The 57,671-nt window shown below is 75.4% G+C and carries 30 protein-coding genes (1 of these 30 only partly in view); 16 read left to right on the forward strand and 14 right to left on the reverse strand.

The window, feature by feature from the left end:
• Positions 1–103 precede the first annotated feature (103 nt).
• Together ACF073_RS09595 and ACF073_RS09600 are read right to left on the reverse strand one after the other, a co-directional pair.
• A complete protein-coding gene (locus ACF073_RS09595; protein ID WP_392068009.1) occupies positions 104–808 on the reverse strand; it encodes a DUF4232 domain-containing protein in 705 nt (234 codons plus the stop codon).
• 153 nt (positions 809–961) lie between these two features.
• Positions 962–2,350, reverse strand: a complete 1,389-nt coding sequence (locus ACF073_RS09600; RefSeq protein ID WP_392068011.1) for a serine/threonine-protein kinase — start codon at positions 2,348–2,350, stop codon at positions 962–964.
• A 47-nt stretch (positions 2,351–2,397) separates the two neighbouring features.
• Between ACF073_RS09600 and ACF073_RS09605 the strand changes: the two genes are divergently transcribed.
• A complete protein-coding gene (locus ACF073_RS09605) occupies positions 2,398–2,946 on the forward strand; it encodes an RNA polymerase sigma factor (RefSeq protein WP_392068013.1) in 549 nt (182 codons plus the stop codon).
• 39 nt (positions 2,947–2,985) lie between these two features.
• On the opposite strand, the gene ACF073_RS09610 is transcribed toward ACF073_RS09605, so the two are convergent.
• The 3 genes from ACF073_RS09610 to ACF073_RS09620 all read right to left on the reverse strand — a co-directional run bounded on the left by ACF073_RS09610 (position 2,986) and on the right by ACF073_RS09620 (position 6,978).
• Positions 2,986–5,382 carry a SpoIIE family protein phosphatase gene (locus ACF073_RS09610; protein WP_392068015.1) on the reverse strand — a complete coding sequence of 799 codons (2,397 nt, stop codon included), beginning with the start codon at positions 5,380–5,382 and terminating at the stop codon, positions 2,986–2,988.
• 331 nt (positions 5,383–5,713) lie between these two features.
• Positions 5,714–6,436, reverse strand: coding sequence for a 2OG-Fe(II) oxygenase (locus tag ACF073_RS09615; protein WP_392068017.1), 723 nt, complete (start codon positions 6,434–6,436; stop codon positions 5,714–5,716).
• An 11-nt stretch (positions 6,437–6,447) separates the two neighbouring features.
• On the reverse strand, positions 6,448–6,978 hold the full coding sequence (locus ACF073_RS09620) for a methylated-DNA--[protein]-cysteine S-methyltransferase (protein WP_392068019.1): 531 nt from the start codon (positions 6,976–6,978) through the stop codon (positions 6,448–6,450).
• A 160-nt stretch (positions 6,979–7,138) separates the two neighbouring features.
• Here ACF073_RS09620 and ACF073_RS09625 point away from each other — a divergent pair, with 160 nt between their 5' ends.
• The 3 genes from ACF073_RS09625 to ACF073_RS09635 all read left to right on the forward strand — a co-directional run bounded on the left by ACF073_RS09625 (position 7,139) and on the right by ACF073_RS09635 (position 9,812).
• Complete coding sequence (locus ACF073_RS09625) at positions 7,139–7,378, forward strand: hypothetical protein (protein WP_392068022.1); 240 nt, start codon at positions 7,139–7,141, stop codon at positions 7,376–7,378.
• A gap of 1 nt (position 7,379) precedes the next feature.
• Positions 7,380–7,757: a toxin Doc gene (locus ACF073_RS09630; protein WP_392068023.1), complete on the forward strand. Its 378-nt coding sequence runs from the start codon at positions 7,380–7,382 to the stop codon at positions 7,755–7,757.
• A gap of 369 nt (positions 7,758–8,126) precedes the next feature.
• Positions 8,127–9,812, forward strand: a complete 1,686-nt coding sequence (locus ACF073_RS09635; protein ID WP_392068026.1) for an RICIN domain-containing protein — start codon at positions 8,127–8,129, stop codon at positions 9,810–9,812.
• Positions 9,813–9,943: 131 nt separating this feature from the next.
• On the opposite strand, the gene ACF073_RS09640 is transcribed toward ACF073_RS09635, so the two are convergent.
• A complete protein-coding gene (locus ACF073_RS09640) occupies positions 9,944–11,113 on the reverse strand; it encodes a lactate 2-monooxygenase (protein WP_392068028.1) in 1,170 nt (389 codons plus the stop codon).
• Positions 11,114–11,533: 420 nt separating this feature from the next.
• On the opposite strand from ACF073_RS09640, the gene ACF073_RS09645 reads away from it, so the two are divergent.
• A complete protein-coding gene (locus tag ACF073_RS09645) occupies positions 11,534–11,968 on the forward strand; it encodes a protease inhibitor (RefSeq protein ID WP_392068030.1) in 435 nt (144 codons plus the stop codon).
• A 490-nt stretch (positions 11,969–12,458) separates the two neighbouring features.
• Here the strand turns inward: ACF073_RS09645 and ACF073_RS09650 are convergent, their stop codons facing one another.
• Positions 12,459–13,964, reverse strand: coding sequence for an MFS transporter (locus ACF073_RS09650; RefSeq protein ID WP_392068033.1), 1,506 nt, complete (start codon positions 13,962–13,964; stop codon positions 12,459–12,461).
• A 164-nt stretch (positions 13,965–14,128) separates the two neighbouring features.
• Between ACF073_RS09650 and ACF073_RS09655 the strand changes: the two genes are divergently transcribed.
• From ACF073_RS09655 to ACF073_RS09675, 5 genes are all read left to right on the forward strand, one after another.
• Entirely contained in the window at positions 14,129–14,449 is a 321-nt protein-coding gene (locus tag ACF073_RS09655; RefSeq protein ID WP_392068035.1) for an ArsR/SmtB family transcription factor, read from the forward strand.
• 26 nt (positions 14,450–14,475) lie between these two features.
• Positions 14,476–15,003, forward strand: coding sequence for an SRPBCC family protein (locus ACF073_RS09660; protein WP_392068038.1), 528 nt, complete (start codon positions 14,476–14,478; stop codon positions 15,001–15,003).
• A gap of 310 nt (positions 15,004–15,313) precedes the next feature.
• Positions 15,314–16,168 (forward strand): SDR family NAD(P)-dependent oxidoreductase, encoded by an 855-nt coding sequence (locus ACF073_RS09665; RefSeq protein WP_392068040.1) that lies wholly within the window; start codon positions 15,314–15,316, stop codon positions 16,166–16,168.
• 7 nt (positions 16,169–16,175) lie between these two features.
• Positions 16,176–17,099: a DMT family transporter gene (locus ACF073_RS09670; RefSeq protein ID WP_392068043.1), complete on the forward strand. Its 924-nt coding sequence runs from the start codon at positions 16,176–16,178 to the stop codon at positions 17,097–17,099.
• A gap of 7 nt (positions 17,100–17,106) precedes the next feature.
• Positions 17,107–17,898: a polysaccharide deacetylase family protein gene (locus ACF073_RS09675; RefSeq protein WP_392068045.1), complete on the forward strand. Its 792-nt coding sequence runs from the start codon at positions 17,107–17,109 to the stop codon at positions 17,896–17,898.
• Between the two features lie 68 nt (positions 17,899–17,966).
• Here the strand turns inward: ACF073_RS09675 and ACF073_RS09680 are convergent, their stop codons facing one another.
• On the reverse strand, positions 17,967–19,034 hold the full coding sequence (locus ACF073_RS09680; protein WP_392068903.1) for a galactosyldiacylglycerol synthase: 1,068 nt from the start codon (positions 19,032–19,034) through the stop codon (positions 17,967–17,969).
• A gap of 232 nt (positions 19,035–19,266) precedes the next feature.
• Here ACF073_RS09680 and ACF073_RS09685 point away from each other — a divergent pair, with 232 nt between their 5' ends.
• Entirely contained in the window at positions 19,267–20,124 is an 858-nt protein-coding gene (locus ACF073_RS09685; protein WP_392068047.1) for a ribonuclease BN, read from the forward strand.
• 54 nt (positions 20,125–20,178) lie between these two features.
• Here ACF073_RS09685 and ACF073_RS09690 read toward each other — a convergent pair whose 3' ends face one another.
• From ACF073_RS09690 to ACF073_RS09710, 5 genes are all read right to left on the reverse strand, one after another.
• Positions 20,179–22,995 (reverse strand): NHLP bacteriocin export ABC transporter permease/ATPase subunit, encoded by a 2,817-nt coding sequence (locus ACF073_RS09690; RefSeq protein WP_392068048.1) that lies wholly within the window; start codon positions 22,993–22,995, stop codon positions 20,179–20,181.
• 1 nt (position 22,996) lies between these two features.
• Positions 22,997–25,231, reverse strand: a complete 2,235-nt coding sequence (locus ACF073_RS09695; RefSeq protein ID WP_392068051.1) for an NHLP family bacteriocin export ABC transporter peptidase/permease/ATPase subunit — start codon at positions 25,229–25,231, stop codon at positions 22,997–22,999.
• The gene (locus ACF073_RS09700; protein WP_392068053.1) at positions 25,228–26,034 is read right to left on the reverse strand and encodes an HlyD family efflux transporter periplasmic adaptor subunit; all 807 of its coding nucleotides are present in this window, start codon (positions 26,032–26,034) and stop codon (positions 25,228–25,230) included. The genes ACF073_RS09695 and ACF073_RS09700 overlap by 4 nt, the downstream gene beginning before the upstream one ends.
• Positions 26,035–26,136: 102 nt before the next feature.
• Complete coding sequence (locus ACF073_RS09705) at positions 26,137–26,352, reverse strand: type A2 lantipeptide (protein ID WP_392068055.1); 216 nt, start codon at positions 26,350–26,352, stop codon at positions 26,137–26,139.
• 476 nt (positions 26,353–26,828) lie between these two features.
• Positions 26,829–27,242: a PaaI family thioesterase gene (locus ACF073_RS09710; RefSeq protein WP_392068057.1), complete on the reverse strand. Its 414-nt coding sequence runs from the start codon at positions 27,240–27,242 to the stop codon at positions 26,829–26,831.
• Positions 27,243–27,449: 207 nt separating this feature from the next.
• Between ACF073_RS09710 and ACF073_RS09715 the strand changes: the two genes are divergently transcribed.
• Entirely contained in the window at positions 27,450–28,886 is a 1,437-nt protein-coding gene (locus ACF073_RS09715; RefSeq protein WP_392068905.1) for a S1 family peptidase, read from the forward strand.
• Between the two features lie 130 nt (positions 28,887–29,016).
• On the opposite strand, the gene ACF073_RS09720 is transcribed toward ACF073_RS09715, so the two are convergent.
• A complete protein-coding gene (locus ACF073_RS09720; protein ID WP_392068907.1) occupies positions 29,017–31,167 on the reverse strand; it encodes a SpoIIE family protein phosphatase in 2,151 nt (716 codons plus the stop codon).
• A gap of 1,340 nt (positions 31,168–32,507) precedes the next feature.
• On the opposite strand from ACF073_RS09720, the gene ACF073_RS09725 reads away from it, so the two are divergent.
• The 4 genes from ACF073_RS09725 to ACF073_RS09740 form a co-directional block, all read left to right on the forward strand.
• Positions 32,508–33,716, forward strand: a complete 1,209-nt coding sequence (locus ACF073_RS09725; RefSeq protein WP_392068058.1) for a cytochrome P450 — start codon at positions 32,508–32,510, stop codon at positions 33,714–33,716.
• A 102-nt stretch (positions 33,717–33,818) separates the two neighbouring features.
• Positions 33,819–35,171 carry a serine hydrolase domain-containing protein gene (locus ACF073_RS09730; RefSeq protein WP_392068060.1) on the forward strand — a complete coding sequence of 451 codons (1,353 nt, stop codon included), beginning with the start codon at positions 33,819–33,821 and terminating at the stop codon, positions 35,169–35,171.
• 375 nt (positions 35,172–35,546) lie between these two features.
• A complete protein-coding gene (locus ACF073_RS09735) occupies positions 35,547–54,818 on the forward strand; it encodes a non-ribosomal peptide synthase/polyketide synthase (protein WP_392068061.1) in 19,272 nt (6,423 codons plus the stop codon).
• Between the two features lie 13 nt (positions 54,819–54,831).
• Positions 54,832–57,671, forward strand: the start of a protein-coding gene (locus ACF073_RS09740) for a non-ribosomal peptide synthase/polyketide synthase (protein ID WP_392068063.1). It continues 17,113 nt past the right edge of the window; the window shows 2,840 of its 19,953 coding nt (coding positions 1–2,840); its start codon is at positions 54,832–54,834; its stop codon lies beyond the right edge, outside the window.

Here is a 57,671-nt window from a genome sequence, read left to right on the forward strand (position 1 = left end):
ACGTCCCCCCCCCCCCCCCCCCCCCCCCCCCCCCCCCCCCCCCCCCCCCCCCCCCCCCGGCCCCCCCCCCCCCCCCCCCCCCCCCCCCCCCCCGGCCCCCCGGTCAGGGACCGGTGCCGGGGCTGAGCACGCTCAGCCGGACCGACGAGGAGGTGCCGGAGACCGGCACCTGCCCGCCCGACCAGGACACCTTCAGCGGGTCACGCTCGTTGGGCGGGGTGACCAGCAGCGCGGCCGGGGTGCCCGGCTTCGCCCCGCTGATCCCCGGGTTGGAGAAGGTCAGCCCGGCCCAGGCGCTCTGCCCGGGCCTGAGCGTCACGGTCACCGGCGAGCCGGGCTCCCGCTGGGGGTCGGCACCGAGCTGGCTTCCGGAGGCGGTCACGAAGGCCGCGCCCGGATATCCGCGCAGGGTGCAGGTCCGGCCGGAGCCGTTGGTGAGCACCACCGGGAAGTTCTCCTGGCCGGCGCCCGGGTCGTTGCGGCCCACGGAGGCGCGCAGCTCGGAGGTGTGGCAGCGGGAACTCGCCGCTGCCGTCCTGGTCGCGGTCGTACCGCCGCCGCCCGCGCCCGTCGTCCCGGGCACCGCGGACGGGGCGGTCCTGGCCGGGGCGGAGTCAGGGGCGGATGCCGGGGCGGACGGGGGGCCGCCGCTCTTGTCGTCCTGCGCGGGCGCGGCCGTGCCGGAGGCGGTGACCGGTGGTTCGCTGTGGACGTCCGTGCCGTTGCCGCAGGCGGTCAACAGGCCCAGCACGGCGACCGCGCCCGCGAGCAGGGCTCCGTGCCGCGCGGACCGGGGGGTGTGCACCATGTCGCTCAACACTCCTGGAGGGTCACGGCACGCGACCGGGACGCGTGCCTACGGCGCCGGGTGCGCCGTCACCACCGTCCGATGCGCGTACCGCCGGAAAAGTTCGGGACATGCCGGAATCTTTTCCCCGCCGTGACCCCCGGCAGGCACCTTTCACGCCACCCGCAGCGAACGGAGTACGCCGTCGGTCGCGTCGCCCTCGCCCCGCTGGCGCACCTGCACGTACACCTGCGGCCGCGCGGCGTCCGCCGGGACCAGCGCGGACTCGGTGACCGAGCCGCCGCCCGGGCACCGGCTCCAGGCCCGGACCAGCCCGTGCCAGCGGGAGTCCGCGAAGGCGCGGGAGCCCGTGTAGCGGCAGCCGGAGTGGGCGAGCGCCTTGACCTTCGCGGTGACGTCGCCGTGCGCGTCGACCCCGACGAAGACCCCGTTCACGGTGGTGCGCAGATCGGACCAGCGGGACAGGTCGTCGGCCACCACGAGCCCCGGCTGGTGCCCCTCGGGCAGCCCGAGCGCGTGCGGGTCCCAGCCGGAGTCGCGCAGCTCACGGCCCCAGCCGGCGGGCACCTTCAGGGTCACCCGCCCGGTGGCGTCCGCGACCCGGGTGCCGTCGTCCGCTGCGCCGTCCCGGTGCAGCGCCACGGTCACCGTGACCCCGGCGGCGGTGGCGGCGAGGACCGCGGCGAGCGCCAGGGTCACGCCGTTGAGCCGGCCGCGCACCCCGTCGAGACGGCGTCCGCGCCCCGCCGAGGGGCCGGCCCTCAGCCGGTCCAGCTCCCCGGCGAAGGCGAGCGCGCTGGGCCAGCGCCGCGCCCGGTCCGGCTCCAGCGCGCGCAGCAGGGCCCGCTCCACGTCCTCGCCCAGCTCCGGCCGCAGCCGCCGGGGCGGCACCACCTTGCCCGGCGGGCCCGGCACGGTACCGGTGAGCAGCTCGTAGCCGACCGCGCCCAGGCTGTAGACGTCCGCCCGCTCGTCGATGCCCTCGCCGGGCTCGGCCTGCTCCGGCGGCTGATAGCCGGCGGAACCCGCGGCCAGGGTCAGCACCGAGGCCTGCGCGAGGCTCTTGGCGAGCCCCAGGTCGGCCAGCAGCACCCGCCGGCTGCCGTCCGGGGCGGTGTGCAGCAGCACATTGGTCGGCTTGATGTCGCGGTGCACGATGCCCGCCTCGTGCAGTGCGGCGGCGCCGCGCGCGGCCTCGGCCGTCAGCGCCAGCGCGTCCCGCACCGGCAGCGGACCGTCCGCCAGCAGATCGGCGAGGGTCCCGCCGGCGGCGTACTCCATCACGAAGTACGGCCTGCCGTCCGGGAGTTCCCCGATGTCGTAGACCTGCACCAGCCGGCCGGAACCGGCCCGGCGCAGCAGCCGCGCCTCGGACAGGAAGCGCTCCCTGATGTCGAGCCGGTGCGCCCAGTTCTCGGCGAGCACCTTCACCGCCACCGGAGCCTGGAGCTCGGGGTCATGGGCGAGCCACACCGTGGCGAAGGCGCCGCTGCCCAGCGGCCGTTCCAGGCGGTGGCGGCCGATCCGCTCCAGGGGGTGCATACGACTATCATGCCTGGCCTGAGATCGACTTGGAGGGGAGCCCTTCCGTGCAGGACCAGGCGCCGATGGAAGACCTCGCCCGGTACGCCGCAGGCGGCGACAGCGCGGCCCTCGACCGGCTGCTCACCGAGATCCGGCCGGAGGTCGTGCGCCGCTGCGCGCGCTTCCTGCCCTGCCGGGAGGACGCCGAGGAGGCCGCCCAGGACGTGCTGCTCCAGGTGGCCCGGCACATCACCGGCTTCCAGGGGCGCAGCCGCTTCGGCACCTGGCTGTACACCGTCGTCGCCAACTGCTGCCGGCAGAAGTACCGCGAGCTGAAGCGGCGGGCCGTCGAACAGCCCGCCGCCATCGAGCCGGCGTACGCCGTCGACCCGCGCACCACCAGCGTCATCGCCGGCTCCCGGGTGGATCTGCTGGAGGCGCTCGACCGGCTGGAGCGGGAGCATCCGCACCTGGTCGCGCCCCTGGTGTACCGGGACATCTGCCAGCTGGACTACGCCGAGGCCGCCGAGCGCGCCGGGATCCCGCTCGGCACCTTCAAATCGCGGCTGCACGAGGCCCGCAAGCAGGTACGGCCGTGGCTGGCCGCCCGCTGAGCCCGCCAGCGCCGCCCGGTCCCGGCCGCCCTACCCGCCCTACCCGCCCTCCTCGTACAGCGGCAGCTCGGCCCAGATCGTCTTGCCGTCCGCGGTGGGCCGGCTGCCCCAGCGCTGGGTGAGCTGGGCGACCAGCAGCAGCCCCCGGCCGCCCTCGTCGAAGGTCTTGGCCCGGCGCAGGTGCGGGGCGGTGTGGCTGGTGTCGGAGACCTCGCAGATCAGCGTGGTCGCGTCGTGGACGAGCCGGAGCCGGATCGGGTGCGAGCCGTACCGGATGGCGTTGGTGACCAGCTCGCTGACCACCAGCTCGGCGGTGAACGAGGCGGCGCTCAGCGACCAGGCGTCCAGCTGCTCCACGACCTGCTTGCGGACCGACGCGACCAGCGCCGGGTCGGCCGGGACGTCCCAGTTCGCCACCTGGGAGGCGGGCAGGCAGCGGGTCCGCGCGAGCAGCAGCGCCACATCGTCGGCGGCGCCCCCGGACGGCAGCAGGGCGTGCAGGATGCGGTCGCAGGTCCCGTCCAGGGCGTCCGTGCCCCCTGCCTCGGTGTCCTGGCCGAGCGCCCGGTACAGCAGGTCGCGGCCGGTGTCCCCGTCCCGGTCCCGGGACAGCATCAGACCGTCCGTGTACAGGGCGAGGACCGTGCCCTCGGGCAGTTCCAGCTCGGCGGACTCGAACGGCAGGCCGCCGAGGCCCAGCGGGGGGCCGGCGGGCAGGTCGAGCAGCTGCGGCCGGCCGCCCGGCCGCAGCAGCACCGGCGGCGGATGCCCGGCACGGGCCAGGGTGCAGCGCCGGGACACCGGGTCGTAGACGGCGTACAGGCAGGTCGCGCCGACCTCGCCGGGGCTGCCCTCGCCGCCGGACTCGTCCGAGAGCCGCAGCACCAGATCGTCCAGGTGGGTCAGCAGTTCGTCCGGGGCCAGGTCGATGTCGGCCAGGGTGCGTACGGCGGTGCGCAGCCGGCCCATCGTCGCCGAGGCCTGGACACCGTGCCCGACGACGTCCCCGACGACCATCGCGACCCGCAGCCCGGACAGCGGGATCACGTCGAACCAGTCGCCGCCCACCCCGGCCCGCGCGGCCGGCAGATAGCGGGAGGATGCCTCCAGCGCGGCCGTGCGCGGCAGCGAGCGGGGCAGCAGGCTGCGCTGGAGGGCGAGCGCGGTCTCCCGCTCGCGCGAGTAGCGGCGGGCGTTGTCGATGCAGACGGCGGCCCGCGCGGTGACCTCCTCGGCCAGCAGCACGTCGTCCGCGCTGAACGGGTCCGGGCTGCGGTGCCGGATGAGCACGGCGACCCCGAGGGTCAGTCCGCGCGCCCGGATCGGCACCGACATCGCGGAGTGGATGCCGAACTCGCGCACCCGCTCGCCGCGCTCCCCGTGCCAGTCGAGCCAGGGGTCGATCTCGCCGTCGGCCACCGAGGTGTTGATCGTGCGGCACGCGGTCAGGGCGTCGGTCTGCGGGGAGAAGTCCGGGTACTCCTCCGTCTGGCCGGGCTTGATCACCGCCTCCGGCACGCCGTCGAGCACCGAGCGGTGCGCGGCCCGCCGCAGCCGCACCGGCGCGGTGACCCGGGCCGGGGGCTCACCGCCCTGCTCGTGCGGGTCCAGCAGGTCGATGGTGACGAAGTCGGCGAGGGCGGGCACGCACACGTCCGCCAGCTCCTGTGCCGTAGCGGTCACGTCGAGGGTGGTCCCGATGCGCACGCTGGCCTCGTTGACCAGCTGCAGCCGCTGCCGGGCCCGGTAGTTGTCGGTGACGTCGTGCGCGGACACGCACACGCCGGACACCCGGCCCGCCGCGTCCAGGACCGGCGCCATACGGGCGAGCCAGGCGTGCTTCCGGTCCTGGACGCCGGTGCGCAGGAAGGTCCGCACGTCCAGCGGCCGGCCCGAGGTCAGCACCTGGAGCAGGCCCTCCTCCAGCTCCTCGCTCTGCCGCCGGCCGCCGATCTCCGAGAGCCTGAGCCCGCGTACCCGCTCCTCCGGCAGGCCGACGACCTCGGCCATCGCCTCGTTCATCCGGCGCAGCCGCAGCCGGTCGTCGTACACCGCGATCGCGCACGGCGACTGGAGCAGGCCCGCCTCGGCGAGCGGGTCGTGCGCCGCGGCCGGCTCCGTGCCGGCGAGCGGGGCGACCACGAGCCAGCCGCCCGGGCGCCCGTCGTGCGGCGGGCGGTGGTGGGCGAGCAGCCACACCCGGACGGTACGGCCGTCGCGGTGGCGCAGTCCGAGCGTGCCGTCCCAGCGGCGCCCCGGGGGCCGGGCCCCGGGGCCGGGGCCGGCCAGCAGCTCCGCGGCGGGGCGGCCGAGGACGGCTTCGGCGGGGTGGCCGAGCAGGCGCCGGGCACCCTCGTTCCACTCCACCAACGTTCCGTCGTCGCCGACGACAGCCCGGGCCGTCGCCGCGTCGTCGAACGGATAGACCCGGCTCATCGTCGCCGCTCCCAGCGCACACTCACAGTGAACAGGTGGCACCTCTCGTGTTCCAGCGTAGTGCGTCGGAACCGCCCGTGAATGCCGATCCCGGGCGGATCGGTCGGCCGGTCGAACAGGGCGGCGAAGAAGGCGCGGGGAAAATCGGCCCCTCCGGCTCCGGGATCGCCCGCGAAGGCCCGAACCCTTGGCGTTCATGTATGCCAGACCGTCAGAATCTGCTTGTTCATGATCAGTTGTGAGTGTGTGCGGTCCCTGATGAGGGAGAGCCGCCACCTTCGACGCGGTCCGTATCAGCCGGGGTGGGGCGGGACCGCACGGACCCGGGCGGTCAGGCGGCGTCGTGGAAGACCAGGCCCAGTGTCCGGCGCCGCCCCCACCGCACGGTGCTCACCCCGTGCCGCACGGCCCCGGCCGACCAGCCGCGGCGCGAGCGCACGGGGCGGTCCCGGGTGGTGAACACCAGCCCGTGCCCCTGGTGCAGGACACTCGCCGTGCCCCGGGACTGGGCGCGCGGACGCTGCTCGACCATGAGGAACTCGCCGCCGGCGTAGTCGGTGCCGTGGACGTCCAGCCCGATCACCACCTGGAGCGGGAAGACCAGTTCGCCGAAGACGTCCCGGTGCAGGGCGTTCCAGTCGCCGGGACCGTAGCGGAGCAGGATCTGCGCCGACCGGTCCTGCCCGGCCGCGTGGCAGCGCGCCAGCCAGGCGTCGAGCGAGTCGGGCCAGGGCGCCGGACGGCCCAGCCGGGCCGCCCAGTCCCGGGCGACCGGCAGCAGCCGGGGATAGAGCGCGGCCCGCAGCGCGGCGACCGGGGCGGGCGGCTCGTGCGTGAAGTAGCGGTACTCGCCGGCGCCGAAGCGGTGCCGTGCCAGGTCGACCGTGGTGCGGAACAGCTCGGTGCGGTCGTACAGGGCGGCCAGGTCCGCGCATTCGGCGGGCGTCAGCAGCGGGCCGGTGGGCGCGCAGCCGTACGCGTCCAGCTCGGCCGCGAGCGCGGTCCAGTCGGTGTCGTCCGCCCGGCGGCGGATCTCGGCCGGGGTGAGCGTCATGGGTCCTCCCGTCACAGCAGCGTCGGCTGGAGCGCGCCCTCGTGCGTGAGCAGCCACCGTTTCCGCTCGACCCCGCCGGCGTAGCCGCGCAGCGTGCCGTCGGCGCCGACCACCCGGTGACACGGCCGGATCAGCAGCAGGGGGTTGGCGCCCAGGGCCCGGCCCACCGCGCGGATCTCGGACCGGGGCACCCCGAGCCGGGCGGCCAGTTCGCCGTACGTCGTCGTGGTGCCGTAGGGGACGGTGTCGAGGGCCTGCCACACGGTCCGCTGGAACGGGCTGCCCGCGGGGGAGAGGGGCAGGTCGAAGCGGGTCCGGCGGCCCGCGAAGTACGCGTCAAGCTGGCGGTGCGCCTCGGCGAAGGGCCGGTCGTCGCGGTCCTCGGCGCGGACCGCGGGGGCTCCGCGCTGCCCGGGCAGGGACAGCGAGGCGAGCGTGACACGGCCCTCCGGGGAGACGGAGCCGGTCAGCAGCAGATCGCCCAGCGGGCCCGGATGGACGGTGTGCACGGCGGGTGCGGTGCGGACGGTGTGCGTCGGCATGGGGTCCTCCTCGGCTGGTTCCGTGCTGTCGAGTCTGCTGCGCGGCGCACCGCGTCACCGGCGGGAATCGGACATGGCTCTCGGCCCGGACGGTACCGTGCGGGATGCCGCTTGACCTGCGGATATTTACCCGTGAGTACCCGCGAGGTACCGTGAGGGCATGCCAGCTCTGAATGTGGAGTTCAGCGAACGGGAACTAGAGGACCTGCGGCAGATCGCCAAGGAGCGCGGTACGTCGATGAAGGCCCTCGTACGCGAGGCCGCCGCGGCCGACATCGCCCGGCACCGGGCCCTGCAGGAGGGCGCCGAGGCCTTCCGCCGCTTCTTCGCCGGCCACGCCGAGGAGTTCGCCGCCGCCTTCCCCGACGACGAGCTCCCCGCCAAGGGCGAGGCCGCCTGAGGTGCCCTCTGTCATCCATATCGACGTCCCGTGGCTGCTCCAGCGGCACGAGGAGGTCCTGCCCGACCAGCCCTTCGTGGACGACTTCTCCGCGCTGGTCGCCGCCGTCGCCCGGCACCGCGTGGACCCGCCCCGGCTCGGCGTGGACTCCGACGCGGCCTGGCGTGCCGCCGCGCTGCTGCACACCCTCGCGCTGCTCAAGCCGCTGCCCGCGGCCAACGCCCGGTTCGCCTGCGCCACCGCCGTGGCCTACATGTTCGTCAGCGGCGTCGGCATCGACCCGCCCTACGGCGCCCTCGTCGACCTGGCCCGCGATCTGATCTCCGGCAAGACCGATGTGTACGGCGCCGCCGACCGGCTCCGCTCCTGGCAGATCTGACCACGATGGCCCGGCCGGCGGGGGAGGCCGCCGGAGCCGCCGGCCGGGTGCGGGGCCCTTCCGAGGAGGGCCGGCACCCAGTCCACTACCGGGCCGCACACGCCGGGAGCGTGCGTGTCCGGCCGGTGTGTGCGCGCTTTTCACACGGGGCGCCAGAAGAATCCGGCCGCCTTCGCCGCAATCCCTCGCCGGCGGCCTATTTCTGACTTTCTTTCAATCCTGTCGATGTCCTACGTGCGCCTTGTTGCTCGTGTGGAAGTTGTGCAAGGGTTCGAGCGCGGTGCAATTCCGCTCCCTGCGCGCGGGTGAGAGCGCGCAGGAGCGCGGGAGACAGGCACCACGCACCACGCGCCGAAGGAATCCGCCCACGTGCCCACCCCTCACCCCCCTCGTCCGCCCTATCCGCCGCCCGGCGCCGAACCCGGGGAATCCGACGCGTTCCTCGCCGGTCCGCTGCGGGCCGGTTCCGACGCGGAGGCATCGCGGTCCGCCGCCCTTCTGATGGCCCGGCACTGGACGCCGGCCCAGGAGTACGCGGTCATCTGCCTCGCCGCCTCCGGGTCCCTCGCCCATATGGTCACCGGCACCGCGTTCCACCAGGTCTTCGGCCGGCTCGCGCTCGGCGAACCCGCCGAGGCGCTGCGGCCCCGCCTGCTGGTGGCCGTCCGGGACACGGTCGCCACCTGGTCCGCGACGGACCGGATCACCGCCGTACTGCCCGGACTCGCCCAGCCCGCCGGGGGCCGCGGGATGCGCGCCGCACAGCCGCGGATACCGGAGAACCGCGCCCTGACCGACAGTTCGTACCACAGCCTCTCCCGGCTGGAACAGGCACTGCTGTGGCACACCGAGGTGGAGGCCGAACCGCTGGACGTGCCCGCCGCACTGCTCGGCGTGGACATCGAAAGCGCCACGGCCGCCCTGGAGCAGGCCCGGGAGAAATTCCGCGAGGGCCTGGTCCGCGCCCACCGGGAACTCGCGCCCGGCAAGGAGTGCCGTTACTACAACCGGCTGCTCGACGTCCCGATCCGCCGGGGCGGCGCGCTGCTGTCCGACGTCCAGGAGCATCTGTCCGGCTGCGCCTACTGCCGGCACGCGGCCGAGCAACTGGGTCACTGCGACGCCGCCCTGGGCGTGCTGCTCGCCGAGGCCGTGCTCGGCTGGGGTGCCCGCCGCTACCTCGACTCGCGCCCCGGCCGCCGTCCGGGACCCGCCCGCGCCCGCGGCGGCTCCCGGCGCTCCGGCGGGCGCCGGCGCGGCGGCGGCAGGCCGGGGCTGCTCGGCCGGGCGACCGCGCCCGGCGGTCGGCGCCGGGCCGAGGAGGGCGGGTCCGGGCAGCGGGCCCGCTTCCTCGCCGGCGGCTCCGGGGTCCGCGTGCCCGGCACCTTCTGGTCGTCCCGGACTCTGCTGACCGGTGTCGGTGTGGCCTCGGCCGGGCTGCTCGCCACCGTCCTCGCGGTCGTCGTGTGGCCGGACGGCGACGACGGTATCGACCCGGTCGCCACCAGCGCCGTGCCCGGCGCCTCGTCCGCGCCGGGATCCGCCACCGCGCCGGGTACCGGAAGCCTGCCCGCCGCCGGCCGGCCGGGCCCGGTGCGCAATGTCGCGGCCGGACTCTGCCTCGACGTCAAGGGCACGCCCGTGGCCGGGGCGAGCACCGTCCTGGCCGTGTGCACCACGGTGGCCACCCAGCAGTGGACCTACGACGACGGGCAGTTGCGCAACGCGGCCGGCTCCGGCCTGTGCCTGGACTCGCACGCGGACGCCGGCGTGGTCCTCCTCGGCGACTGCGCCGGAGCCGGGTCGCGACGCGGCGACGACGTGCGCTACGACCTGACCCCGCAGGGCGAGTTCCTGCCCCGCTGGGACCGCACCCTCGCCCTCTCCGCCGCCGGCGACCAGTCCGGCGCCGATCTCGTCGTCAAGGTCAGGGACGGCTCCGCCGCACAGCGCTGGACGACCGCCGCGCCGACGGCAGGGCCCGGCTCCCTGTCGACCGCCGGTACGGAGGGCCCGCGGGCCCGGCACGCGGATCTGCCGGAGCGCGATTCCTAGGAACACCGGGGAACACCGGGGAGTACCGAGGAGCGCCGAGGAAGGTGACGCGCAGCGAGGGGCCGTGAGGTGCGTCGTCGGAGCGCCGGGGTCCCGGCCGGACGGGCTCCTCGTCCGGCCGGAGTCCTCGCTCAGGCCGGGTCCTCGCTCAGGTCGGCCCGGCTCACCGTGGCAGGGCCCGCGTGGCCGGACAGGGCGAGGGTCAGGTCGAACTCGGCCAGCAGACAGCGCAGGACATGGTCCACGCCCTGCTGGCCGTCCAGGCCGAGTCCGTAGACATAGGGCCGTCCGAGCAGTACCGCCCGGGCGCCGAGGGCAAGGGCCTTGAACACGTCGTCGCCGGTGCGCACCCCGCTGTCGAACAGCACGGTCAGCCGGTCCCCGACCGCGTCCGCGACCCGGGGCAGCGCGTCGGCCGCCGCGACCGAGCCGGCCACCTGCCGGCCGCCGTGGTTGGAGACCACCACCCCGTCCATGCCGCACTCCGCGGCCAGCCGGGCGTCGTCGGGGTGCAGGATGCCCTTGAGGACGATCGGCCCGTCCCAGTGTTCACGTATGAAGGCCAGGTCCGGCCAGGTGTGGCCGGTGTCCCCGAACAGCCCGAGGAAGTGTGTCACGGCCGCGTCCGGATCCTCGTGCACCGGCTTGGCCAGTCCGGCGCGGAAGGCCGGGTCGGTGAAGTAGTTGGCGGTGCCCACGCCGTGCAGGAACGGCAGATACGCCTGGTCGAGGTCGCGGGGGCGCCATCCCACCATCGGGGTGTCCAGGGTGACGACCAGCACGGTGAACCCGGCACCCGCCGCCCGGGCGAGGAAACTCCGGGTCACCTCGCGGTCCTTGCCCCAGTACAGCTGGAACCACCGCTCGGCGTCCCCCATCGCCTCCGCCACCCGCTCCAGCGGTGTGCTCGACGCCGACGACAGGGTGAACGGCACGCCCTGCGCGGCCGCGGCCCGGGCGGCGGCGCGCTCGGCGTCCGGATGCATGATCGACAGCACCCCGACGGGGGCCAGGGCGAGGGGCGCAGGCAGGGTGCGCCCGAGCACCTCGGTCGTGAGGTCGCGCTCGTGCACGTCCCGCAGCATGCGCGGCACGATCCGGCGCCGGGCGAGGGCCGCCCGGTTGGCGCGGGCCGTGCTCCCGTCCCCAGCGGCGCCCGCCACGTAGCCCGCCGGTCCGGGAGCGAGCCGGTGCTCGGCCAGCGACTCCAGCCGGGTCAGGTCGGTGGGCAGCCGGGGCACCGCCCCGGCCCTCCCGTTGCCGTAGATCTCGCTCTGGAAGTCCGCCCGGTGCTGTGCCATCCGTCCTCCCGCTCATCGCCGGCAGCGTGCGCACCCGACGATAGGACCGGCGCTTCGGTTGCGGCAGTACCCCGACCGGCCGGCCGAATGGCGGAGCCACCCGCTCCTGGTGATCACTTCATGAACACAGGGAGTCATGAGGGGACTTGTAACGAACAGAGTCGGCATGTTTCAGGACGATTAACGAAGCGCTTCTTTTCAGCCAGCTGAGCGCTCTCAGAGCGGGGGAGTGGCTCTGTTCCGGGGTCACGGCGTTCGAATTCCGTGACTTCACGCCACTGCTTCAACACGAAAGGTTACTGAAACCCGTGGGTGGGGTGTGAGTTTCGCTCCCGGACTCGGCAGAGTGGCGCTCGCTGCTCCGGCGCCCGACCGGACCGGAGCCGGCAACCACGAATCTCGAGCGGAAGGATGCACACAATGCGGAACACCGCGCGCTGGGCAGCGGCACTCGGTCTCACGGCCGCCGCCGTTTGCGGACCCCTGATCGGGGACGCCGTCGCTGCACCGGGCGCCGCCCCGTCGTCGCTCTACGCCCCGTCGGCCCTGGTGCTCGTCACCGGCCACGGAAACGACGCGGCCACGGCCACTCCGGAGCGCGCCGTCACCCTGAACTGCGCGCCCACGGCCTCCGGTACCCACCCGGCCGCGGCCGCCGCCTGCGCGGAACTGCGCGGCGTCGGCGGCGACTTCGACGCCCTGAAGGCGGCGGACGGCGTGATGTGTACCAAGCTGTACGACCCCGTCGTCGTCACGGTCCAGGGTGTCTGGCAGGGCAAGCGCGTCTCCTACGAGCGCAGCTTCGGCAACGCGTGCATGAGGGATGCCGCCAGCGGCAGCCTCTTCGCGTTCTAAAGACCGGGATCGCACGGGTCCTCGTGACGCCGGATCAGGCCCGCAACTGGGGAGTGCGGCCCCCTGGAGCGGGGAACCTGCGATCTCGCACCGGGGCAGGCGGGCGGAGTGGGGCCGCCCGCCGGCCTCGGGCACAAGCCGCTCTCCGGGCCGGTCCGTGGGGGACCGCCCGGAGAGCGGCGAAAAACAACCGGTTTCAATCGGGTGTCGAGGCCCGGGTCAGGTGACTCGTGTCGCACCAGGGGTGGTGGCGACCGTACCGGCGGGCACACAGAGCGACACGGAACCGGCGCGGGACGTCGCGGCGGAGGGCGAGTGCCCTCCGCCCGCTCGTGTGTCCGGGGCAGGGCGAGGGGCCGCCGTCTCCCTGCTGACGGCGGCCCCTCGGGACCGGTGGGCGGTGCGCCCGCTCGCTCTCATGCGGCCCGCTCGCTCCCGTGCGGCCCGCTCGCTCACATGCGGCCCGCTCGCTCCCGTGCGGCCCGCTCGCTCACATGTGGACGACGGGTGCGGCGTCCGCGTCCTGCCGCGGCACCCCGCGGCGGTAGAGCAGAAAAGCGATCACCGCGCCCGCGCCGAAGAGCACCGACGACCACCAGAAGGCGGTGGTGTAGCTCTCGATCGTGGCCTGCGCCTGCACCGCCTTGCTGGTGACGTCCCGGCCGGACAGGTAGTCGGTGGCCGCGCTCGCCGCGAGGGTGTTCAAGAGGGCCGTGCCGATCGATCCGCCCACCTGCTGCATGGCGTTCACGGTCGCGGAGGCCACGCCCGCGTCCTCGGCCGCGACCCCGCCGGTGGCCAGCTGCATGGCCGGCGGCATGACCATGCCGAGGCCCACACCGATCACGATCAGCTGCGGCAGCACCGCGCCGAGGTAGTCGGAGCCGAGGCCGAGGCCGGTCAGCCAGGCCATGCCGGCCGTGGCGACGGCGAAGCCCAGCGGGATGACGGCCTTCGGGCCGAACCGGGGCATCAGCATCGTGGTGGCCACCTGCGCGGTCACCATCAGCGCGCCGACCATCGGCAGGAACGCCACGCCGGTCCTGGTGGGGCTGAAGCCGAGGTTGAGCTGGAGGTAGTAGGTCAGGAAGAGGAACACGCCGAACATGCCGGCGCCGGTGATGAGCACCGCGAGGAAGGAGGCCGCGCGGTCGCGGTCGAGCAGGATCCGCATCGGCAGCAGCGGGTGCGCGGTCCGGGTCTGCCACCAGGCGAAGGCCACCAGCAGCACACCGCCCGCGACCAGGAAGCCCCAGGTCAGCGGCGAGCCCCAGTCATGGGTCTCGGCGTTGGAGAAGCCATAGACCAGGCCGAACAGACCGGCGGCGACCAGGATCGTGCCCGGCACGTCGAGCTTGGCGTTCGCCGCGTCGCGGTGGTTGCCCAGCAGCAGCCAGCCGCCCGCGAAGGCGATGACCGCGATGGCCACGTTCACGTACAGCGTCCAGCGCCAGTCCAGCGCGTCGGTCAGCACCCCGCCGAGCAGCAGGCCGACCGCGCCGCCCGCGCCGGCGATCGCGCCGTACACGCTGAACGCGCGCGCCCGCTCCCTGGCGTCGGTGAACGTGGTGTTGAGCAGCGACAGGGCGGCCGGTGCGAGCAGTGCGCCGAAGACGCCCTGCAGCGCGCGGGCGACGACCAGCATGGTGAAGCCGTTCGCGGCGCCGCCCAGCGCGGAGGCCGCGGCGAAGCCGACGACGCCGACGAGGAAGGCGGGCTTGCGGCCGAACAGGTCGGCTATCCGGCCGCCGAGCAGCAGGAGTGAGGCGAAGGCCAGCGCGTAGGCGGTGACGATCCACTGCCGGTTGCCGTCGGAGAAGCCGAGGTCGGTCTGGGCGGACGGCAGGGCGATGTTCACGATCGTGGCGTCGAGGACCACCATCAGCTGGGCGATGGCGACGACCGCGAGGATCCACCACCGCTTGGGCGAGGGCTCGCTCCGCTCTGTCGCCGCCGACCCCGCGCGGGAGGGGTCGGCGAGGGTCTTCTCGGGCATGGGGGCCACTCCAGGGAAGTCGTCCGGGCGCGGAAAGGCAAACAGCTCGTAAACGAAACTGTTTCGTACACATGGAGACTATGCCAGCGCGAGCGAAACGGCAACGTTTCTTTATTGCTTACATGCCTTGACGGGAATATAACTACTGGGGCATATTGGAGAGCATGGCCGATGCCGCGCTCTGGACCGCCCTCGCCGACCCCCACCGGCGGGCCATCGTCGCGCTCCTGCTGGAGCGCCCCCGCCCCGTGGGAGAGATCGCCGAGTCCTGCGGACTCAGCCAGCCGAGCGCCTCCAAGCATCTGAGGGTGCTCAGGGAGGCGGGCCTCGTCCGGGTCAGGCAGGACGCGCAGCGCCGCGTCCACGCCCTGGACCCGGCGCCGATCGCCGCGCTCGACGCCTGGCTCGAGCCCTACCGCAGACTCTGGAACCGCAGCCTGGACACCCTGGGCCGGCGCCTCGACGCGACCTCGGACGACACCTGACCCCCCACAGCGAAGGACCGACCGCCATGTCCGCAGACCTCACCGGCACCTATCTGACCCTGCCCGACGGCCGCCCCGCCGTCCGCTTCAGCCGCACCTACGACCACCCCGTCGACCGGGTCTGGCACTTCGTCACCGACCCCGTCGAACTCGCCGCCTGGTTCCCCTCCCGCGCCGAGATGGACCTGCGCCCCGGCGGCGCCATCCGGTTCAGCGGCGACCCGAACATGCCGGAGTCCACCGGCCGGGTGCTCGCCGTCGACCCGCCCCGGCACCTCTCCTTCGCCTGGGGCGAGGACGAACTCCACTTCGATCTGGCGGAGGCGGGCGCGGGCCGCACCCGGTTCACGCTCACCGACGTGCTCGGCGCGGCGGACACCGCCGCCCGCAACGGCGCCGGCTGGGAGGTCTGCCTCGCCGCCCTCGACGCCGCGGCACGCGGCGAGCGCGCCGAGGGCCCGCACGCCGGGGCGAGCGCGCCCTGGAAGGAGTTCTACGACGGTTACCTCGCCGCCGGCGTCCCCTCCGGCGCCCCGGTACCCGGCCTGGACTGACGCTCCCGACCGGACTGCGACCGTCCCGTCCCGACGGCCGGCACTCCCGCGCCGCCCCGCGCCGCCTCGTCCGCCTCGTCCGCCTCGTCCGCGAGTGGCGCGCGGGCCCGCCTCCCGGCCGGTGCTCGCTGCGGCCGTCACCCGCCCCGATGCGAGCGCACCCGCCACCGCCCGGATGCGAGCCGCACCCGCCCCCGCGCGGGCGCTCCGCCGTGCGCGGTGTTTCAGTGTGTGGCGCCCTGGATACACCGCGAGGGTCCGGCCCCGGAGTTCGCGAACCCCTGCACGCCGTCGCAGTGAGGTCGTCACCATGTCCCACGCCCCTTCTCCCGCAGGACCGTCGAACCGCACCCGGCCGGTGCCCGCAGCGGCCGAGGAGGCGGCCGTCGCCGCAGGCCGGGGCGGTACCCGGGCCGGCCGCGGCGGAGCCGCCCTGGTGACGGGTGCCTCCTCGGGCATCGGTGCGGCCGTCGCCCGCCGGCTGGCCGCCGAGGGAGGCTGGCGGCTGGCCCTGAACGGGCGCGACGTCACCCGACTGGAGCAGGTGGCCGCGCAGGCCGGTGCGGTCGCGCTGCCCGCGGACCTGACCCGGCCCGGCGCCGACCGCGCACTCGCCGACCTCGCCCTCGGCCACCTCGGACGCCTCGACCTGCTCGTGGCGGGCGCCGGCCTCGGCTGGGCCGGCGACTTCACCGGCATGCCCGCCGCCCGAATCGACGAGGTCGTGGGCACCGACCTGCTGGCCACCGTGCACCTGGTGCACACCCTGCTGCCCCACATGGTCGCGGCGGGCTCGGGACGCGTCGTGCTCATCGGGTCCTTCGCCGGCAGCGTGGGCGTGCGCGGGGAAGCCGTCTACTCCGCGTCGAAGGCCGCCCTCGCCACCTTCGCCGACTGCCTGCGCTACGAGCTGCGCGGCACCGGGGTGGGCGTCAGCCTCGTCATCCCCGGTGTGGTCGACACGCCCTTCTTCGACCGGCGCGGCACCCCCTACACCCGGGTCTGGCCCCGGCCCGTGCCCGCCGCACGCGTCGCGGACGCGGTGTGGAGCGCCGTACTGCGCGGCCGGGACGAGGTCTACGTCCCCGGGTGGCTGCGGCTGCCCGCCCTGGTGCGCGGTGCGGCGCCCGGACTCTACCGGCGGCTCGCCGCCCGCTTCGGGTGACCGGGCCATGACCGCCGTCACGGTACTGCTCGCCCTGCTCGCGGCCCTGTCCAACGCGTCCGCCTCCGTGCTGCAGCGCCGGGCCGCCGTGCAGGAGCCGGACCCGGGCGGCGGTGCGGGCTCCGCCGTGCGCCGGTTCGCCCGACTGGTACGGCGCCCCTACTGGCTGGCGGGCGCCGTACTGCTGGCCCTGTCCGGGCTGCTCCAGGCGGGCGCGCTCGCGGTGGGCAGTCTGTCGCTCGTCCAGCCCCTGCTCGCCGCCGAGCTGCTGTTCACCCTGGCCGTGGGCGGCGTCGTGTTCCGGCGCCGCCCCGATGCCCGGACCTGGCTGGCGTTCGTCGCCCTCGCCGGCGGCCTCGCCCTGTTCCTGCTGGCGGCCGCTCCGTCACCCGGCCGGACCACCGCGCGGCCGGGAGCCTGGCTGCTGGGCGGCGGCGGGGCGCTCGGCGTCGTCGTGCTGCTCGTGGCCGCCGCGCGTCCGGTGCGCGGCGCGTCCCGGGCCGCGCTGCTCGGACTCGCCTCAGCGGTGTGCTTCGCCGTCACGGCGGCGCTGCTCAAGGAGGCCGTGGGGCGGCTCGCGCACGGGCCGGCCGCGATGCTCGCGCACTGGTCGCCGTATGCCACCGCGGCCGCCGGGCTCGTCGCCTTCCTGCTGCTGCAGAGCGCGCTGGCCGCCGGGTCGCTGACGGCCTCCCAGCCCGCGCTCACCCTCGGCGACGCGCTCACCAGCGTGGTGCTCGGCTGGGTGCTGTTCGCCGAATCCATCCACCTGGGTCTGAGCCTGCTGCCCGAGGCGGTCGGGGTCGCCCTGATCGGCGCGGGCAGCGTCGGCCTGGTCCACGGCGCGTCCGCCGGCGACGGGTGGGACGCCGCGGGCCCCAAGGCGTGCTCCCGCTCCGCCGCCGCGCTGTCCCGCGAGCCGAGGAGGTAGACCGGCGATGTCCCCCGTCCCCGGCGGCTCCCGGCGTACGGCCGCCCTGCTGCTGCCGGCCGGTGCCGCCCTGGCGCACATCGGCCCGGCGGCCACCTGGCTCCCCGGCGTACGGCGGCTGCTGCTGCCCGGGCTCGCCGGTGCGGGCGGCCCCGGGCACATCGCGCTCACCTTCGACGACGGACCGGACCCGGTGTCCACCCCGCGCTTCCTCGACGCCCTGGACGCGCTCGGGGTGCGGGCCACCTTCTTCGTGGTCGGCGAGCACGTGGTGCGCCATCCCGGTGTGGTCCGCGAGACGGCACGGCGCGGGCACGAGCTGGGGGTGCACGGCTGGCGCCACGACCGGCCCTGGCGGCCCGCGTTCGCCCGCGACGCGGCCGGGGTGGCCCGGACCGTGCGCGCGGTGCACGACCTCACCGGACACCGCCCGCGCTGGTACCGCCCGCCCTACGGCATCCTCACCACCGGCCGCTGGCTGGCCGCCCGGCGGGCCGGGCTGCGGACCGTGCTCTGGTCGGCGTGGGGCCGCGACTGGACGGCCGACGCCACCCCGGCCTCGGTACGCGCCCGGGTCACCGCCGACCTGCGCGGCGGCGGCACCGTCCTGCTGCACGACTCCGACCGGTGCTCGGCCCCCGGCTGCTGGCACGCGGCACTGGAGGCCCTGCCGGCCCTGGTCCGGGACTGCCGGGCCGCGGGCCTCTCGGTGGGACCCCTCCGCGAGCACGGCCTGACTCCGGCAGGGGCACGGGCCCGGACCCGCGCGGCGTGCCGGACGGGGACCGGAGCGGGGTGACGGCGCCGGTACGCCCCAGCGGCGCCCCGCTCCCGTCCCGGCTCCCGTCCCGCTCCCGTCCCTCAGGCTCACCACTCCGTGACGCACTCCAGTACGTCCCGCCGGAACAGCGCGTGGCCGCGGGCCACCCGGGCCGCGCGTTCCCGGCCGCCCTCCCGGACCCTGTCGAGTGCCCGCAGCAGGGCGGGGCCGTCGGGGGCGAGTTCGGCCAGACCGAGGCCCGCCATCCGGCGTACACCGTCCGCGCCGTGGCCGGGCAGCGGGCGGTGGCCGATGACGGGCAGGCCGGTGGCGAGGGCCTGGACGGCGGTCTGGCCCGCGGCGTTGTCCACCAGGGCGTAGCAGGCGGCGAGCAGTCCGGGCATGTCGTCGACCCAGCCCAGGGCGAGCGCGGCGGGCGTCCGGGACAGGTGCGCGAGCAGCCGCTCGTTGCGCCCGCACAGCACCACCGGCAGCCGGCCGGCCGCCGCCAGCAGCCGTGCGGTGGCGGCCGGGCGGGACGCGGCGCCCCAGGCGCCGGCGGAGAGCAGGACCGGCGTCCGGCCGGGCGCCCGCGCGGCGAACCGCTCCCGCCACCGGGCCGCGCCGGGCGCCGGAGCGCGGAAGGCGGGCGCGACCACCGGGCCGGTCGTCACCACGGGTCCGGCGACGGCCCGGCGCACCTCCCGCGCCGCCGCGTCGGTGAGGCACAGGTACCGGTCGTTGCCCGGATGCAGCCACTGCCGGTGCACGGCGAAGTCGAGCACGAAGACCGCGCTCGGCACCCGCAGCCTGCCCCGGGCCCGCAGATCGCCGGTCAGCTGGGTGGCCAGATGGAAGACGGACACCACCACGTCGGCGCCCAGCCGGTCCACGAGTTCCGTCAGCCGGTCCCCGGCCAGCCGGGCCAGCGGCACCCCGCTGGGGCGCGGCCCGGGGCCCGGGCGCAGCAGCGCGCCGTAGACACCGGCGTACACCCAGGGCAGGTGCCGCACCGACACCTGGTAGCCCCGGCGCAGGCCCGTGCCGAGGCCGAACGGCAGCAGCCGCAGGACGTCGGCCACATGGACCTCGTGCCCCTGGGCCGTGGCCCGCCGCGCGAGTTCGGCGGCCACGGTGTCATGACCGGCTCCCATGCCCGCGCTCAGGATCAGCATGCGGCGCCGGCCGCCCGGCGCCTCGTGGTCGGTGCTCCGCACGAGTGCCGATTCTCCGCCCGCCCGGCGCCGGAACGGCGGAGCCGCCCGCCGTGTCGCCGGACCCGCCGGTCACCCGTGCGCAGCAGGGCGCCTCTTTGCTGCCCGCCCTCCGGCTGCGAGTCGCCCGGCGCGTGCCACGCTGGATGAACGGGCACGGGAGAGCGTGTGGGCGGCGAGCACGGGAGGAGCCGTGAGGCGGTTGCGGCGCGGCCTGCACCGCGCTTGGCAGTGGCTGCGCGTCGGGGCCCTGTTCGAGCACGGGCGGGAACTGGAGCTGATGCACCGGGCCATGGGGTTCGCCACCCTCGCCCTGGTGACACTCGCGCCGCTGCTGATCGTGGTCGCCGCCGCCGACCCCCTGGTCCGGGGCGGCTTCGCCTCCTGGCTCACCGACGGCATGGGGCTCTCCGGCCGGTCCGCGCACGTGGTCACCGATGTCATCAGCCCGCCGCGCAAGGTCATCGGCACCACCAGCGTCTGGAGCGGCGTGCTGCTCGCCGTCTTCGGCGTGGCCTTCGGGGGCAGTGTGCAGAACGCCTACGAACGCATCTGGGGCCTGGCCTCGGGACCCTGGCACCGGGTGTGGCGGCAGGCCACCTGGCTGGTGGTGCTGACCGGGTACCTCTACCAGGAGGTGGCGACCAAGACCGCACTGCACGGCAGCCATCGGATCACCCTCTCCGCGGTGAGCGGTGTGCTCTTCTTCTGGTGGGGGCAGCGCTTCCTGCTGGGCGGCCAGATCCGCTGGCGCGCGCTGCTGCCGGGCGCCCTGGCCACCGTCATCGGCCTGGCCGGACTGCGGGCCTTCTCCTACCTCGTCTTCACGCCGCTCATCGTCACCAACGCGCTGAGCTACGGCCCCGTCGGCACCGTTCTCGTCGTCGAATCCTGGCTCATCGGCGTCGGCTTCGTCATCTACGGCGGTGCCCTGTTCGGCCGCTGGTTCACCGAACACCACTGGACGCCCGGCCATCACGACGACGGGCCGCCCGCACCGCCCGAGCCGGCCGCACCCGACGACGAGGAACGGCCCGCCTGGCCCGCCTGAGCCCTCCGGTCCCGCCTAGACCCTCCCGGGCCCGCCTGGTCGTTCCGGTCCCGGCTAGGCCAGCTGCCGGCGCACCAGCTCGTGCAGCCGGCCCCCGGTGTCCGCGAGCAGTTCGGCCGGGCTGCCCTGCTGGACGACCTTGCCGTCCTCCATCACGATCACCCGGTCGGCGTCCAGGACCGTCGACAGCCGGTGCGCGATGACGATCCGGGTGGCGTTCAGCTTGCGGGTGCTGTCGATGACGATGCGCTGGGTGTCGTTGTCCAGGGCGCTGGTGGCCTCGTCGAAGAAGAGGATGCGCGGGCGCCGGATCAGGGCCTGGGCGATCATCAGACGCTGCCGCTGGCCGCCGGAGATCGCGCCGCTGCCCGCGACGATCGTGTGCAGCCCCATCGGCATCCGCTGGATGTCCTCGGCGAGCCCCGCCAGGTCGGCCGCCGCCATCGCCTCCTCCGGCGTGTACGGCTCGGCGCCGCAGATGACGTCGAGGATCGAGCCGGTGAACGGCTGCGCGTGCTGGAGCACCACCCCGCACTGCCGGCGCACCGCCGACTGGTCGAGCGCCGCGAGGTCCTGGCCGTCGTACAGCACGCTGCCGGAGACCGGCCGGTCGAAGCCGATGAGCAGGCGCAGCAGCGTGGACTTGCCGCAGCCGCTCGGCCCGACGACCGCCACGAACTCGCCGGGACGGACCGCGAACGTCACGTCGTCCAGGACGAGCGGGCCGTCGTCGGCGTACCGGAAGGAGAGCCGGCGGGCCTCCAGGGCGCCCGACAGCGGACCGGGGCGGGTGCTCCCGGTCCGCACCTCGGGTGTGGCCTCCAGCACCGGCTTGATCTCCTCGAACAGCGGCAGCGCCGCGACCGCCGACACGAACGCGCTGGTCAGCTGGGTGACCGAGGTGAGCACCATCGTCACCGACGTATTGAAGGCGAGGAAGTCCGCCGCCGACATCGCCCCCTTCGCGGGGCCCGCGAGCAGCATGAACATCACCAGGGTGCACACCGGCAGATAGACCGCGCCGAGCACCGAGGTGACGTTCTTGATCCGGCCGACCCGCTGCTGGAGCTCCCGGCTGCGCGCGAACTCCCGCGCCCAGGCCGCGTACGCGTAGTTCTCGGCCGCCGCCACCCGTAGCTTGGGCAGCCCGCGCAAGGTCTGGAACGCCTGGTTGTTCAGCTTGTTGCCGAGCACCACGAGGCGCCGCTGCCAGCGCACCTGCCACAGCCCGAGCCCGCCGAACACCGCCGCGATGACGACGAGCATCCCCATCGCGGCGAGCGCCAGCGGCACGCTGTACCAGAGCAGCAGACCCAGGTTCATCGCGCCGACGGTCACCGACTGGGCGACCACCGGGCCGACGCCCGCCAGCAGCCGGCGGATCGCGCTGATGCCCATGGCCGCGCTGGCCAGTTCACCGGTGGAACGCTGGGTGAAGAAGCGGGTGGGCAGCCGCAGCAGCCGGTCCCAGACGGCGGGTTGCAGCGCCGCCTCGATACGGCCTTCCAGGCGCAGGATGGACAGGTTCTCCAGCAGCGTGAACGCCGCCGCGACCACCCCGCTCACCATCACCGCCAGGCACACCTGGACGATCAGGCCCTCCTGCGCCCGCGGCACGTACTCGCCGAGCACCTTGCCGGTCGCGATCGGCACCAGCGCACCGATGGCCACCGTCACCAGGCCGGCGAGCAGCAGGTTCAGCAGGTCGGCGCGGGTGCCGCGGAGGCTGAACCGGAGCAGCCCGAGCGGCCCGAGCCGCTTGTCGGGCAACGGCCGGTAGAACATCACCGCACGCGGCTCGAACTCCTCCGCGTTGGCCTTCTCGACCGGTGTCTCCCGGCCGGTGCCCGGATGCACCGCCGCATAGCCGCCGCGCCGCCACAGCAGCGCGACCGGCGCACCGGACAGCGCCCGGTGGCCGACCAGCGGACCCACGTCCTCCCGCCACCAGCGCCCGTCGAGACGGACCGCCCGGGTGCGCACGCGCGAGGCCAGCGCGACGCGCTCGACCGGATCGAGCCGGTCGCTCTCCGTGCCGCTCCGCGCGGGCTCGGCCAGCCTGATCCCGGCGGCCTCCGCGACGAGACCGCAGGCCGCGTAGGTGGCGTCCGCGTCGGCCGCCGTCGTACGGCGGGCCGAGCGCTTGCCGATGGAGGCCAGCAGGGTCCGGTCGGCCTGGGCGCGGACCGCCTCACCGGCCTTGATCCCGGCGGCCGTCCGCGTCTCGTGGGTGCGCTCCAGCTGCTCGATCCACCGGTCGAGCGCGGTGAGCAGCCGGTACTGCTGGTCCACCAGGCTCTGCCACAGCGCCGGGTCCATCAGCAGATCGGCGGCGGCCTCCGCGCCGTACAGCGAGCCGTACTGCACGCTGCCCGGCGGCACCTGCATCCAGAACACGTCGTCGTCGGCCGGAGCGGCGGCCCGCTCCTCGGCCATGGGGGCCTGGAAGAGGACCGAGAGGCCGCGGCCGGCGCCGAGGGCGAGCGCGTACTCCAGCGGGCTCGTCGTCGGCGGTACGTACTGCGGGTTGCCGTACTCGTCGTAGGACCAGGTCTGCGTCTGCGCGGGCTGGTACAGCTCGCGCAGGTTCACCCGGTGCACCACGCAGTCCCGGACCGGGCGGGCCACCAGGGTGTGCTGGGCTCCGGTGACCGGGCCGAGCAGCAGGCTGCCCGCCTCCAGCCGGCCGAGGTGGTGCCAGTGGCCCTGCTGGGCGGCGTCCACCGCGAACAGGTCGAGGGCGCCGGCCGCGACCAGCCACAGCACCTGCGGTCCCGCCAGGTCGAGCCGGCCCAGGCCGGCGCAGTCCAGCCTGGTGCCCAGCGAGCCCAGCGCGTCGAGGACGAGGTCGCCTTCGTGCACGGACGTCATCTCATCGCTCCTTGACCAGTGCCGCGTACGAGCCGCCGCGTGCCACCAGTTCCTCGTGCCGCCCGCGCTCCACGACCGTGCCGTGCTGGAGGACGACGATCTCGTCGCTGTCGCGGACCGTGCTCAGCCGGTGCGCGATCACCACACAGGCGCAGCCGCGCCGCCGCAGGTTGTCCATCACGGTCTGCTCGGTCTCCGCGTCCAGCGCGCTGGTCACCTCGTCCAGCACGAGGATGCTCGGCCGGCGCACCAGCGCACGGGCGATCTCCAGGCGCTGGCGCTGCCCGCCGGAGAAGTTGCGGCCGTCCTGCTCGACCCGGCTCTGGATGCCGCCGGGCCGTCGCGTCACCACGTCGTACAGGGCCGCGTCCCGCAGCGCCTCCACCACGGCCTCGTCCGGGATGGACGGGTCCCACAGGGCGACGTTGTCGCGGACCGAGCCCTCGAAGAGGAAGACGTCCTGGTCGACGAAGGAGACGGAAGCGGCGAGCGCGCCGCGCGGGATGTCCTCCAGCCGGCGCCCGTCGATGCGGATCACCCCGTCCCACGGGGTGTAGAGGCCGGAGATGAGCCGGGAGACCGTGGACTTGCCGCTGCCCGAGCCGCCGACCAGCGCCACCTGCTGCCCGGGTCCGACGCTCAGGTCGAAACCGGTCAGCAGCGGCTGGTCCAGCGGGCTGTAGCCGAAGGAGACGTTCTCCAGCTCGATGTGACCGTGCAGCCGCCGGGTCGAGTCGCCCCCGCCGGGGCGGGCGTAGAGCGGGTCGGCCTGGAAGTTCTCCACGTCCTTGAGCCGGGCCACGTCGGCCGCGAAGTCCTGGATGCGGCCCGCCACGCCGTTGAGCCGGGTCAGCGGCGCGGTGAACCGGGTGACCAGCGCCTGGAACGCCACCAGCAGACCGACCGAGATGTGCCCCTCGATGGCACGCATCCCGCCGATCCACAGGATGAGCGCGCTGTTGAAGGTGGCCAGCGCCGGTGCGACCACCCCGAGCCAGGCGCTCGGCACCCCGAGCCGCTGCTGCTCCTCCAGGGTCCCGGCGTGCTGGCCCGCCCACTTGCGGAAGTAGCCGTCCTCGCCGCCGGTCGCCTTCAGCGTCTCGATCAGCTGAAGACCGGTGTACGAGGTGTTGGTGAGCCGTGCGGTGTCCGCGCGCAGCTTCGCCGTACGGGTCGCGCGCAGCCGGACCACGAGCCGCATCGCCACCACGTTCAGCAGGGCCACGGCGATGCCGACGAAGGTCAGCTGCGGGTCGTAGGTGTACAGCAGCACCGCGTACAGGACGACCACGATCGCGTCCACGCCGGCCGCCGCGAGATCGCGGGCCAGGGTCTCGGCGACCTGGTCGTTGGACTGCAGCCGCTGCACCAGGTCGGCGGGGGAGCGCTGGGCGAAGAAGGTCACCGGCAGCCGCAGCAGATGGCGCAGGAAGCGGGCGCTGGAGAGGGTGGAGGAGATGATCCGGCCCTGCAGCAGGTTCGCCTGCTGGAGCCAGGTCAGCACCAGGGTGAGCAGCACACTGGCGGCCATCGAGGTGAACAGCACGCCCAGCAGGGAGGTCTGTCCGCCGATCAGGAACATGTCGATGTAGGTGCGGCTGAGCGCGGGCACGGCCGCGCCGACCGCGACCAGCAGCAGGCTCGCCAGGACGGCCGCCGGGAGGGTGCCTGCGGTGCCGCGCAGCCGGGCCGGCATGGCGCCGAGCACGCCGGGGCGGCGCCCGCCCCTGGTGAAGCCCTCGCCGGGCTCCAGCACCAGCACGACACCGGTGAAGCCGCCGTCGAACTCCTCCATGGGCACGAAACGGCGGCCCTTGGCGGGATCGTTGATGTAGACCCCGCGCCGGCCGAAGCGGCGGCCCATGCCGTCGTAGACGACGTAGTGGTTGAACTCCCAGAAGAGGATGGCCGGTGCCCGTACCTCGGCGAGGGCGGCCAGGTCCATCTGCATGCCCTTGGCCGTCAGGCCGTAGCCGCGGGCCGCCTTCAGCAGGTTGGAGGCGCGCGAGCCGTCGCGGGAGACACCGCAGGCGATGCGCAGCTCCTCCAGCGGGACGTGCCGGCCGTAGTGGCCGAGGACCATCGCGAGGGAGGCGGCGCCGCACTCGACGGCCTCCATCTGCAGCACGGTGGGCGTCCGGACCGTGCCGGTACGGGACTTGGGGGCCGGCCGCTTCGCGGGAGCCGCCCGTCTGCGGCCGCGGGTCTCCTGGGCGGTGGCGGGCTGAGCGGTCACGGGAGCAGCCAATCGACGGGATGCTGGTCGGCGAGGCGCACGGAGGCGGTGGCGAGGGTCATGGAGTCGAGCCGGAACGGCGGCCCGCCGGCGGTGGACCACCGGTACCCGCTCCGCGTGGACGACGACGTGTCCAGCTCCACCAGCACGGCCACCGGGCGGTCCTTGCGGGTGAACTGCTCGCCGAGCTGGCTGTCGCCGAGGAACGCGGCGATCGACCGGGCGGACTGCGCGGTGCGGTCCACGGACTTCACCCTGCCGCGCAGCACTCCGTACCGCTCTGCGGGTACGGAGGACACGGTCAGGTCGACCGAGGCGTGCGCCGGGATCGCGGCGGCGTTCTCGGCGGGCACGTACACGGTCGCGTACAGCGGATCGGAGGCGTGGGCGACCTTCTCGACCGCGGCGACGTCGGTGCCGGTCTGGATGATCTGGCCGATGGTGGCGGCGAGCGTGGTCACCCGGCCGGCGGCGACGGTCCTGACCACCACATCGCCCTTGCCGGTGCGCACCTTGAGGACCGGCGCGGCGGCGGGCAGCCGCTCGCCCTGCCGGGCCAGGACGGCCGTGACCTGGCCGGAGACGGGGCTCTGCAGCAGATAGCTGCCCTGCCCGTGGGTCAGGACGGCGGGCGCGCCGACCGTGGAGGCGACCGAGCCGGTCACCGCCCATACGGAGGCGGCGGCCATGACCACGAGGGTGACGCCGAGCGCGAGCCAGCCCTGCGGGCGGGCGAGCCGCACCGGGAGGTCGAGCTCCTCCGGTGACTGGAGCTTGGCGAGGGCCTGTTGGCGGAACTGCACGGAACTTCCCTCACCTGTGGGGGAGACGCTGGTGTTTCAGGGCATCCGAGAGTCCCGGAGCCGCAGGACGGCTCCGGGACTCTCGGTGACACCGGGGTGCGATCAGAGACCGGCGACCAGGTTGGTGACCGGCTGGGTGTTCAGGCCGGTGACACCCTCGACGGTGCCGACGACCGTGTCGACCAGGCCGGAAACCGGGGCCAGGCCGTTGACGGCACCGGTCACGGTGTTGAGGGCGTTCACGGACAGACCGCCGGAGACGTTGTCCAGCTCGGCGTCCGAGATCTCGACGGTCTCAACCTGGGGGGTGGAGTTCATGGGGGAACTTCCCTTCATATGGATATTTCACAAGGGGGGAGCGGCCCCCTCTGGGGACAGACGACGGCCGCGACCGCGGGCGCCGGGCTCCCGTCTCCGGAGGCCCGCCGGACCCCCGCGGTGCGATGGATCAAAGCACGCAGGCGGCGCGCTCTTCCAATCAACCAGGGCTCTCACCTGGGAACTTGGCTCGCGAACCGGTTCATCCGTGCAGGTGCGCGCACCGCTTGTCGGCGACTCCTTCACATGCCGCGCGGCATCGTCGCGTCCGGTGCCTTGCCCGCCGTGCCGCGAATCCGGCAGTCCTCGCCAAAGGCGTATCCCGGGGCGCGCGGTTGTGCAGATAACCGGGCGCCGGTGACGCGGCTGGGTGGTGGATGTGCAGATTCGCTGAAGGAGGGATTCCACTTCGCGTTCTGAGCTGACCGTTACCGATCGGTGGCTGAGCGTGTCCGGCCGTCCGGTGGCCGAAACTGTCAGCCCAGCAGTGCGTAGACGGTGCTCGCCCGGGCGGCGAGCGCACCCGAGGCGGCATCGCTCAACGTCACGTCCGCGAACGCCATCCGGCGCCCCAGCTTGGTCAGGACCGCTTCGATCAGGACATCCGCGCCGGTCACCGCCCGCTGGAACGAGGTCGACTGCTGGACCGTCGTCATCGGCACGAACCCGCCCCGGGCCGCCGACACCGCGATCACCGTCGCCGTGTCGGCCGCCGCCATCAGGGCCTGCCCCGACAGCCCGCCGCCCTCCCGGGCCAGCCGGTCCGACCACGGCAGCCGCAGCACGGCACGGTCCTCGCCCACCGTCTCGACCGCGAGCCCGAGTTCCCGCACCCAGGGCGCGAAGCGGTCGGCGAGGATCTTGTCGGCATCGGCCCTGGTCATCGTCATACGGCGGATTCTTCCCGGGCGCCAGGGGCGACACACGGAGCGTGGCCGATTCGCCGCGCCCGCACGGCAGTCGGGAACCGGAATTGAACACACCGCGCGGCCGGCGCGTACCTACGGCCATCCAGGCGCCGATACGAACCCGATACGAACTGCCGACGAGCGGCAGACCCCCGTCCCAGGAGGTCGAGAAGTTTGAGTCACAAGCGAATGCCGAAGCGCAAGGCCGCGATAGCCGTGGGCGGTGTCGCGGCGCTCGGCGCGGCGGCCCTGCTGCTGCCCCACGCCAACGCGTCCCAGGACCAGGGCGGCGCCATGGCGGGGGGCACCGCGGACGCCAAGACCCTGAAGGCAGGGGACGCCTCGGACCTCGCCGCCCAGGTGCAGAAGATCCTCGGCGACGCCTTCGCCGGCTCCTACTACGACAGCGGCAAGAAGCAGCTCGTCGTCAACGTGGTCAACGGGGACGACAACGTCGTCGTCCAGGCCGAGAAGGCGGGCGCGGTCGTCCGGCAGGTCCGCAACAGCACCGCGCAACTCACGTCCGCCGCGCGGACGCTGAAGGCCAGGGCGACCATCCCCGGCACCTCCTGGGCGGTCGACCCGCGCACCGACAAGGTCCTCGTCACGGCCGACTCGACGGTCACCGGTGCCAAGTGGGACCGGCTCCAGTCCACCGTGCGGAGCCTCGGCTCCGGCACCGCCACCCTGAAGAAGTCCGCCGGCACCTTCAAGACCTTCGTCTCCGGCGGCGACGCCATCTTCTCCCAGGTGCAGGGCGGCAACGTCCGCTGCTCCCTCGGCTTCAACGTCACCGCATCGGACGGCAGCCCCGCCTTCCTGACGGCCGGTCACTGCGGGGTCGCCGCCAAGGACTGGTCCGACTCCCAGACCGGCGAGCCCATCGCCACCGTCGACCAGGCCACCTTCCCCGGCGAGGGCGACTTCTCCCTCGTCAAGTACAACGACCCGGGCACGCAGGCGCCCAGCGAGGTCAACACCGGCGACGGCCAGACCGTGCAGATCAAGCAGGCCGCCGACGCCACCGTGGGCACGACCGTCTTCCGGATGGGGTCCACCACGGGGCTGCACGACGGCCAGGTCACCGGCCTGGGCGCCACCGTCAACTTCCAGAGCGAGACCGACCCGAACGGCGTCGACACCGTCACCGGCCTGATCCAGACGAACGTGTGCGCCGAGGCCGGCGACAGCGGCGGCTCCCTGTTCACCCAGGACGGCAGCGCCCTCGGACTCACCTCCGGCGGCAGCGGCGACTGCACCAGCGGCGGCGAGACCTTCTTCCAGCCGGTCACCACCGCGCTGCAGGCCACCGGCGCGACCCTCGGCGACGGCGGCGCCGGAGCGGGCGCCGGCAACGGTGCGGGCGACGGCGGCAACGGTGCCGGCGACCAGGCGGGTGCCGGTGACCAAGCCGGTGCCGGCGACCAGGCGGGTGCCGGTGACCAGGCCGGAGCAGGTGACCAGGCGGGTGCCGGTGACCAGGCGGGTGCGGGCGACCAGGCGGGTGCCGGCGGTGACCAGATCGGTGGCGGTGCCGACCCGTCGGACCCGGCCGGCTCGGCGGGCGAGCAGTCCGGCACGGGCGCCGCGCACGACGGGTCGTCGTCGGAGACCGGCGGCCACTGAGCGGACCGGCCGGTCCCCGCGCAGCGGACCGGCCTCCCGTACTCCCCGCCGGCCCGCCCCCCCTCGGTCCGGCCGGCGGGGAAGGGTCCGGCCCTCCGGCGGGAGGGCCGGACCACGCCGCCGTGGCGGGTCAGCCGTCGTCGCACGCGCGCAGCAGCAGCACCGCCACGTCGTCCACGCCCTCCCGGGACGCCGCGCTGTGCCGGATCAGCGCGTCCGCCAGGTCCTCCAGCGGCTGGTCGCCCAGGTCCGAGAGCAGCCCGCCGAGGTCGACCAGCGCGTCCTCGATGTCGACACCCGGGGACTCCACCAGGCCGTCGGTGTAGAGGACCAGCACCGAGCCAGGGGCCAGGGACACCTCGGTGGTCGGATACACGGCCCCGGCGTCGATCCCGAGCAGCGGGCCCCCGGCCAGGTCCAGCACCCGCACCCGCCCGTCGGGTCGGCGCAGCAGCGGCGGCGGATGACCCGCCCGCGCCATGACGGCCCGCCCGTGCGCCGGGTCGAGCCGCAGATAGAGGCAACTGGCGAACAGGTCGGCGCCGAGATCGATCAGCAGCCGGTTGGTGCTGCTCATCACCTCGTGCGGCGCCTGCCCCACCGTGGTGTAGGCCCGGACCCCGGTACGGATCTGCCCCATCAGGCCCGCCGCGGTCACGTTGTGCCCCTGGACGTCCCCGATCACCGCCGCCGCCAGCGGCCGGGTCGGCACCAGGTCGTAGAAGTCGCCGCCGATCTCCATGCCGTGGGTGGCCGGCAGATAGCGGGCCGCCGCCTCGATGCCGGGCGGCGGGGCCAGCGAGTGCGGCAGCAGCGCCTGCTGGAGGCCGTGCGCCAGCCGGTGCTTGGCGTCGTAGAGCAGGGCCCGCTCCAGGGCCTGCGCGATCAGCCCGCCGAGCGAGGTAAGTACCGCCCGCTCGTCCGCGGGGAAGGGATGCGGCTCGGAGTAGGCCAGCACGCAGGTGCCGACCGGGCGTCCGGACGCGATGAGCGGCAGGTACGCCCAGGCCGCGAAGCCGTCCGGGGTCTCGTGCCGTTCCGGGTACAGCCGCTCCAGCTGGTCCTGCGTGTCGAAGAACGCGGGCACCCCGCTGTTCAGCGCGTGCGTGCCCGGGGTCCGCTCGGACAGCGGCAGCCCGTTGAACCGCTCCACGATGTGCGGGTCCGGGTACCCCCGGTGCCCGAGCACATGCAGCCGGCCGCCCTGCGAACGGAGGATCACCATCGCCCGGCTGCCCGCGGCCGGTGCCACCTCGTTCCAGACCAGCTGCACCACGTCCTCCACCCCCACCGCCTCGGTCAGCGCGCCCGCGAGGCTCAGCACCTGGGAGATCGTCACCAGCCGGGACGGCCCCGGATCCTTCCGCGGGGCGCTGTGCGCCACGTCCGCCACCCCCCGGGCCCGGTTGATCCGCACGCTCAGCCCGGTGGTGCTCGGATACATGTGGAACGACAGCCACTCGCCGGGCGGGCGCATGGCCACGAACGACGCCACCTGCTGGCTCAGCAGCGCCGCCCGGTACCGGTCCTCGTACACCGGGTCGTTCAGCCAGGGAACCGACACCCAGAGCAGCGAGCCCAGCAGCTCGTCCGCCGGTCTGCCGAGCAGGTCGGCGGCGGCGGCGTTCACGAAGCCGATCCGGCCGTGCAGATCCAGCGACAGCAGCCCGTACGGCAGCCGCGACACCATCCGCACCGCCTCGACCGAGCCCAGCGTGCCCGCCACGCCCGCGATCGGCGCCGCGACCACGTCGGGCCCGTGCCCCAGCGGCCGGTTGGCCTTGGCGGCCCGTTCGAGCCGCAGCGCCAGCCGCTCGCAGGCCGCCAGCAGGTGGTCCCGCTCCCAGTCCGACAGCTCGGCGGGGTGGGCGCCCGGCCAGGTCACGTACACGGCGCCGTACATCGCCCGCTCGGTCGCCACGGGCGCCGCCGCCAGCGCGAACGGGTACGGCAGCACCACGGCGATCCGCGGATAGTGCTGGGCCATCTGCTCCTCGCCGCCCACCCACACCAGCCGCTTCTCGCGCGCCGCGTCCGCGACCGGGACCCGCGCGCTCAGCCCGACCCGTTCCCACGGCGCGGCGAACGCCCGGGGCATGCCCGCGTGCACCACCATCTCCAGGACCGGTTCGTCGGGCCTGAGCAGATACACCGCGCCGGAGTGCGCGTGCACCTCCTCCAGCATCGAGGCCAGCGCGAGGGACAGCACCGGCCGTGCGGCGGGTGCCGCCTCGGCGGCCCGCGCCTGTCCCGGCCCCGGCTCGTCGGACACGCCGACCACCTCCTCGTACGGCCGCGCGTCGCGCCTCGGGCACAAGACTCCCTCGGGGCGGCGCCCCGCGCACGGCGAACGCTCCCGAGGCCGTGTATGTGCCCCCGTGCGACGGAACGCCGCACTCCGGGGCCCGGCCGTCTCCCGGCCCCGGCGCCGACCGGGCGGCCGGGACGCAGGAGGGGGCGCGGGGGGTGGCACACGGTCGCGGCAGGGGGTGCGACGAGGGCGCTCACCTGGCATGTCGCCGGGCCGACCGGCGGCGTGTGCCCCGCGCCCGCCCTGTTGCGCCCGTCTGCCGGGGCGCCCGGCGGTACGGGAGAAGCATGGGTGGTGTACGGGTTCCTCATGTGCGCCCCTGTCGCGCCAGGATGGCTGATTTTGGACGTACGGGCCGATGCGGTCGCGCCGCGCGTGCCGGAGCGGTCCCGTGCCGGGGCGCAGGTGCGCGTGTCGGCCGAGGAAGGCGGGTGCCCGGCCGGCGCCGCCCACGGCGTGTCCCGTCATGGCGCGGACGGCGGCCCCGGCGTGTCCGCTGGCCGAATCATCACCCCTGATCAGGGGCGGGTTGGGCCGGCCCGGCGGACGGTGCGGCGGTGTACGGGCCCCGCGCGGCCGGGCGGCGGAAACTGTGCCGGTCGGGGGCCGGACAGCGGCGTTGTCCCGTCCGCCCGGTTTGCGGGCGGGATGCCGGGGCACCCGCGGGGGCGCCGGTCCGCTCATGGACCGGGGCCCGCGAGGGCGCTGACGAAATGGCTGAACGGTGACGCCGGAGGACCGGCAGAGTACTCTCCGTTCAACTTCAGGGGGTTGCTTGTGTGTGACTCACCGTGAAGACTGTGGCCGAGTTCCATCGAAACGAAGGTGTCTCGGAGTGCGCATCATGCCAATCACGGGGCGGCATGCGCGTCGACTGCGTATTCTCACACCGCGATTTCGAACGGCCGGGGCAGCGTGCCCGCAGTCCGTTCACGAGCCGGGAGGGTTCCGCGCGATCGCTGCGCGGGAGGTATCGCCGAGGGGATGGGTTATGTCGGACGGGCGTGTCACACGACGGGGATCGCTGCGGGGCCGTGGCCGGCCGCGCGGCCGCCGCGTCCTCCACCGCATCTGTTGAGGGTCTTCATCCGCTGAGGGCCTTCGGCCGTCCCTGAGCCGGACCGGCGGCGACCGACCGTCCCGCCGCACACGAGGAAGCTCCCGGCGTCAGGCGCGCTTCCCGTTCCCATGTCCCGGCAGCGGTGGCACAGCCGTGCCCGGGGCCGCTCGCGGTCCCGCCCGCCGCCGTTCCCCGGCATCCGCCGTGTGCGTGACTCCTGTGTGCCCGCACGCGCTAGCAAGGAGACAAGGTGATCAGCAAGCAACCGACGGGACAACGCCTCCTCCTGGAGGAGTTACCCGACCGCTGGCGGCGCTTACGCGAGGCCGGGCCGCTGCGGTACGACGAGACACAGGGCGTCTGGCAGGCGCTGGACCACGCGACCGTCGCGACCGTCCTCGCCGACCCGGCGACGTACTCGTCGGACATGTCCTTCCTGGCCCCCACCCAGGCCGACTTCGAGATTTTCACCCAGGGCAACTTCGTCGCCATGGACCCGCCCGAACACCGCAAGCTGCGCACCCTGGTCAGCCAGGCGTTCACGCCGCGGGTCGTCCAGGGGCTCGCCCCCCGGATCGAGGCGGTGTGCGCCCGGCTGCTGGACGCCGTCGCCGACCGCGACCGGTTCGACCTGGTCGACGCGCTGGCCTATCCGCTGCCGATCATCGTGATCGCCGAACTGCTCGGCATCCCCGCTGAGGAGCACCGGCTCTTCCAGGAGTGGGCGAGCGTGCTGTTCGGCGGCGACCAGCTCGGCGAGGCGCCCGACATGGCCGATCTGGAACGGGCGCTGGAAGCCATCGCGCCCACCGTGCGCGAGATGAACGGCTACATGCTGGACCACATCCGCGCCCGTCGCGCCGCTCCCGGCGACGACCTCACCAGCAGACTCATCGCCGCCGAGGTGGACGGCGTCCGCCTCGGCGACCAGGAGATGGTCGGGTTCGTGGCCCTGCTGCTGGTCGCCGGGCACATCACCACGACCGCGCTGCTGGGCAACGCCGTCGTCACCTTCGACCGGCACCCCGGCGCGGACTCCGCGCTGCGCGAGGACCCCGCCCGGATCCCGGCCGCCGTGGAGGAAGTGCTGCGCTGGCTGCCGCCCTTCCCGGAACTGGGCCGCCGGGTCACCCGGCCGGTGGTCCTCGCCGGCCAGGAGATCCCCGCCGACACCCTGCTCATGGCCCATCTGGGCGCAGCCAACCGGGATCCCGCCCGGTTCGACGCACCCGATGTCCTCGACGTGACCCGGAACCCCAATCCCCATCTCACCTTCGGGCACGGCATTCACTTCTGTTTCGGAGCGCCCCTGGCCCGGCTGGAGGCCCGGATCGCCCTGCAGATGTTGCATGAACGATTCCGCATGCTGGCGATCCCCTCCTACGAGGACATCGTCCACCAGAACCCGGCCGTCATCATCGGCGTCCGTGAGCTGCCCGTCGAGGTCGGCAGACCGTAGCCCGAGCGCGCGCAGCGCTCCCGGCCGGCCCCCGCACCGCTCCTCACGGGCCGTTCCGGAAACATCCGCACATGAGACCCATCCAACGGGAGTCCCCTTCTCATGCCGTACATCATCCCCGCCGCTCCGGCCGCTTCCCGGACACCGTCCCTCTTACGCCGGGAACTGCAGGACCGTCTCGACGCCCTCGCCCGGACCCACCGGGTGCCCGGTGCCCAACTGGCCCTGGCCACCGGCACGGAACTCATCGCCGTGCACACCGGCACGGCCGACGTGACGACCGGCAGTCCCCTCACCCCCGACACAGCCGTCCCCCTGGGCTCCCTCACCAAGCCATGGACCGCCGCGCTCGTCCTGCTCCTGGCCGACGACGGCGACCTCGACCTGGACGAACCCGCCGCCGGACACCTCCCGGAACTGAGCGGCCTGCCCGAGGTGACGATCCGCCACCTGCTCAGCCACACCGCGGGCCTGCCCACCGGGCCCGATTCGGACACCGCCGCGACGACCACCGCCGCCCGCTACCTCGCGGCCGTCTGCACCCGCCGTGACCTGCTGTTCACCCCGGGCACCGACTTCTCCTACTCCAACGCCGGCTATGTCGCCGCCGGACGGCTGGTGGAGACGGTCACCGGCATGCCCTGGCCGGAGGCGGTCCGGGCCCTGCTCCTCGAACCCCTAGGTGTCGTTCCCGCGTGCGTCGCCGACACCGCGCCGGCGCGCCCCGTGGCCGCCGGACACGCCGTCAACACGGCGACGGGGCAGGCGCGTCCGGCCCGGCAGAACCTCGCGCCGCTGGAGGCGCCGGCCGGAGCGCTGCTCGCGAGCGCGCTGGACCTGGCCGCGTTCGGCAACGCGCTGATCGGCCGCTCGGACCTGCTGCCACCCGCCGTCGCCAAGGAGATGCGCCGCCCGGAGCCCGCCGCCCGCTCCGGCGCGCTGGCCGACGGCTGGGGCCCCGGACTCGCCCTGTACGAGCGGGACGAGCGTGCGTGGTACGGCCATGACGGCAACGCCCAGGGCACGTCCTGCCATCTGCGGGTCGACCCCGAGAGCGGCACGGTGGTCGCCTTCACGGGCAACGCGGGCGGCGCCACGGCGCTCTGGCGCGACCTCGCCGGCGAACTGGCCCTGCTGACCGGCCTGCGCGTGCCCGCGGGCGCACGGGACCTCGACCGGGGCCGCCCCGTCGACCTGCCCGACTGCGTGGGCACCTACCGCAACGGCGGCACGACGTACCGCGTCGCGCCCGGACCCGACGGCTCGCCCGCCCTGTCCGTGGACGGCGACGTGCCCATCCGGCTGGTCTGCTACGCCGACCTGTCCTGCGATCTGCTCGATCCGGCCACCGGGCGTGTCGAACCCGGGGGCCGCTTCCACCGGGATCCGGCCACCGGCACGGTCGACCGGGTCCAGATATCCGGCCGCACCGCACGGCGCACGGACGACGGCTGAGCGGAGGTGCCGGGGGCTGGGTGCCGGAGCGGTGCCAGGGCCGAGGCCGCTGCCGGTTCCGGTGGCCGTCGGGAGCACGGGGCGCCGCCGCGCAGGGCTCGGTGGTGGTGGTCACCGGGCCCGGGGGCCGGCCGTTGGCCCGGTGCTCGCGCCACCGGCCGACCGGGCCTGTAGTCCGTTCCGTTCCGGCTCCGGGCCGTTGCCCCGGCCCACCCGCACCGCCACGGCCTCCGGCCCCCGAGCCCGTACCCCCCTCACGCGCTCTCCGGCGTGCCGCCCCGATCCAGCGCACCACCTCCGTGGTGAGGCCGGGGCCGCCCGTGTCCGCTCGTGCGGCCCGTGCCGCATCGTCCCGCTCTCCTAAGGACTTCACCCATGACGGACCTGCACGACAAGCCCGCACCGGCGTCCTCCCTGCCGCAGGCCGGCCCCGCCGCCGGTGCGCCGGAGGGTGCCGCGGCGCCGGCGCACCCGGTGCTCGGCGAGCTGTTCACCGCCTGGGTGGCGCGCACCCCGGACGCACCGGCCCTCACCGACGGCCGGCGGACCTGGACGTACCGCGAACTGGCCGACCGCGCGGAGCGGTTGGCGGCTCACCTGGCGCGGCGGGGAGCGGGACCCGACCGGGTGGTCGCCCTGGTCCTGCCGCGCTCCATGGAGCTGATCGCCGCGGAGCTGGCCGTCGCCCGGGCGGGCGCCGCCTTCCTGCCCGTGGACCCCGCCTACCCGGCCGAGCGCCGCGCGCTGATGCTCGCCGACGCCGCGCCCGCCGTCACCCTCGACGATCCGCGCCGGGTCGCCGAACTGCTGGAGACCGGGGACGCCGAGGGACCCGCGCCCGAGGCCGACGCCGACGCCGATCACGCGGCCTACGTCATCTACACCTCGGGCTCCACCGGCACCCCCAAGGGCGTCACCGTCACCCATCGCGGCATCGGCGGCTTCGCCTCGGCCGCCGCCGAACGGTACGCGGTGGGCCCCGGCGACCGGGTGCTCCAGTTCTCCTCGCCGAGCTTCGACGCCTCCGTGCTCGAGCTGTTCATCTCCGTCCTGTCCGGTGCCACGCTCGTCGTACCGCCGCACGGCCCCTGGCTGGGCGACGAACTTGCCGCGGTCCTGGACGAGCACCGCATCACCCACGCGCTCATCCCGCCCGCCGCACTGGCCACCCTGCCCGATCCCGCGCTGGGCACCGCGCGCACTCTGCGCACGCTGATCGTGGGTGCCGAGGCCTGCCCGGCCGCGCTCGTCGACCGGTGGGCACCCGGCCGCCGCATGATCAACTCCTATGGTCCGACCGAGACCACGATCGTCGCCACCTGGACCGGGCCGCTCGCCGCCGGACGGGGCACCCCGACGATCGGCGGCGCGCTGCCGCACACCCGGGCGTACGTCCTCGACGCCGCGCTGCGCCCCGTACCGCCCGGTGCGGACGGCGAGCTGTTCGTGGGCGGTGACGCGGTGGCCCGCGGCTACCTGGGCCGTCCCGGCCTGACCGCCGCCCGGTTCGTCGCCGACCCCTTCGGCCCGGCGGGCGCCCGCCTGTACCGCACCGGGGACCGGGTGCGCCAGGGTGCCGACGGCGAGCTGGAGTTCCTCGGCCGCCTTGACCGGCAGGTGAAGATCCGCGGCTTCCGCGTGGAACCGGGCGAGATCGAGGCGGCGCTGCGCGGGGCGGGCGGTGTCGGCGAGGCCGTGGTCGTGGTCCGCGAGGACGAGCCCGGCCACCGGCGGCTCGTCGCGTACGTCACGCCGGCGGGACGGCCCGCGTCCGCGGGCCCGACCGCGAGTACCGGTATATCCGCCGGCCCGGTCGCGCGTTCCGGTATATCCGCCGGGCCGGCCGGGAGCGCCGGTGCGTCCGCCGACCCGCGTTCGGCCTCCGGCGGGTCCGGCGAGTCCGGCGGGGCCGGCGAGTTGGGCGCGGCCTCTTCCGCCGGGGGCGATGGCGCGGGCTCCGGTATCGCGGCTGCCGCTGCCGCTGGCGCCCCGTCCGACGTCTCCGGCGATGCGGCCTCCGGCGCGTCCGCCGGCCCGCGCTCGGCCTCCGGCGGGTCCGGCGCGCTGGGTGCGGTCTCCTCCGACGGGGCCGACGGCGCCGGCTCCGCCGACCCGTTCGCCGTCTCCGGCGACGCCGCCGTCTCCGCAGGCCCTGGGGCCGCCCCGGGCACCACGGCCACCTCCGCCGGCTCGCCCGGTGTCTCCACCGGCCCGTCCGCTTCCGCCGCCCCGGCCGATTCCGCCTCGTCCGGCGGGCCGGTGGCCGTCCTGGAACCCGCCGTACTGCGGGCGGCCGTGGCCGCCGTGCTGCCCGCCCATATGGTGCCGTCCGCCGTCGTGGTGCTGGACCGGATGCCGCTCACCCCGCAGCACAAGATCGACCGGCGGGCCCTGCCCGCGCCGGAGCGCGCGGTCGAGGCCGCGGGACATGTGGCACCGCGCTCGGCGGAGGAACGGGCCCTCGCCGCGATCTGGGCGGACGTCCTGGGTGCCGACGGGGTCGGGGTGACGGACGACTTCTTCGACCTGGGCGGTGAATCGATCCTCGCCGCCCGGGTGCTGGCCCGGATCCGGGACGAGCTGGGCGTCCGGCTGACCGTGCGGGACGTGTTCACCGCGCGGACCGTCGCCGCCCTCGCGCCCCTGCTCGGCGACCCCCTGGCCGCCGTGGCGCCGGAGCCGATCCCGCCCGCCCCGCACGAGGACACCCTGCCGCTGTCCAGCGCTCAGCAGCGGCTCTGGTACCTCGACGACCTCACCGAGGGCGGCTCCGAGTACAACACCGGCGTGTCCCTGCGGCTGCGCGGCGTCCTCGACCCGGACGCGCTGCACCGCTCCCTGCACCGGCTCGCGGCCCGGCACGCCTCCCTGCGCACCACGTTCACCGCGGCGGACGGACAAGGTGTCCAGCGTGTCGCGCCGGAACCCCACCTGCCGTTACGCACCGAGGACCTCACCGGCGTACCCGACGCGCGCCGCGACGAGGCCGCCGAGGCGCTGCTCACCGAGGAACTGAGCCGCCCCTTCGACCTCGCGGCCGGCCCGCTCACCCGGGCCCTGCTCGTCCGGCTCGGCGCCGAGGACCATCTGCTGCTCCTGGCCCAGCACCACATCGTCACCGACGGCTGGTCGGTGGGCATCCTCACCCGCGAACTCGCCGCCCTCTACCGCGCGGAGGCCACCGGCGAGCCCGACGGCCTCCCGCGACCCGCCGTGCAGTACCCGGACTTCGCGGTGTGGGAGCGGCGGCAGCGGGCCGCCGGCACGGACACCGCCGACCTCGCCTACTGGAAGCGGCATCTGACGGGCCTGCAACACCTGGAGCTGCCCCTCGACCGGCCGCGCCCGGCCGTGCGCACGACCGCGGGAGCGGCCCACCGGCACCCGCTGCCCGCGGAACTGACGGACCGGCTGCGGCAGTTGGCGGCGGGGCGCGGCACCACGCTGTTCACCGTGCTCGCCGGCGCCTGCGCACTGCTGTTCTCCCGCTACTCGGGGCAGCGCGACATCGCGTTCGGCACCGTCACCACCGGACGCGGCCGGCGGGACCTGGAGGACGTGCCGGGCTTCTTCGCCAACACGGTGGTGCTGCGGGGCGAGGTGGACGAGCGGGCGACCGTGGACCGGTTCGTGGAGAGCACCCGCACCACCGTGCTGGACGCCTTCGCCCACGACGGGGTGCCCTTCGACCGGGTGGTGGAGGAACTGGCCCCGCCCCGCGACCCCAGCCGCACCCCGCTGGTGCAGGCGCTCGTGGTGCAGCAGACCGCGTTCGCCGCGCCGCCGCTCTCCGGCGGGCTGCGCTTCGCGGAGCACCCGCTGCCCCGCCCCGCCGCCCGCTTCGACCTGGTCCTGGAGTTCGCCCCGGACCCGGACGGCGGCTGCGTGCTCACCGCCGAGTTCAACACGGACCTGTTCCAGGCCGCGACCGTGGCCCGCCTGACCGCGCATCTGCACCGCCTGCTGGAGGGCATGGCGGACGGCCCCGGCCGCACCCTGGCCGAACTGCCCATGCTCTCGGCCGCCGAACAGCGCACCCTGGTCGACACCTGGAACCCGCCCGTCCGCACCGCCGTGGACACCGGGCCCGCCACACTGCCCGCCCTGCTGAGCGCCCAGGTGTCGCGGACCCCCGACCGTACGGCCGTGATCTGCGGCCCGGTCCGGCTGGACTACGCCGAGGTCGCCCGGCGTGCCAACCGGCTGGCCCGGCTGCTCGTCGCACGCGGCGCGGGCCCGGAGACCCTGGTCGCCCTCTGCCTGCCGCGCACCGCCGACCTGCTGCCCGTGCTGTGCGCGGTGCTCACCTCGGGAGCGGGCTACCTCCCCGTCGACCCCGGCTATCCGGCCGAGCGCGTGCGCCTCATGCTCGCCGACGCCCGGCCCGCCCTGGTGATCGCCACCCGGGAGACCGCGGCGGCCCTGCCGGCGGACTGCGCACCGCTGCTCCTGGAGGACTGCGCCGGGCCGGGCCCCGGCGACCTGGACGCGACCGGCGCCGGCCCCGCCGACCCGGACGGGTCCGAGGCGGACCTGACCGACGCCGACCGGCTCCGGCCCCTGCTGCCCGACCACCCGGCCTACGTCATCTACACCTCCGGCTCCACCGGCCGCCCCAAGGGCGTCGTGGTCACCCACCGCAGTGTCGCCGCGCTGGCCGCCTGGGCGGGGGAGCGGTTCGGCGCCGAGGGCCTCGCCCATGTGATCGCCTCCACCTCCCTCAACTTCGACGTGTCGGTCTTCGAACTGCTCTGCCCCCTCACCGTCGGCGGCACCGTCGAGGTGGTCGCCGACCTGCCGGCCCTCGCCGACGGCAGCGGACCGCGGCGGGCCGGACTGCTCAGCGGGGTGCCCTCCGTCGTCTCCCGGCTGCTCGCGGGCGGCAGCGCGCCCGTGACCGCGGACACCGTCGTGCTGGCCGGCGAGGCCCTGCCCGCCCAGACCGTGCACGAGCTGCGCGCCGCCATGCCCGAGAGCCGGATCGCCAACATCTACGGCCCCACCGAGGCCACCGTGTACGCCACCGCCTGGTTCGCCGCCGACGGCGGACTGCCGGAGCAGGCCCCGCCCATCGGCGGGCCGGTGGCGCACACCCGGGCCTATGTCCTGGACCGCTCCCTGCGCCCCCAGCCCATCGGGGTCATCGGCGAGCTGTACCTCGGCGGCGGCGGTCTGGCCCGCGGCTATCTGAACCGTTCCGGACTGACGGCCGCCCGGTTCGTCGCCGACCCGTTCGGCGGGCCGGGGGAGCGCATGTACCGCACCGGTGACCTGGTGCGCCGCCGCGCGGACGGCGAGCTGGAGTACGTGGGCCGGATCGACCAGCAGGTCAAGGTGCGCGGCTTCCGCATCGAACTGGGCGAGGTGGAGGAGGCGCTGCGCGGCTGCGCGGGCGTGGCCGAGGCGGCGGCCGCCACCGCCACCGACGGCGACGGGCACCGCCGCTTGGTCGGCTATGTCGTCCCCGCCGCCGGGGAGCGGGCGGAACCCGAGGGCGTCCGCCGGGAACTCGGCCGTACGCTGCCCGACTACATGGTGCCGTCGGCCGTCGTCGTGCTGGACGCTCTGCCGCTCAGCCCGAACGGCAAGGTCGACCGCGGCCGGCTGCCCGACCCGGGCCCGGTCGTGCGCGCGGTACGGCACGTCGCGCCCCGCACGCCCACCGAGCGCGCGCTCGCCGCGATCTGGGCCGAAGTGCTGCGCATGGAGCGGATCGGCGTCGACGACAACTTCTTCGAACTCGGCGGCGACTCGATCCTGAGCATCCAGGTGGTGGCCCGCGCCCGGCAGGAGGGGCTGCCGCTCACCTCCCGGGACGTCTACCGGCATCAGACGATCGCCGCCCTCGCCCGCTGCGCCGACGCCGCGACGGGCCCCCGCGAGCCCGCCCCGGCGGCGCGGACGGCGACCGGTCCGGCCCCCCTCACCCCCATCCAGCACTGGCTGTTCGACACCGCCGCCGAGCGCGCCGGCCACTACGCCCAGGCGCTGTCCGTCCGGCTGCCCGACGACCTGGACCAGGCGGCGCTGGAGGACGCGCTCAACGACCTCGTCGCCCACCACGACGCCCTGCGCTCCCGGTTCGTCGCCGGCGGCGGCGCCGAGGGGGCGACCGGCTGGCACATCGACGAACACGCGCCCCGCGTCCGCCTGGCCCGCCACACCGGACCCGACCGGGACACCCCGCACTTCGGCCCCTTCGACCTCGCCCGGGGCCCGCTGCTGCGGGCCGTCCTGCACACCCCCGGAGCGGACCGGCCGCCCGTCCTGCACCTCGCCCTCCACCACCTGGTGGTCGACGGCGTGTCCTGGCGGGTGCTGCTGGAGGACCTGGACCGCGCCTACCGGGCCCGCCGCACCGGCGCCGACGGCGCCGCGGCACTGCCCGCGAAGTCCTCGCCGCTGCGGGAGTGGGCACGCCGGCTGGCCGCCCACGCGGCGGACGGCGGCTTCGACGACGAGCGCGGGTACTGGGCGCGGGCCGTGCCCGGCCCCGAACCCGCCCTCCCCGCCGACCTGTCCGGCGGCGCCGACACCTATGCCGCGCAGCGCGCGGTCACCGTGCGGCTGAGCGCGTCGGACACCGCCGCCCTGCTGCGCACCCTGCCCGACACCTACCGCACGCAGGCCAACGACGTCCTGCTCAGCGCCCTCGGCCGGGCCCTGTGCGCCTGGAGCGGACGGGACCGGGTGGTGGTCGACGTCGAGGGGCACGGCCGCGAGGAACTCTTCCCCGAGCTGGACATCAGCCGCACGGTCGGCTGGTTCACCACCCGCTACCCCGTCGCGCTCGCCGTCCCCGAGGACGCCGGCTGGGACACCGTGCTGAAGCGGGTCAAGGAACAGCTGCGCGCCGTACCCCGGCACGGCCTCGGCCATGACGCGCTGCGCCACCTGGCCGGCCCCGGAGCCGCACCGCAGACCCCGGACGCGCAGGTCAGCTTCAACTACCTGGGCCGGATGGGGCTCGCGGAGCGTCCCGACGGCCTGTACCGGGGCACCGTAAGGCCGCTGGAGCTGGACACCGACCCGGCGGCCGAGCGCCCGCACGCCCTGGAGGTCGTCGGGCAACTCGTCGGAGACACACTGGAGTTCACCTGGTTCTACTCGGCCCTGCGGTACCGCGAGGACACCGCCCGGGACCTGGCCGGGCGCTTCGCCGACGCGCTCGCCGACCTGGCCCGGCACGCCCTCGGGCCGGGAGCCGCCGGACGCACCCCGTCCGACTTCCCGCTGACCCGGCTCGACCAGGCCGCCGTCGACCGGATCACCGGCGCCGACCCGGCGGCGGTGGCCGACGTCCTGCCGCTCACCCCCACCCAGGCCGGCATGCTCTTCCACGGCCTGTCCCAGGACGACCGCGGCGTCTACTTCCAGCAGCTGACGTTCGTCCTGGACGGCGTGCCCGAGCCGCGGGCCCTCGCCGCCGCCTGGCAGCGGGTGACCGACCGCACGGAGGTGCTGCGCGGCGGGGTCGTCTGGCAGGACGTGCCCGAGCCGCTGCTCGTGGTCCGTCGGCACGCGGCCGTCCCGGTCACCCACCTGGACTGGCGCCGGCTGACGGACGAGGAGCGCCGCGCCCGGCTGGACGAGGTGCTGTCCCGCGACCGCGCGGAGGGCATCGACCTCGGCCGGGCCCCGCTCCAGCGTCTGCTCCTCGCCCGGGTCTCCAGCACCGCGGTGCGCGTGGTGTGGTCCTTCCACCATCTGCTCCTGGACGGCTGGAGCCTGTTCCAGGTGCTCTCGGACGTCTTCGCCCTGCACGCCGGCACCGCCCCGGACGCCCTCCCGCACCGCCCGCCGCACCGCGACTACGTGGCCTGGCTGCGGCAGCGCGACACCGCGGCGGCCGAACGGCACTGGCAGCGCCGCCTGTCCGGCCTGGCCGAGGCCACCGCGCTGCCGTACGACCGGGAACCGCGCGAGGCCCACCGCGCCGAGTCCACCCACGCGGTCCGGGTCAGCCTGCCCGCCGCCGCCTCCCGGGCCCTGGAAGAACTCGCGCGGACCTCCGGCCTGACCCTCAACACCATGGTGCAGGGCGCCTGGGCGCTGCTGCTGGGCCGGCAGGCGGGCCGGGACGAGGTGGTCTTCGGCACCACCGTCTCCGGCCGGCCGCCCGAGCTGCCCGGCGCCGAGGCCATGACCGGCCTGTTCATCACCACCCTGCCCACCCGGGTCACCGTCCCGGACCACGGAACCCTCCTGGACTGGCTGCGCGCGCTCCAGCAGGACCAGAGCGAGGACCGGCGCTTCGACCAGCTGCCGCTGACCCGGATCAGGACGTTCGCCGGACTCCCCGAGCGGGTCGGCCTGTTCGACAGCATCGTCGTCTTCGAGAACTACCCGGTGGACGACGACCTGGCCGCCGCCCACGGACTGCGGCTGAGCGGCCTCGAAGGCATCGAGACCACCAACTACCCGCTGAGCCTGACCGCCTACCCGGGCCCCGAGCTGGCCCTGCGCCTCGGCTACGACCCCGAGCTGTTCGACGCCGCAACCGTCGAGCGCATGGCCGAGTACCTGACCGTCCTGCTCGCCGGTATGAGGCACGGCGCCCAGCGCCCGCCCGCCCGGCTCCCGCTGCTCGCCCCGGACCGCCGCGACCAGGTGCTGCACGCCTGGAACGACACCGCGACCGGCCTCCCCGACACCACCGTCGCCGCCCTCTTCGCCGCACAGGTGCGCCGCACCCCCGACGCGGTGGCCCTGGAGGCCGGGGACGAGCGGATCACCTACCGCGAACTCGACTCCCGTGCCGCACGGTCGGCGGCCCGGCTCGCCGCGCTCGGCGTCCGTCCGGAACACCCGGTCGGGGTGCTGATGGACCGGTCCGCCGAGCTGATCGTCACCCAGCTGGCCCTCGTCCGCACCGGCGGCGTGTACGTGCCGCTGGACGGCAGGGCGCCGGCCGGCCGGCTGCGCCGGATGCTCGCCGAGGCCGGCGCCGGCCTGCTGCTCACCGACGCCGCCTGGGCGGACACGGCCCGCGAGGTGCTGCCCGGCGACGGCGTCGTGCGCGTCGACGGCACCCCCGGCACCGGCGACGCGGCACCCGTCGCGGCCGTGCACCCCGACAACGTCCAGTACCTGATGTTCACCTCGGGCTCCACCGGCACCCCCAAGGGGGTCGCGGTGCGCCAGCGGGACGTCGCGGCACTCGCCCTCGACCGGGCCTTCACCGGGCACGACCGGGTCCTCGTGCACTCGCCGCACGCCTTCGACGCCGCCACCTACGAGGTGTGGGTGCCGCTGCTGCGCGGCGGCACCGCCGTGCTCGCCCCGGCCGCCGACCTGGACGCCGCCCAGGTCCGCCGCGCCGTCACCGAGCAACGGGTGAGCTGCCTGTGGCTGACCGCCGGCCTGTTCCGGCTGCTGGCCCAGGAGGACCCCGGCTGCCTGCGCGGCGCCCGCGAGGTGTGGACGGGCGGCGAGGCCGTACCGGGCGCGGTCGTGCGCCGGGTGCTGGACGCCTGCCCCGGGCTGACCGTCGTGGACGGCTACGGCCCCACCGAGACCACCACCTTCGCCACCCGCCGCGTCTTCAGGCCCGGCGACCCGCTGCCCGCCGTGCTGCCCATCGGCCGCCCGCTCGACAACACGCGCTGCTATGTCCTGGACGCCGCCCTCCAGCCCCAGCCACCGGGCATCCCCGGCGAGCTGTACCTCGCGGGCGCCGGCCTGGCCCGCGGGTACGCGGGACGGCCCGGGGCGACCGCCGCCCGCTACCTCGCCGACCCCTACGGCCCGCCCGGCACCCGCATGTACCGCACCGGGGACATCGTGCGCTGGAGCGCCGACGGCGAACTGCACTTCGTCGGCCGCGCGGACGACCAGATCAAGATCCGCGGCTTCCGCGTCGAACCCGCCGAGATCGAGGCCCGGCTCACCGCCCACCCCGCCCTCGCCGAAGCCGTCGTCTCCCTGTACGAGGACGCCGGACGCAAGCGGCTGGCCGCCCACCTCGTACCGGCGGCCGGCGCCGCGATGCCGGACCCCGCCGAGCTGCGCGCCCACCTGGCGGCCGGACTGCCCGACTACATGCTGCCCGCCGCGTTCGTCACCGTGCCGGAGCTGCCGCTGACGGCCAACGGCAAGGTCGACCGGCGCCGGCTGCCCGCCCCCGACTGGAGCGCGGGCGGCGAGCGGGCCCACCGTGCCCCGCGCACCGAGACCGAGCGGGTCCTCACCGGGATCTGGGCCGAGCTGCTCGGCGTGGACCGGATCGGCGTGGACGACAACTTCTTCATGCTGGGCGGCGACTCCATCCTCAGCATCCAGGTCGTCTCCCGGGCCCGGACCGCCGGACTCGCCCTCACCCCGCGCGATCTCTTCCGGCACCCCACCGTGGCCGAGCTGGCCGCCGCCACCGGCGGTGCCGCGCCCGCCGTCGCCGGTACCGGACCGGTCAGCGGCGCCGCCGGCCTCACCCCGATCCAGCACTGGTTCCTTGACCCCGGCCCGGCGGACCCCGCGTTCTTCAACCAGTCCGTCGTCATCGACGCGGCCGGCGCCGTCGACCCCGACGCGCTGCGCCGGGCCCTCGCCGCGCTGTGGACGCACCACGACGCCCTGCGCGCCCGGTTCGCCCTCGACGGCGACGGCGGGTGGCGGCAGGACATAGCCGCCGCCGACAGCCCGATACCCGACGGACTCCTCCGGGTCCACGAGCGGGCCGACGAGGAGAGCGTCACCCGGGCCGCGCACGCCGGACTCCGGCTGGAGACAGGACCGCTGTTCACCGCCCGGCTGTTCGGCGCCGACGGCGGCCGGCCCGCCCGGCTGCTGCTGATCGCCCACCACCTGGTGGTCGACGGCGTGTCCTGGCGGATCCTGCTGGAGGACCTGGAGACCGCCTACCGGCAGGCCGCCGCCCAAGAGCCCGTACGGCTGCCCGCCCGCACCACCTCGGTGGCGGAGTGGGCCCGCCGGCTGCGCGCGCACACGGGCACCGACGACCGCACCGGACAGCTCGCCCACTGGGAGCGGACCGCCCGGCACTGCGCCGACCCGCTGCCCGTGGACCGCACCGGCGGCAACACCACGGCCGACGTCCGCGAGGTGACCGTCCGGCTGGACCGCGCCCGCACCGACGACCTGCTGCGCCGCGTCCCCGGGGTCTACCGCACCCGCATCGACGACGTCCTGCTCACCGCGCTGGGCCGGGTCCTCGCCGACTGGACCGGACGCGACACCGTCGCCGTCGGCCTGGAGGGGCACGGCCGCGAGGACCAGCTCTTCGACGACGTCGACCTGTCCCGCACGGTCGGCTGGTTCACCTCGCTCTTCCCGGTCGCCCTGACCGTCCCGGCGGGCGACTGGGGCACCGCCCTGAAGTCGGTGAAGGAACAGCTGCGGGCCGTACCCGACCGGGGACTCGGCTACGGCGTCCTGCGCCACCTCGTCCGCGAGCCGCGGCTCACCGACGCGCCCGCGCCCGGCATCAGCTTCAACTACCTGGGCCGCTTCGACTGGTCCGCCGACGGCGGCGCCCTGATCGGGGCCGTCCCCGGCGGCCTGGGCGGCGCGGAGGCACCCGGCACCGAACGGCCGCACCTGCTGGACGTCGTGGCCCGGGTCGAGGACGACCGCCTGGAGATCACCTGGTACTACAGCGCCGGCCGGCACCGCGAGGAGACCGTCGGCGCGCTCGCCGAGGGCATGCTGCGGGCCCTGGACGGCCTGGTCGCGCACTGCGCCCTGCCGGACGCGGGCGGCCGCACCCCCTCGGACTTCCCGCTGGCCCGCCTCGACCAGGCCGCCGTGGACCGGATCGCCGGGGACGGCCGGGACGTCGCCGACCTCTACCCGCTCACCCCGATGCAGGCGGGCATGCTCTTCCACAGCCTGCTCGACCCCGGCGGCCGCACCTACGTCAACCAGGTGCAGCTGACCCTGTCCGGCGTCACCGACCCGCACGCGCTCGCCACGGCCTGGCAGCACACGGCGGACGCCAACCCGGTGCTGCGCACCCGCCTGGTGTGGCAGGAGACCCCGGAGCCGCTCCAGCTGGTCAGGCACCGGGCCACGGTGCCGGTCGCCCACCACGACTGGACCGCCTGGCCCGCCGACCGCCGGGCGCGGGAACTGGAACGGCTGCTCGACGCCGACCGGCAGTCGGGCATCGACCTCGGCACCGCCCCCCTGATGCGGCTGGCCCTGATCCGGACGGCCCCCGACCGGGTCCGCCTGGTGTGGACCTTCCACCACGTCCTGCTGGACGGCTGGAGCGCGGCCCAGGTCTTCGACGAGGTGTGCGAGCGGTACGCGGCGCTGACCACCGGGCGCCGGCCGCTGCTGCCCGAGCGCAGGCCCTTCGCCGACCATCTGCGCTGGCTGGCCGGGCGGGACACCGGCGGCGCCGAGCGATTCTGGCGCACCGCCCTCGCCGGCTTCCAGGCCCCCACCGAACTGCCGCGCGACCGGCGGCCCGCCGAGGCCCACCGCGCCTCCTCCTCCGGATCGGTGCGGATGACCCTTGGTCCGGACGTCTCGGCGCGGCTGCGCGAGACCGCCCAGCGGCACGGACTGACCCTCAACACCGTCCTCCAGGGCGCCTGGGCGCTGCTGCTGTCCCGCTACGGCGGCGGCGACGACATCGTGTTCGGTACGACCGTCTCCGGCCGGCCCGCCGAACTGCCCGGCGTCACCTCGATGGTCGGCCTGTTCATCAACACCCTGCCCACCCGGGTCCGCGTCGACGGGGGGCGCCCGCTGCCGGAGTGGCTGCGCGAGCTGCAGGCCGCCCAGTCGGAGGCAAGGCGCCACGACTTCGTCTCGCTCGCCCAGGTCCAGTCGTGGAGCGAGGTGCCCGGCGGCACCGGCCTGTTCGACTCCCTCGTGGTCTTCGAGAACTACCCGTTCGACGAGGGCGCGGTGGCCCGGCACGGCCTCGCCATGGAGCAGGAGCGGGACCTGGAGCCGACGAACTACCCGCTCAGCGTGGTCGTCGCGCCCGGCGACACCCTGGCCGTGAACCTGGACTACGACCCCGACGCCTTCGACGCCTCGACGGTGGAGGCGCTCGGCGAGAGTCTGCGCGCCCTGCTGACCGGCATGGCGGCCGACCCCGACCGCCGGCTGGCGGATCTGCCGCTGCTGACGGCGGCCGAGGGACGCGCCCTGGTGGACCGGTTCGGCGGCCCGGCGGCCGAGGCCCCGCACGACACCCTGCCCGAGGCGTTCCGGCGGCAGGCGCGGCGCACCCCGGACGCGCCGGCCGTCCGCTGCGCCGACACCTGCCTGACCTACCGCGAACTCGACGCCCGCTCCAGCATGCTGGCCCGGCGGCTCATCGCCGCCGGCGCCGGACCCGAGCGTTTCGTCGCGCTGTGCCTGCCCCGCACCGCCGACCTGGTCGTGGCGCTGCTCGCGGTCCTGAAGAGCGGCGCCGGCTATCTGCCGGTCGACCCCCAGTACCCGGCCGAGCGCGTCGCGTTCCTCTTCGAGGACGTACGGCCCGATGCGGTGATCACGGCCGCGCGGACCGCGGACCGGCTCCCCGAGGGCCCCTTCGCCCGCATCCTGCTGGACGAGGACCCGGGCGCCGGCCTCCCGGACACCCCCGTCGGCGACGGCGAGCGGCGCGGCCCCCTGCTGCCGGCCCACCCCGCCTACGTCATCCACACCTCCGGCTCGACCGGACGCCCCAAGGGCGTGGTCGTCAGCCACGCGTCCGTGCTGGCCCTGACCGACTGGGCGGCGGCCGAGTTCACCGGCCGGGGCCTGGCCCATGTGGTGGCCTCCACCTCGCTCAACTTCGACGTGTCGGTCTTCGAGATCTTCTCCCCGCTGCTGTCCGGCGGCTGTGTGGAGATCGTCCGCGACCTGCTGGCCCTCGCCGAGCGCCCCGGGCCCTGGCGGGCCGGACTGCTCAGCGCGGTGCCCTCGGCCCTGGACCGGCTGCTCGCCGAGGACGCCGTCCGGATCACCGCGGACACCGTCGTCCTCGCGGGCGAGGGGCTGCCCGCCCGGACCGTGCGCCGGGTCCGCGAGGCCGTCCCCGGCAGCGAGGTGCGCAACATCTACGGCCCCACCGAGGCCACCGTCTACGCCACCGGCTTCACCTGCGACCCGGCCGACCCCGACCGCGACCCGCCGATCGGCCGCCCGCTCGGCGGTGCCCGCGCCCACGTCCTGGACGAGCGGATGCGCCCGGTGCCCGTCGGCGTGCCCGGCGAGCTGTTCCTCGCCGGAACCGGCGTCGCCCGCGGCTATCTGCGCCGGCCCGGCCTGACCGCGAGCCGCTTCCTGCCCGACCCGTTCGGGGCGCCCGGCAGCCGGATGTACCGCACCGGCGACCGGGTCCGCTGGACGGCCGACGGCGACCTGGTCTACCTCGGCCGCGGCGACGACCAGGTGAAGGTGCGCGGCTTCCGCATCGAACTCGGCGAGGTCGAGGCCGCGCTGGCCCGCCACCCGGCGGTGGCCGCGGCAGCGGCCCGGGTGGTGGAACACGCCGGGCACCGCCGCCTCGTCGGATACGTGGTGCCGCGGGCGGCGGGTGCGCCGGACCCCTCCGGCGACGGCCGCACGCCCGGTGAGACCGCCGGCGCCCCGCGTCCGGCCGGCACGGCGGCGCCCGGCGCGACGGGCGCCCGGGACGCCGGCGACCACTCCGGTTCCCCGGTGCCCCGCGAGGCCGGTGCGCCGGCCCTCGCCGCCCTGCCCGACCCCGCCGAGCTGCGTGCCTTCCTCGCCGCAAGCCTCCCCGACCATCTGGTGCCCGCCCTCGTCGTTCCCCTGGAGCGGCTTCCGCTCGGTGCCACCGGCAAGCTCGACCGGCGGGCGCTGCCCCTGCCCGACTGGGGCGCACCGGCCGCCGCCGGTTCCGGCCGGGCGCCGCGCACCGATGCGGAGCGCACCCTCGCGGGCATCTGGGCCGAGGTGCTCGGCGTGCCCGAAGTCGGCGCCGACGACAACTACTTCACCCTCGGCGGCGACTCCATCCTCGGCATCCAGATCGTCACGGCCGCCCGCCGGGCCGGCCTCGCCCTGACCCCCCGCCACCTGTTCACCCACCAGACCCTCGCCGAACTCGCCGCCGCCGCCGAGCGGCTGCCGAACGCCGCCGTCGCCGCCGAGCAGGGCCCGGTGACCGGCGAGGCCCCTCTCACCCCCGTACAGCACTGGCTCCTCGACACCCTCGCGGGCGATCCCGCCCACTTCAGCCAGACCGTCTCCTTCGAACTGGCCACGGACCCCGACGAGACGGTGCTGCGGGACGCCCTGGCCGCCGTGCTGGAGCACCACGACGCGCTGCGGACGCGGTTCGAGCGGGCCGGGGACGGGCGATGGCGGCAGTACGGCACCGCGCCCGGCGACCGCGCACCCCACCTGGAGACGCACGACGGCACGGAGCCCGCCGAGGTCGCCGCCGCCCTCGCCGCCGGCTTCGACCTGGCCACCGGGCCGCTGCTGCGGGCCGCGCTGTGCCGGCCGGGCGGCGGCGGGCGGCCGGTCCTGCTGCTGGCCGCCCACCATCTGGTCGTGGACGCCGTCTCCTGGCAGGTGCTCCTCACCGACCTGGACTCCGCCTACCGCGCCCTGCGCGACGGCGGACGCCCCGCACTCGGCGCCAAGACCACCTCGTTCCGGGACTGGGCCCGGCGGCTCGCCGCGCACACCGAGGCCGGCGGCTTCGACGGCGAACTCGCCCACTGGCAGGGCCTCGACTCCGGCCCCGCCCTGCCCGCCGACCTCCCCGGCGGCGCGAACACCGTCGCCGACGAGGAGAGCCTGACCGCCGCACTCGACGCCGAGGACACGCGCCGCCTGCTCCAGGACGTGCCGGAGGCGTACCGCACCCGCGTCAACGACGTGCTGCTGTGCGCCCTCGGCCGGGTCCTGGCCCGCTGGACCGGCCGGGACCGGGTGGCGGTGACCCTGGAGGGCCACGGCCGCGAGGAACTGTTCGAGGACACCGACCTCGCCCGGACCGCGGGCTGGTTCACCACCGTGTACCCGGTCGCCCTCGACGTGCCCCGGGACGCCGGCACCGGCACCGCGCTGAAGTCCGTCAAGGAGAACCTGCGGGCCGTACCGCACGGCGGACTCGGCTACGGCGCCCTGCGCTTCCTGCACCCCACGGCCGGCCCCGGCCTGCCGGAGCTGCCGCCGGTCTGCTTCAACTACCTGGGCCGGCAGGACTGGACCCCCGCCCCGGGCGGGCTGCTGCTCGCGCCGCACGCCGGGCTCGCCGGCGGCATCGACCGCACCGCCGGCCGGCCCTACCTCCTCGACGTCCTCGGCCGGGTCGCCGCCGGCCGCCTCGAGTTCACCTGGTCGTACTCCCGCGAGGTGCACCGGCGCGAGACCGTCGCCCGGCTCGCGGCCGAGCTGACCGAGGAACTCCGCGCGATCGTCCGGCACTGCGCCGAACCCGGCGCCGGCGGCCGCACCCCGTCCGACTTCCCGCTCGCGCCCCTGGACCAGCGGGCCGTCGACCGGCTCGTCGGCACCGGGGCGGACGTGACCGACGTGTACCCGCTCACCCCCACCCAGACCGGCATGGTCATGCACGCCCTGGACGAGGCCGAACACGGCCTGTACGTCGAGCAGATCACCTTCGTGACGGACGGCGCGCACGACCTGCGGACGGCGGCCGACGCCTGGCGGCAGGTCGTCGACCGCACCCCCGTGCTGCGCACCTCCGTCGCCCTGCGCGGCGTCCCCGTCCCGCTCCAGACCGTCCACCGGCAGGTCACCCTGCCGGTCACCGAGCACGACTGGACCGGGATCCCGGCGGACCGGCACCCGGCGGAGCTGGAGCGGCTGCTCGCCGCCGAGCGGGCCCGGGGCGTCGCCCTCGACCGCGCCCCGCTCATGCGGCTCGCCCTGGTCCGGCTCGGCCCGGACGCCGTCCGCACGGTGTGGACCTTCCACCACGTCCTGCTGGACGGCTGGAGCGTCTTCCACGTGCTGTCCGACGTCCTGGCCGCGCACGCCGCCCTCGCCCGCGGCGAGCGGCCCGTGCTGCCCGAACGCCGGCCGTTCGCCGACTACGCGGCCTGGCTCGCCGCCCGCGGCACCGGGCAGGCGGAGCGGCACTGGCGCGGTGTCCTGGCCGGCCTCGGCACCCCGACCCCGCTGCCCTACGACCGGCGGCCCGCCCCCGGCGACACGGCCCGCTCCGGCACCTGGCTGTCCCGGCGGCTCGACACCGAGCAGACGCACCGGCTCCAGGAGTTCGCCCGCCGCCACCGCCTCACCCTCAACACCCTGGTCCAGGGCGCCTGGGCACTGCTGCTGGCCCGGTGGAGCGGGGAGCGCGAGGTCTGCTTCGGCACCACCGTCTCCGGGCGGCCCGCCGAGCTGCCCGGCGCCGACACCATCACCGGCCTGTTCATCACCACACTGCCCGCCCGGATCCGCGTGGACGGCACGGCCCGCTGCGCCGACTGGCTGCGCGAGCTGCAGGAGGACCGCGCCGAGGACCGCAGGCACGACCACCTGCCCCTCACCGCGCTGCACGCCCTCAGCCAACTGCCGCCCGGCACACCGCTCTTCGACAGCCTGGTGGTCTTCGAGAACTATCCGGTCGGCGACGCGACCGCGGGGGCGCACGGGCTCGCCCTGCGGGACCTGGACGCCAGGGAGGCCACCAACTACCCGCTCACCGTGGTCGTCTCGCCCGGCGACCGGCTCGCCGTCGAACTCGGCCACGATCCGCGCCACTTCGACGCCGCCACCGCCGAGTCCCTGGCCGCACAGCTGCTGCACACCCTGCACGCCCTGGCCGCCGCCGACGGCACCGCCCGCCTCGACGACCTCGACGTACTGCCGCCCGAGCAGCGGGACCGGCTGCTGCGCGGCCCGGCCCGGCCCGCACTCGCCCCGGTGCCCGCGACCCCTCTGGCCGCCCTGGTCGAGGCCGCCGTAGACCGCTGCCCGACCGCCCCCGCGCTGGACGCGCCCGGCGAGCTGCTCACGTTCGCGGAGGCCGAGGAGCGGGCCAACCGGCTCGCGCACCGGCTCATCGCCCGGGGCGCCGGACCCGGCGACCTCGTCGCGCTGCTGCTGCCCCGCTCCGCCGACATGGTCCTGGCCCAGCTCGCCGTGGCGAAGGCGGGCGCCGCGTTCCTGCCCGTCGACCCCGCCTATCCCGAGGAGCGGATCGCCCTGATGCTGCGCGACGCGGCCCCCGCCCTCACCCTCGACGCCAAGGAGGTCGCCGGTCTGCTCGCCGCCCCGCCGGACGGCACGCCCGCGCACCGGCCCACCGACACCGACCGCGGGCGCCCGGTCGACCCGGACGACCCGGCCTACGTCATCTACACCTCCGGCTCCACCGGCACCCCCAAGGGCGTCGTCGTCACCCACCGCGGACTCGCCGCGTTCTCCGCCGCCGAGGCCGCCCACTACGGCGTCGCCCGCGGTGACCGGGTGCTGGCCTTCGCCACGCCCAGCTTCGACGCCTCCGTGCTGGAGCTGTGCATGTCCCTGCCGCACGGCGCCCGGCTCGTCGTACCCCGGCCGGGGCCGCTGCTCGGCGCCGAACTCGCCGGCGTGCTGCGGGCCGAGCGCATCACGCACACCCTGCTCCCGCCGGCCGCGCTCGCCACCCTGCCGGCCGACACCCCCGGCACCCTGCCCGAGCTGAAGACGCTGATCGTCGGCGCCGACGCGTGCGGCGCGGAACTCGTCGCCCGCTGGGCCCCGCACCACCGCATGGTCAACTCCTACGGCCCCACCGAGGCCACCGTCGTCGCCACCTGGTCCGCACCGCTGGAGGCGGACGGCGCCGCCCCGCCCATCGGCCGCCCGCTGCCCGCCACCGGCGCCTACGTCCTCGACGCCCGGCTGCGGCCGGTCCCCGACGGCGTCGCCGGCGAACTGTGGCTGAGCGGCCCCGCGCTGGCCCGCGGCTACCTCGGCCGCCCCGGCCTGACCGCCGCCCGGTTCCTGGCCGACCCGTTCGGACCGCCCGGCACCCGGATGTACCGCACCGGCGACCTGGTGCGCCGCGACACCGGCGGCGAACTGCACTACCTGGGCCGCACCGACCACCAGCTGAAGCTGCGCGGCCACCGCATCGAGGCGGGCGAGGTCGAGGCGGTGCTGGTGCGCCATCCGGGCGTGCTGGACGCCGTGGTGACCGTACGCGAGGACGAGCCGGGGCTGCCGCGCCTGGTCGCCCATCTGCTCACGGTCCCCGGCGCCGAACCGCCCGCCGCCGCCGAGCTGCGGGCGCTGGCCGCCCGCTCCCTGCCGGCCGCCATGGTGCCGTCGGCGTTCGTGGCGCTCGACCGCTTCCCGCTCACCGAGAACGGCAAGACCGACCGGGCCGCCCTGCCCGCCCCGGCGCCGGACGCGGAGCCCGAACGGCCCGGGCACATCGCCCCGCGCACCCCCGCCGAGGAGGCGCTGGCGGCCATCTGGGCGGAGACCCTGGAGACGGCCGTCGGCGCCGAGGACGACTACTTCCTGCTCGGCGGCGACTCCCTGCGCGCCCTGCTCATCGCCTCCCGCGCCAACGACGCGTTCGGCGTCACGCTCACCCCCCGCGACGTCCTGGTCTCCCGCACCGTCGCCGCCCTGGCGGAACTCGTGGAGGAACAGGTGCTGAGCGAGCTCGAAGCGGCCGCGTACGGCGGCGACCCCGATGCCGAAGACGCCGCGCACGGCGACCACGACCACGACCGGTGAGGATCCGACGACCATGAGCGCTTCGACCCCTTCGAACCCCTCCGGTTCCGCGCGGCCCTCCCAGCGGGACCGTGCCGAGGCACTGCCCGAGGAACTGCGGGAGGCGCTGCGGCGCCGGCTCGCCGGACGGTCCGGCGGCGCGGCCCCGGCCGCCCGGCAGGGCATCCCGCGTGCCGACCGGGACCGTCCGCTGCCGCTGTCCCACGCACAGCAGCGCCTGTGGTTCCTCGACCGGCTGCGGCCCGGCGATGCCCGCTACAACAGCGCCGTCGCCGTCCGCTTCACCGGCGCCCTCGACCACACGGCGCTCGGCGAGGCCCTCACCCTCGTGGTGGCCCGGCACGAGGCCCTGCGCACCACCTTCGAGGAGAGCGACGGCCACCCCGTCCAGCGGGTGCACCCGGCGGGCCCGGTGCCGCTGCCGGTCCGGGACACCCGCGACCTGGCCGCCGACCTGTCGGACGCGTACGCCCGTCCCTTCGACCTGCACCGGGGGCCGCTGCTGCGCGCCCTGCTGCTGCGCGAGTCCGCCCTCTCGCACGTCCTGCTGCTGACGGCCCACCACATCGTCACGGACGGCTGGTCGACGGGCGTGGTCCTGGACGAGCTGTGCACCGCCTACGACGCCCTCGCCCGCGGCGCCACGCCCGAACTGCCCCCGGTGGCCACGCAGTACCCGGACTTCGCGGTCTGGCAGCGCGCCCAGCTCGCCGGGGACCGGCTCGAACGCCGGCTCGCCCACTGGAAGGAGCGGCTGGCCGGGGCGGTGGCGCCGGAGCTGCCCCTGGACCGGCCGCGGCGCGGCGAGGAGGCCGGAGCGGGCGCCGTCCACTCCTTCACCGTCCCCGCCCACGTCACCGAGCGGCTGCGCGACCTCGCGCGCGAACACCACAGCACCCTGCACACCGCCCTGGTCGCCGCCGCCCAGGCGCTGCTGGCCCGCTGGTCGGGACAGGACGACAGCACCGTCGGCTCGCTGACCCCCGGCCGGCCCCGCACCGACCTCGAACGGACCGTCGGCTTCTTCGTGAACACCGTGGTGCTGCGCACCCCGGTGGACGCGTCCGGATCCTTCCGCGACCTGCTCGCGCGGGCCGCCGACACCGTCAACGACGCCTTCGCCCACGGCGACACGCCGTTCGAGCGGATCGTGGAGGCAGTGGGCGCACCCCGCGAGCCGGGCCGCAACCCGCTGTTCGACGTCATGGTCGTGCTGCACCCCGACCCGCCCGCCGCCACCGCCCCGCACGGGCTCGCCACCACCCCGGTCCCCGTGCCCCGGCAGGCGGCCACCTTCGACCTCAGCATCGAGTTCGTGCCGGACGGCACCGCGCTGACCGGTCTGCTGGAGTACCGCACCGACCTGTTCGACGCGGCCACGGCCGAGCGGCTCGCCGGACAGCTGCTGCGCCTGCTGGAAGGCGCCGCCACCACTCCGAACCGCCCGCTGGGCAGCCTGCCCCTGCTCTCCGACGAGGAGGTCCGGCGCGTCGTCCACGACTGGAACGCCCCCGCGCACCGGACCGTGCCCGACACCGCCCACATCGAGGTCTTCGAGCGTCGGGCCGCCCGCACCCCCGACGCCCTCGCCCTCGTCGCCGGCGCCGAACGGCTGGACTACGCCACCCTCAACGCCCGCGCCAACCGGCTCGCCCACCACCTCATCGCCCGCGGCGCCGGACCCGAACGGCTGGTCGCGCTGCGGCTGCCGCGCACCGCCGACATGATCGTCGCGATCCTCGCCGTCTGGAAGTCCGGCGCCGGCTACCTCCCGCTGGACGTGGCCCTGCCCGAGGAGCGCGTGAGATTCCTGCTGGACGACGCCCGCCCGGCGCTGGTCCTGGACGAGAGCGCCCTGCGCGCCGTACCCGCCGGTGCCCCGGACACCGACCCCACCGACGCCGACCGGCGCGGCCCGCTGGACCCGGACCACCTCGCCTACGTGATCCACACCTCCGGCTCCACCGGCCGCCCCAAGGGCGTCGCCGTCAGCCACCGCTCGGCGGCGCACCTGCTCGCCGCCCACCGGGCCGGGTTCGTCGCCGAGGCGGGCGGCGGCCCGCTGCGGGTCGCGCTCACCGCGTCCTTCTCCTTCGACACCTCCCTCGAAGGCGTGCTCCTGCTGGCCGACGGCCACCCGCTGCACCTGGTCGACGAGGTGACCCGGATGGACCCGGCCGCCGTCGTCGAGTACGTGGTCGAGCACCGCGTCGACTTCCTCGACGTCACCCCCTCCTACCTGCGGCAGCTGCTGCCCGCCGGGCTGCTCACCGACCCCAGGCACCGCCCCCGGGTCCTCATGCTCGGCGGCGAGCCGGTCGGGCCCGCGCTCTGGCGCGAACTGGCCGACCACCCGGACACGGCCGCCCACAACTTCTACGGCCCCACCGAATGCACGGTCGACGCGCTGTCCTGCCGTATCGACGGCGGTGACCGCCCGCTGGTGGGCCGCCCGCTGCCCGGGGTGCGCGCCTACGTGCTGGACGACCGGCTCCAGCCGGTGCCGCCCGGCGTCGGCGGCGAGCTGTACCTCGCCGGCCCCCAGCTGGCCCGCGGCTACACCGGCCGGCCGGGCCTCACCGCGGCCCGCTTCCTCCCCGACCCGTACGGGCCGCCCGGCACCCGCATGTACCGCACCGGCGACCTGGCCCGGTGGACCGCCGACGGCCGCCTCGACCACCTCGGCCGGGCCGACGACCAGGTCAAGGTGCGCGGCCACCGCATCGAGCCCGGCGAGATCGAGGCCGCCCTGCTCGCGCTGGACGGGATCGCCGCCGCCGCGGTCGTCGCCGCGCCCGACGCGCACGGCCACACCCGCCTCGCCGCCTACGTCGTGCCCGCCCCCGGCGCACC

This window comes from Streptomyces sp. NPDC015171 (assembly GCF_043079545.1).
Taxonomy (GTDB): Bacteria; Actinomycetota; Actinomycetes; order Streptomycetales; family Streptomycetaceae; genus Streptomyces.

What these genes read in the sequence shown, in the direction of transcription:
- ACF073_RS09595 (WP_392068009.1), bottom strand. Translation starts at nt 808, where the DNA reads ATGGTGCACACCCCCCGGTCCGCGCGGCACGGAGCCCTGCTCGCGGGC.
- ACF073_RS09600 (WP_392068011.1), bottom strand. Translation starts at nt 2,350, where the DNA reads ATGCACCCCCTGGAGCGGATCGGCCGCCACCGCCTGGAACGGCCGCTG.
- ACF073_RS09610 (WP_392068015.1), bottom strand. Translation starts at nt 5,382, where the DNA reads ATGAGCCGGGTCTATCCGTTCGACGACGCGGCGACGGCCCGGGCTGTC.
- ACF073_RS09615 (WP_392068017.1), bottom strand. Translation starts at nt 6,436, where the DNA reads ATGACGCTCACCCCGGCCGAGATCCGCCGCCGGGCGGACGACACCGAC.
- ACF073_RS09620 (WP_392068019.1), bottom strand. Translation starts at nt 6,978, where the DNA reads ATGCCGACGCACACCGTCCGCACCGCACCCGCCGTGCACACCGTCCAT.
- ACF073_RS09625 (WP_392068022.1), top strand. Translation starts at nt 7,139, where the DNA reads ATGCCAGCTCTGAATGTGGAGTTCAGCGAACGGGAACTAGAGGACCTG.
- ACF073_RS09640 (WP_392068028.1), bottom strand. Translation starts at nt 11,113, where the DNA reads ATGGCACAGCACCGGGCGGACTTCCAGAGCGAGATCTACGGCAACGGG.
- ACF073_RS09645 (WP_392068030.1), top strand. Translation starts at nt 11,534, where the DNA reads ATGCGGAACACCGCGCGCTGGGCAGCGGCACTCGGTCTCACGGCCGCC.
- ACF073_RS09650 (WP_392068033.1), bottom strand. Translation starts at nt 13,964, where the DNA reads ATGCCCGAGAAGACCCTCGCCGACCCCTCCCGCGCGGGGTCGGCGGCG.
- ACF073_RS09655 (WP_392068035.1), top strand. Translation starts at nt 14,129, where the DNA reads ATGGCCGATGCCGCGCTCTGGACCGCCCTCGCCGACCCCCACCGGCGG.
- ACF073_RS09660 (WP_392068038.1), top strand. Translation starts at nt 14,476, where the DNA reads ATGTCCGCAGACCTCACCGGCACCTATCTGACCCTGCCCGACGGCCGC.
- ACF073_RS09665 (WP_392068040.1), top strand. Translation starts at nt 15,314, where the DNA reads ATGTCCCACGCCCCTTCTCCCGCAGGACCGTCGAACCGCACCCGGCCG.
- ACF073_RS09670 (WP_392068043.1), top strand. Translation starts at nt 16,176, where the DNA reads ATGACCGCCGTCACGGTACTGCTCGCCCTGCTCGCGGCCCTGTCCAAC.
- ACF073_RS09675 (WP_392068045.1), top strand. Translation starts at nt 17,107, where the DNA reads ATGTCCCCCGTCCCCGGCGGCTCCCGGCGTACGGCCGCCCTGCTGCTG.
- ACF073_RS09680 (WP_392068903.1), bottom strand. Translation starts at nt 19,034, where the DNA reads ATGCTGATCCTGAGCGCGGGCATGGGAGCCGGTCATGACACCGTGGCC.
- ACF073_RS09690 (WP_392068048.1), bottom strand. Translation starts at nt 22,995, where the DNA reads ATGACGTCCGTGCACGAAGGCGACCTCGTCCTCGACGCGCTGGGCTCG.
- ACF073_RS09705 (WP_392068055.1), bottom strand. Translation starts at nt 26,352, where the DNA reads ATGAACTCCACCCCCCAGGTTGAGACCGTCGAGATCTCGGACGCCGAG.
- ACF073_RS09710 (WP_392068057.1), bottom strand. Translation starts at nt 27,242, where the DNA reads ATGACGATGACCAGGGCCGATGCCGACAAGATCCTCGCCGACCGCTTC.
- ACF073_RS09715 (WP_392068905.1), top strand. Translation starts at nt 27,450, where the DNA reads ATGCCGAAGCGCAAGGCCGCGATAGCCGTGGGCGGTGTCGCGGCGCTC.
- ACF073_RS09730 (WP_392068060.1), top strand. Translation starts at nt 33,819, where the DNA reads ATGCCGTACATCATCCCCGCCGCTCCGGCCGCTTCCCGGACACCGTCC.
- ACF073_RS09735 (WP_392068061.1), top strand. Translation starts at nt 35,547, where the DNA reads ATGACGGACCTGCACGACAAGCCCGCACCGGCGTCCTCCCTGCCGCAG.